This window comes from Streptomyces triticagri (assembly GCF_003429565.1).
GTDB classification, from domain to species: Bacteria; Actinomycetota; Actinomycetes; order Streptomycetales; family Streptomycetaceae; genus Streptomyces; species Streptomyces triticagri.
This window is the reverse complement of sequence record NZ_QUAK01000232.1, coordinates 1-40,867: the sequence shown is the minus strand read 5'-3', so window position 1 is coordinate 40,867 and position 40,867 is coordinate 1. Positions and strand designations below refer to the sequence as shown.

Here is a 40,867-nt window from a genome sequence, read left to right as displayed (position 1 = left end):
ACGCGGCTACGTCTACCTCGGCACCGTCACCACAGCGGCACTCGTCATTTGGCTCCGTTCGTGATCGCCAGGACACAGCCTAGTCCCCGAGGCGTGGGGTCGTTGCCGAGACGTCATGCAGAGTGCCATGCGTCCGGCGGTCGAGGAGTCAGGCGAGTCTGTCTCCGCGGCTTGACGTGCTGGATGAGTCCCGACGGTGCTGGATGGGTGCTGGATACGATCACCTGAGGGAAAGTTTCCGCAGGTGGGAGCGCTGTTTTGAAGGTTCAGGTTCAACGTGTAGCGGATTCCGTTTCAATGTGTGGCCACTGACGTACCGCCACGTCACTGATCTGGTAAACGTGCAGGTCAGATAGGGTCCGGCTCCTCGGGGTCGGGCCCTTGGTTTTTGCCGTTCTGGGATGTCGCGTGCATCAGTTCTTCAGGCTTGTGAGGGTGGCATGCCGTAGGCCGTGAGCCGGCGTTGCAGGATGCGGAGTGTGTACGCGTCGGTGAGGCGCGTCAGGCGGGGTTGGTTTCCTGCTGCGGTGGCGATGAGGTAGCGGCCGAGGATGAACGGTGCGGTGAGGGTGACGCGGAGTGCGTCGGTGCGGGTGACGTCGACGCTCATGGCGTGTGCGGCCGAGGTGTTGCCGTTGCAGAACGCCTGGCGGAAGAAGTACTTGCTCCAGGAGCGTTCGACGGATTCGGTGAGGCGGGGTGTGAGGCCGTGGCCCTGGTGGAGTTGCGCGGCCATGGTTGTGCGGACGAGGGCACCGCAGGTCGCGTCGTCGAAGCCGTCGCGCAGGAGCGCGGCGCGCGCGTGGAAGAGGTGCACGATGGCCTCGGGTGTGGTCGGCAGCAGCTCTTCGGGGAGGCCGAGGAGGAAGCACCGGTAGCGGGCGAACTCCGCGACGCTTCGCTCGCGGTGGGTGAATGCGGGACGCCGGCGACGGAGGGCGGCTCGGGCGAGGATGTAGGTGTTGATCAGCCCGGCGGGCATCTGGTCGATCTGGGGGATCGGCAGGCCGTAGACGGCGCGGTCCCAGATGCCGGGGCGGCGCAGGGCCTGCACGCGGGTGAGCGAGTGCATGAACCGCACCATCGCTGCTGCTTCGAAGCCGGCGCCGTGGCGGTCGAGGGCGCCGGGCATGGTGGTGACGGCGAAGAAGCCGGCCGTGTGGTGTACCCGGCGAGCGGCTCGCTTGCTCGAGAGCGCGCCGGTGAGGGTCATGGGCAGGGCGGCGTAGGTGTTGGTGAAGGTGGCGAGGAACGCGCCGCGCAGTAAGTACGGGGAGAGGAAGGCCGCCGGGACGCGCGCCGCGCGGGCACCTTCCTCGACCAGGTCCATGTCGATCCAGGGCGGCGGGGTTTCCATTGCTTCGACGAGCCGGACGAGCTCGGGCGGCGCGTCCGGTACCGCGTCGATGCCGTCGCGGCAGGCAGTGCACAGCATGGAGATGAGCTGCTTCGTGCCGTGTGTGGCAACCAGGGCGGCGTAGGGGTCTGCGATGACGTCGCCGAGCAGGGTTGTGGTGCGGATCAGTTCAACGGTGGGTTCGTCTGTGAGGTAGGGCGCCCGCTCGGCGACCCAGGCGGGCAGCGCGCTGGCGTCGGCGGGGTCGATGGTCAGCCGGTGAGGCAGGACTGTGAAGTCGAAGTCGCCGTACAGGCCGGGCTGGTGGACCGCTTGGGACCGTGCCCGTTCCGCGAGTCGGGGGAAGTGAACAGTCATGGCGTCGTCGTCCTTGGATCGGTGCGCACCGCACAGCGCATCAGTGTGCTCCTTCGGAGTCGGGTGCGGTCCGGTCGTCTGCGGGCTTCGTGGTTGGGGCCGTGTGTGCGGGCCCGGTCGTCTGCCGGCGCAGCTCGCCGGTCGCGAACGTGGCGTACACCGCGGGGCGCCGTCGCCGTAGCGCCGGGCGGGGGTATGTCCCCGGGCGATGCGGGCCCGGACGCGGGGAGTTGTGGGACACGTCGACCCTCCGGGGACCGTCAGTCGACCTGGAACGTGCGACTGGTGCCGGTGAACGATTCGGGCTGCGCGAGCAGTTGGCGGGAGCGTCCGCGGTACGTGATGCGGTAGGTGCCGGGTTCGGCGGCGTGCGGGATGTCCCAGGTGGCCGTGAACGCCGAGGTGCCCACGCCGGTCTTGGCCCACTGGAACCGGGTCGCCCAGTCGCCGTCGTCCGCCACTCGCACCCATCCGTCGGGGGTGGATTTCTCGACGGTGAGGTAGGTCGAGCCGTGCAGGAGATCGTTGTTCGGATGGGCGCCGACGAAGCGCGCCTCGACCTGCTGTCCCCTCTGGTACGTGGCCGCGGGCTGCTGAAGGACATCACCGAACCGGCGGCGCGGCGGGGCGGCGTCGAACCAGGGGGTCCGCGGTGCGTTCAGCAGCGTCGCGGAGTGGCTGGGAGGTGTGATGGTTACCGGTGTCGGCCTGCCGGCCTTCATGTCATGGGCGAGCGCGGCCATGTGCTGCTGGTAGGCGGGCAGGGTCCAGCGGCCGAACATGGTGTGACCGGCCTCGTAGTCGCCCTTGTCGTACTCCTCGGGCGTGGTCGCATAGCCGGCGTAGCCGTTGGAGTATCCGGCCACCAGGACGTTGTCCAGGGGAGCGTCGACGATCTGAGCGACGGTGCGGCGCAGCCGCAGACCCGCGACGATGGTGAACTCCTGCGGCACGGCCATCAGGTAGAGCTGTCCGATCCTGACCAGTTGGAGGGGCACCACGTTCGGCGTCAGCTGCAGATCGCCGCTGGGGATGACGATGTCCTTGGGTGCCTGGCACGCTTTGAGTGCCGGGGACGCGCGGTAGAGGGCCGCGCCGAGCAGGTCGAAGACAGGGTTGTCGTCGCTGCCCTCGTTGATCAGGTCGACCCCGGGGCCGTCTTCCTTGGAACCGGCCACGAAGCCGGTCCCCAGAGCGCCGCTGCAGGTGTGGTGCGTCCGGCCGTCACCGGTGTATGTCGGGGAGACGGTCGTGCTGCCCATGTCGATGTACGTGAACCGGGAGTCGACCGGGCCGTCGACCGGGCCGGCCGGGTGGTCGACGGCGGCCTCGGCCGCCTCGTACTGCCGACTGCCGATGATCTCGGTGTTGGTGAACTGGTCATCGGTCGGGCCGCTGCCGGGCCGGAGATTCAAATTGGGCGTCATGTCACCGGCGTTGGTCTGTGCGAATGCGGAGACGAACGAGGGATCGGCCGGCGACAGATAATCGACACCCTTGACCTCGCGCTCCCAGTGGTAGGCGGCGTATCCCTTGTTGTCCCCGGACACATAGGTGCTGTCGCCGGTCATCGAAGTGCCGTGCGTGGCGAACCAGTTGATCGCCCCCACCGGCGCGCCGTCGCGGCTGAGGCTCAGCGTGGTTGTCTGCGGGTCGATCGCGTCGGGGAAGAAGGCGCGGTCGGCCGCGGGGTTGCGGTCGAAGGCGGCCTTGGACCGGTTGACGCTGGCGTCCTCGAGTTCGCCGCCGCCCATGTCGAGTCGGCCGGGTGCGAGGTCTCCGTGGGCGGCGAGGATCGCCTCGTGGATGCCCGTGACGTTGGCCTCGAAGTTCTGGTCCTTGTAGCCGAAGCTGCCCAGGTTGTAGAGGTTGTCGTGCATGTGGCCGCCGGGGCCCGAATGCGTGTGTGTCGAGGTGAGCAGCAGGTTCTCGCGGGTGTATGTGTCGCCGAGCCGGCTCTGCAGCCGGCGCAGCACTTCTTCGCGGATGGCGTCGTCGATGTGGTTGGCGTCCGCGACCGCCACCGCGACGCGTTTGCCGCTCGCCCGGTCGACGACGACGAACGCCCGCGCCCGCAACCGCGTGTGCAGGCCGTGGGTTCTCACCATCGGGGCGAAGTAGCCCGCCTTGTCGGAGTCCTCGGGTTCACCGGTGATGTCCGCGACGGCGCGGCCGACCAGGTAGGGCGATGCGCTGTCGGCCTCCGGCCCGGCGGCGTGAGCGGGGCCGGGGGCTCCGAGGAGTGTGGCCGCGCCGAGAGTCAGAGCCAGGACTGTGGCCAGTGCGCGAGGGCGTGGGGACGCGGCCGATCTGCGAAGCACGTGCATGTGAACCACCTCACTGGACGTGTGCGATGCGGGGGAACGTACCACGGGTGTCGTTCGCTCGAACGAACGAGAGTGAGGAATTTACGCTTCCGTGGAATCGGCCCGGCAGTGGACGGTTACGGTGTGACCGCGCCGGCCGACGCACGATCACAGGAGCACCCTTGAGTACCGACGTCCGCACCCGCATCCTCGCCACGGCGCTGGAGCTCATCGGCGAGCGCGGTATCGCCGGCCTGACCAACCGCGCGGTGGCGCGCGCGGCTCAGGTGTCGCTCGGCACGCTGACCTACCACTTTTCTTCGCAGGAGGAGCTGCTCGGTGAGGCGCTGCGCGCCTTCGTCGACGCGGAGATCTCCCGCCTCGCGGTGATCACCGCGCAGGTCGAGGGCTCCACCATGAGCGTCGACGAGGCGCTGGGCCACGCGCGCGACGCCATCGAGGCCCGAACCTCCCGGCGCGCACAGACCGCGCAACTCGAGCTGTACCTCTACGCCACACGCGACGAGAGTCTGCGCGCGGCGGCAGCCCGCTGCTACGCCGCCTACGACCGCGTCGCCGCCGCCTCCCTCAAAGCCATCGGTGTACCCGAAGCCGACCGAGTCGCACCCCTGCTCGGCGGGCTCATCGACGGGCTCGAGCTGCGCCGCCTGGCGGTCGACGACCTGCGCATCGACCTCGCCGAGGCGCTCGCCGCCCTCGTGGCCGGCCTCAAAGCCTCACCCGCACCCGAATAGGAGCCACCCGATCAGGAGCCACCCGATCAGGAGCCACCTGTATAGGAGCCACCCCACGCGTCTTCGGATCAGTCGGCGATCCGTAAGCGCCCCGTCGCGATCTCGGTGAGCTCGTCGGCGATCTCCTCGACAGGATGCCGGCTTCGTCACGCGGGCGGCGTCTCGAGGGCGCGGACGATCTCGGTCTCCCGGTCCCGGACCTGCCGTGCGACAGCCGCGAACTGCTTCGCACCCGGGCTGCGCGACCCTCGTCTCCAGGCGACGGCCACCGTCGAACCGGGCACACCGGTGAGCGGGATGTACCGCACGCCGGCCAGCGGCGTGTGGCGCTGGGCCCCGGCCACGGTGATCGAGCAGGCGAGGCCGGCGGCGACGAGTTGGAGCTCTTCGGTGGGCGTCGTGGTCTCCCGGATGTCGTCGGGCGGGTGCCCGCCCCGCTGGTCGTCCAAGGTCCAGTAGCGCCGCCAGACGGTATCGGTCGTACGGCCGACGACGAGGGGTTCGTCGATGACGTCCTCGGCGGTGAGGCCGGTCCGGTCGGCCAGACGGTGGTGCGGCGGCAGCGCTACGACCAAGGGCTCCACGAAGAGCGGCACCCAGTCCAGATCCGGCAGGTCCAGTGGCAGCCGGACGATCGCGACATCGGATGACCCGTCGGCCAGTCCGGCGGACGGGTCATCCAGGCCGGTCTCGCGCAACTCGAGCCGGATGTCCGGACATTGCGCCGAGAACGCGGCCAGGATCGGTGTGGTCAGTTCCAGCGCACCGCCCATGAGGAACCCCAGGCGGACCGTTCCCGACATCTTGCGGCCCGCGCTCCGCGCCGCGGCAACGCCGGCGTCCAGCGCGGCGAGGGTCTCGCGGACCGAGGCCAGGAACGCCTCCCCGGCCGAGGTCAGTGCCATGCTGCGCGTGGAGCGGTCGAAGAGCCGTACGCCGAGGGACTCCTCGAGGTCGCGGAGCTGTTTGCTGAGCGCCTGTTGCGTGACGAAGAGGCGGGGTGCCGCCCGGCTGAGATTGAGCTCCTCGGCCACCACGACGAAGTTCCGCAGTTTCTGCGTTGCCACATCCACAACCGTTGATTGTAGGCGCACGCTCAACTCGTTGTTTCCCTCGCGAAAACAGCGCGCCTAGGTTTGCTGGCCATACGGCGGCACCGGCCGTCTCCGTCGTTACTCCCGACCGCATTCTCGACCGCATTCTCGACCGCATTCCCGACCGCCTTGCTCCTGGCGACAGACAGCGCCGCCGGTATCGATCCCGGCCTGCGAGCGGTAGCGACCCGTCCCCGTGAAGGAGACCGAATATGGCTGTGACGTGGCGCAACTGGGCCCGCCAGCAAAGCTGCACGCCCGCCCGTATCGAGCGCCCCGCGAACGAGGAGCAGCTCAGCGAGGCCATCGCCCGCGCGGGCCGCGACGGCTTGCGGGTGCGCCCCGTCGGCAGCGGGCACTCCTTCACGGACACCTGCCTCACCGACGGCGCCATCGTCGACCAGAGCGCCATGCAGCGCGTACTCGACGTCGATACGGAATCGGGCCTGGTGAAGGTCGAGGCCGGCATCAAGCTGCACCGTCTGACCGCCGAACTCCACCGGCACGGCCTCGCGTTGGAGAACCAGGGCGACATCGACAAGCAGTCGCTCGCCGGGGCGCTGGCCACCGCCACCCACGGCACCGGCGAACGCTTCCGCAACTTGTCCGCCAATGTCGTCGGCTGCCGACTGGCCACCGCCACCGGTGAAGTCGTCGAGATCGACGAGGCACGCGACGCGGATGCCTGGCGCGCGGCGCGGGTATCGGTCGGTGCGCTCGGCGTGATCTCGCAGTACACGCTGCGCTGCGTGCCCGCCTTCCGCATCCATCGGGTCGACGAGCTTCGCCCGGTGACGGAGGTGCTGGCGGAGCTGGACGAACTCGTCGCGGAACACGACCACTTCGAGGTCCTTGCGCTGCCGCACACCGACAAGGTCCTGACCTACGCCTCGCGCCGCACCGACCGACCCGCGGCGCCGCCCGGCCGCCTGGCCGCGTGGTGGAACGACGACGTGCTCAGCAATGTCGGCCTCGGCGCCGCCTGCCACCTCGGCCGCCTCGTGCCCGGTGCCGCGCCCCGCGTAGCCCGCGCCATGAGCGGCGTCATCGGCCGCTATGAGCAACTCGGCGACAGCCACCGGGTCTACGCGCACGAGCGGCGGGTGCGGTTCACGGAGATGGAGTACGCGATTCCGCGCACGTATGCCGCCGAGGCCCTGCAACGCGTCAGAGTTCTGATCGCCGACCGGCGCCTTCCGGTGCTGTTCCCGGTCGAGCTCCGCTTCACCGCACCCGACGACGCGTTCCTGTCCACCGCCCACGGTCGCGACACCGCCTACCTCGCCGTCCACCACGTCGTACGGGCCGAGTACGAGGCGTTCTTCCGCGCAGTCGAGGCGATCATGGACGAGTACGACGGGCGGCCGCACTGGGGCAAGCGCCACTTCCAGACCGCCGCCACGCTGGCCGCGCGCTATCCCGCCTGGCAGAAGTTCCAGGCCGTACGCGCCCGCCTCGACCCCGACGGCATGTTCACCAACGACTACATCGCCCGCGTCCTCGGACCCGTCGGCGCAGACACCGGGCCGTCCGGGACGGAACCGGCACTGCTCGGCAAGCAACACGAGGACACCGTCCTCGGCGACGACGCCCGACGGGAGACCTGACTCATGACCACCGTGACATCCCTCGCATCTCACAGTCCCGCCACCGGTGAACTCCTCGCCCGCTACTCCGTCGATGACACCGCGGCGGTCGACGCGGCCGTACGCCGGGCGCGCGCCGCCGCCGACTGGTGGGCGGGGCTGGGATTCGCCGGCCGCAGAGGGCACCTGCTGCACTGGAAGCACGTCCTGGTCCGCGAGTTGGACGGCATGGCCGAGCTGATGCACCAGGAGACCGGCAAGCCCGTCGACGACGCGCGACTCGAACTCATCCTCTCCGTCGACCACTTGGACTGGGCCGCGAAGCACGCGAGCAAGGTGCTCGGTCCGCGCAGGGTGCCCTCGGGGCTCCTGGGGTTCAACCTGGCGGCGAGCGTCAGCCACCTGCCGCTCGGAGTCGTCGGGGTGATCGGCCCGTGGAACTACCCGGTCTTCACCCCCATGGGATCCATCGCCTACGCCCTCGCCGCGGGCAACACCGTCGTCTTCAAACCGAGCGAGTTCGCCACCGGCGTCGGCCTCCGGCTCGTGGAGACGTTCGTCGAGGCGGTGGGCGGGCAGGCGGTGCTGGGGGCGGTCACCGGGTTCGGTGACGCAGGCGCCGCGCTCTGCCGCAGCGACGTGGACAAGGTCGGTTTCACCGGATCCACCGCCACCGGCAAGCGCGTGATGGCCGCCTGCGCCGAGTCCCTGACACCCGTGCTGATCGAGGCCGGCGGCAAGGACGCCGCGATCGTGGCCGCCGACGCCGACCTCGATCTGGCGGCCGACGCGATCACCTTCGGTGCGATGGGCAACGCCGGCCAGACCTGCGTCGGGATCGAACGCGCCTACGTGGTGGACGCGGTGTTCGACGCCTTCGTCGAACGGGTGGCGGCCATCGCCGGCCGCGTCCGGGTGGGCGCCGAACCGCGGGCCCAGATCGGCCCGATCACCATGCCGAGCCAGATACCCGTCATCCGCCGCCACATCGAGGACGCGATCGCCCGCGGTGGCCGGGCCGTTGTCGGCGGACCCGAGTCCGTCCGGCCGCCCTTCGTCCATCCGGTGGTGCTCGTGGACGTCCCCGAGGACAGCGAATCCCTCACCGAGGAGACGTTCGGCCCCACGCTCATCATCAACCGGGTCCGCACCCTCGACGAAGCCGTCGACCGCGCCAACTCCTCCCGATACGGCCTGGGTTCCGCCGTCTTCGCCGGACGCCGCACCGCCGTCGCCCTGGCCGATCGTCTGCACACCGGCATGTCCTCGATCAACGCGGTGCAGTCCTTCGCCACCGTCCCGTCCCTGCCGTTCGGCGGCACCCGCGAGTCCGGCTTCGGCCGGATCCACGGCGCGGACGGCCTGCGCGAGTTCGCCCGCCCCAAAGCGGTCGCCCGCACCCGCTTCCGCGCCCCCGCGAACCTGCTCTCGTTCGCCCGCACGGCCCGCGACATGAGGATCCCGCTGCAGCTCACCCGCTTCCTGCACAAGAAGGGCTGACCGCCCCGTGTACGCAGCCGACTTCACCGCCCTCGAGAGGGCCACCCGCCATCTCCGACCACCGTTCGCCGTCCTGGATCTGCAGGCTCTGCAGCACAACGCCGAGTCGATGCGCCGCCGCGCCGGCGGCAAGCCGATCCGCCTCGCCAGCAAGTCCGTACGCTGCCGGGAGATCATCCGCCATGTGCTCGCGATGCCCGGATATCAGGGCATCCTCGCCTTCACCCTGCCCGAAGCCCTCTGGCTGGCCGAGGAGTTCGACGACATCCTGGTCGGCTACCCGACCGCCGACGACGACGCCCTGCGCCGCCTCGCCGCCCACCGACAGCTCGCCGACCGCATCACACTGATGGCCGACTGCCCGGCACACCTGGATCGGACGGCCGCGGCCGCGGCAGCCGGCGGTCACCCACTGCGGATCTGCCTCGACCTCGACGCCTCGCTCAAACCCCTGCGCGGCAGACTCCACTTCGGCACCCACCGCTCCCCGCTGCACAGCCCCGACCAGGTACGGGACCTCGCCCGCGCCGTGGCCGGGCGCCCCGGACTGCGCCTGGTCGGCGTCATGTCGTACGAAGCGCAGATCGCCGGCGTCGGCGACAACGCACCCGGCTCACCCCTTCGACGTGCGGCCGTCCGCGCCCTGCAGAGCGCATCCCGGACGGAGCTGCGCCGTCGGCGCGCGGCAGCGATCCGCGCCGTGCGCGAGGTGGCGCCGCTCGAGTTCGTCAACGGAGGCGGCACCGGCAGTCTGGAGACCACGGCATCGGAGTCCGCGGTCTCCGAACTGGGCGCCGGCTCGGGCCTCTTCGCACCCACCCTCTTCGACACCTACCGCACCTTCCGGCCGCGCCCCGCCGCGTTCTTCGTCCAGTCCGTCGTACGCCGCCCCGCGCCGGAGCGCGCAACCGTACTCGGCGGCGGCTGGACCGCCTCCGGCGCCGCCGGACCCGACCGCCTTCCGACCCCGGTCTGGCCGGCCGGCCTCCGTCTCACCCGCCTCGAAGGCGCCGGCGAGGTCCAGACCCCGCTCACCGGCCCCGGCGCGGCACACCTCGCCATCGGCGACCGCGTCTGGTTCCGCCACACCAAGGCAGGCGAACTGTGCGAACGCGTCAACGAACTCCACCTCGTCGACGGCGACCGCATCACCGCCGCGCTGCCCACCTATCGGGGAGAGGGCCAGGCGCTGCTGTGATCCGCACGTCTGGCGCACAATTCGCTGTGTACTTCGGGATCCGGTCCTGGTGGAAGGCTGGGCTCCGATGGATGCCGCTAGTCGGCATGGCTCTGAAAGCCCATGAGTCGGCCCGGCGGACGGCCCCGGCTCCCGTGCGTAAGTGCCCGAAGGCGGTGAGTCTACGCTCCGGTTCGGGGCGGCTCGGCGCCGGCGGAGCGCTACCCGCGCGGCCGAACCGCGGCTCGTAGCGGAGAACCGGTCAATCGACTTGGTCGAATGTCCAAGACAGTCCGGGAACAATGACGCGCGGGAACAATGACACCCGACGCGGGCACCGCCTCCCGCGGCAGCCAGGTACGAGCAAGGAGTCGACCCATGAACCGGATTGCGGCGAGCGAACGACGTGAGCGGCTGGTCGACGCCGCGATCGCGGTCATGGTCCGCGACGGCGTCTCGGCCGCCACCACGCGCGCGATCGTGGCCGAGGCCGATATGCCACTGGGCTCCTTCCACTACTGCTTCCGCTCCAAGGAGGAGCTGCTCGGCGAGGTCATCGCGGTCATCACCGGCCACACCCTGGAGCGGGCGCTGTCCGAGGTGGCGGGCGGCGGTGCACTCGAAGAGCGGCTGTGCCGCGCGATGCGCGCCTACTGGCAGCACGTCGTCGACGAACCGGGCGAGCACCGCCTCACCTACGAACTGACCCAGTATGCCGCGCGCCAGCCCGGCCTCGCCGTCGTCGCGGAGCGGCAGTACGAGACGTACCTCGCGGCCAACACCCGCCTCATCGAGGCACTCACCGGCGACGACGGCGAGCGCCTTGAGTGGAGCGTGCCGGTGCCGGTTCTGGCGCGCTATGTCACCGCGGCGCTCGACGGCGTGACACTGCTCTATCTCAACGAGGGGAACGCGACTGCGGCCGGCGAGGCGCTCGAACTCGTCGCCCGCCATGTGGCAGAGCTGGCCGGCCGGGCCTGACCCGTGCCCCAGGGCCCCAACTGGTCCCGTTTCAGGCCGGGTTCGCCTTGTACCAGGCATGACTGGGTCTATTGACTAGGTCGTTTGACCAACTCTAGTCTGCGCCCCACCCCACGCCTCGGGAGAGACGCATGAAGAGAGCGCGCACGGGCGGCGCAGTCGCCCTCGTCCTGTCCCTCGTCGCACTGCTTCTCTCCGGCCTGGGAGCCGGCGGGGCGGGTGCCGCCGAGCGCCCCTGGTGGGAGCCGGCCGAACGGCCCGTCCCCGACTCCCAGGTCAATGTGAGCGGCGAGCCGTTCACGGGGACCGACGCGAACGGCGACGTACGCGGATTCGTCGACACCCACAACCACGTGATGACCAACGAGGCCTTCGGCGGCAAGCTGGTCTGCGGAAAGCCGTTCTCCCAGGAGGGTGTGGCCGACGCTCTCAAGGACTGCCCCGAGCACTACCCGGACGGTGCCGGCGCACTGCTCGAGAACCTCACCGTCGACCCCGACGGCCACCACGACCCGGTGGGCTGGCCCACGTTCAAGGACTGGCCCAGCTACACCACGATGTCGCACCAGCAGAACTACTACGCCTGGCTCGAACGCGCCTGGCGCGCCGGCCAGCGCGTCCTGGTCACCGATCTGACGTCCAACGGCGTCATCTGCTCGATCTACGTCCGCGACCGCGGCTGCGACGAGATGGATTCCATCCGGCTGCAGGCCGAGAAGACCTACGAGATGCAGGACTTCGTGGACGAGATGTACGGCGGCTCCGGAAAGGGCTGGTTCCGGATCGTGAAGTCTCCCGCCGAGGCGCGGAAGGTGATCGAAGCGGGCAAGCTCGCCGTGGTCCTGGGCGTGGAGACCTCCGAACCCTTCGGCTGCAAGCAGGTGCTCGACATCGCCCAGTGCAGCAAGTCCGACATCGACAAGGGTCTCGACGAACTCCGGTCGCTCGGCGTGAGCAGCATGTTCCTCTGCCACAAGTTCGACAACGCGCTGTGCGGAGTGCGCTTCGACGAGGGGACGCAGGGCACCATCATCAACGTCGGGCAGTTCCTCTCCACCGGCACCTTCTGGAAGACCGAGAAGTGCACCGGCCCCCAGCACGACAACCCGATCGGCTCGGCCGCGGTGCCCGAGATCGAGGCGAAGCTGCCGAGCGGGACCAGCGTGCCGAAGTACGACGAGGACGCGCAGTGCAACACCCGCGGACTCACCCGGCTCGGGGAGTACGCCCTCGACGGCATGATGGACCGCGGCATGATGGTCGAGGTCGACCACATGAGCGTCAAGGCCGCCGGGCGGGCCATGGACATCATGGAATCGGTGCAGTATCCGGGCATCGTCTCCAGCCACAGCTGGATGGACCGCAACTGGACCGAACGGCTGTACCGCATGGGCGGCTTCGTCGGCTCCTACGACCTGGACTCGAAGGCGTTCGTCGAGGAGGCCGCCGCAACCGCCGACCTGCGCAAGAAGTACGGCGTCGGGCTCGGCTACGGCACCGACTTCAACGGCCTCGGCAGCCACCCGTCGCCGCGCGGTGACGACGCACCCGACAAGGTCACCTATCCGTTCCGGTCCTACCCGGACGGCCCGCTGGTGGACCGCCAGCAGAGCGGCGAACGGGTCTGGGACGTCAACACGGACGGCGGCGCCCACGCGGGGCTGATCCCGGACTGGGTCGAGGACGTGCGCCGGCTCGGCGGCGACCCGCTCGTCGGCGAGCTGCTGCACGGCGCCCAGTCGTACCTCGACACCTGGAACGCCACCGGTGACTGGCAGCGGCCGGCCAACCTGGCAAGGGGCGGTGCCGCGTCGGCGAGCAGCAGCGAGTTCTCCCTCGTCACGAGCTACAAGCCCGGCCGCGCCGTCGACGGAGACGGCGCCACCCGGTGGGCCAGCGACTGGAACGACGACGAGTGGTGGTCGGTCGACCTGCGCAGCGCCCAGAACATCGGTCGGGTGCTGCTGGATTGGGAGTCGGCCCACGCCGAGGCGTACCGCATCGAGGTGTCCGACGACAACCGCACCTGGCGCACGGTGTGGCAGACCACGAAGGGCCGAGGCGGCCTCGAGACCGCCGACTTCACCCCGACCACCGCACGCTACCTACGCATCCACGGCACCGACCGAGCCACGAAGTACGGCTACTCGCTCAAGGAGGTGGCAGTACACGGGCGGTGAGGCCAGCCGCCTGCGGGGCGTCCGGGACCAGCGGGTCCCGGACGCGGGCTTGTTCAGCCGGTGCAATTCGATCGCGCCTACCGGCGCCAGCGGTTCTGGCCGGGGCCCTTGCAGGTGTAGAGCTTGCCGTTCGAGGTGCCGATCGCGCCCGGCGGGGAGCAGAAGGCTCCCGGGTGGACCGTGCCGACGCCGCCTCCTCCTCCTCCGCCTCCGCCTCCGCCGGAGGAGGAGCCGCCGCCCGTCGAGGAGCCGCGGTCCGGGTCCGGAGCGGGGTCGGGGGCTGGGGTGTGGCGCCGGGTGTGTTCGGTGCCCGGACATGTGTCGGTCGGGCGTACGAGGGAGAGTTCGGCGGAGGTCGATTCGGCCCGCGTGAGTTTCTTGCCGGCGGCCGGGTGTTGGAAGCAGACCTTCCAGTCGGCCGGATTGTTCGGGACATCGACGTCCGTGAAGGCGCTCGTCGCGTCGACATCGGTCAGGCCGAGATCGGCGAGAGCCTCGGACGCCTCTTCGTAGGTCTTGCCGACGACGTCCGGCATCTTCGGATACGGGATCGGCTCTCCGTCGGACGCGGGACAGGGGTCGCCGGTGCGCACCACCCCGAGGGCCACTGCGGTGGAGGCCGGATCCGCGGACTTCGTGCCGGACTTCGGCTTCTGGAAGCAGACCGTCCAGTTGCTGTCCACCAGCTGGCCGCTGTCGCCGTCGGACGCGTCATGCGACGTCACGCGGGCGAACCCGGCAGCCACCGCGGCGGACTTGGCGTCCGAGAGGGATTCGCCCACGAATTCGGGGACCTGCACAGCGGTCCGGGCGGCCGGGCTCGGGGTCGCCTTCGCCGATACCGTGGCGGCCGGATTCTTCCCCGTACTCCCGTTGTTGTCCGGGTCCGTGCTGCCACCTCCCGAGGGCAGGATCACGAGGAGCCACACCACCGACAGCCCGGTGGCCATGAGCCGTCGCGGGAGCGTCCACTCCCGCTTCAGGCACGCCAGGATCCAGCCGAGCGGCGGCAGCAGAAGGAGGGCGGCGATCACCCAGCCGGTACGGCGGTGCCAGGGCAGTCGGGCGGCGGGCGAGGGCGAGGGTGGTATCGGAGCCTGCGGGTTCTGGCTCCACTGGGCGAAGGACATGCGCGTTCCGTTCGGGCTCTTGCTGCAGGGATGAGGAGGGAGGCGTCAGCCGACGTCCACGCCGTGGTCGCGGGCAAGGCCCGCCAGGCCGTCGGACCAGCCCTGCCCCACTGCGCGGAGTTTCCACGTCGTGCCCGACGGATCGCCCGGCGCGCGGTAGAGCTCGGCGAGAACCATCGCCCGGAGCCCCTGGTCCACGGCAGGCCCGTACCGGTACGTGTGGCCGGCGGCGGTGACGCGGAGCTGGAGCGCGGTGAGGGCCGCGAAGGTCGCGCCCGAGTCGACGTCCGCGTTCACCGCGATCGCGATCGTGCGGACGTACGGCGGGACCTCGTGCAGTGCCGCGGTCGCGCCACCGGCCGACAGGCGGACGGAGCCGCACGCGGAACGCGGCTGGTTGTAGAAGATGAACTCGGCGTCCGTGGGGACGCGACGGCCGTCGTCGAGCAGGAGCAGCGACAGATCGAGCGGCATGCCGGTGATGTGGCATCCGACGGAGACTTCTCCGCGCCCGTCCAGTTCGATCTGCGTGTTCTCGCCTGCGGTGAGGGCGGTTTCGGGCCGCGTGGCCGGGGCTGTGCCGGCCGGCGCGGGCGGTTCCGCATCGGGCGCGGACCCGGCCACCCACTGGGCGAACGGCACCGGAGCGTACGGGTCGGGAGCGGGCTCGGGCTCCTGCGTCGCAGCCGTGAGTGCCTCGTCCATGTCCACCAGGGCGCCGGCGTCCGCCGGGGCATCGTCGGTGTGGGCAAGCAGCTCGGCGAGGCCCGGCACTCGGCGCACATCCAGGGCCTTGATCCCGGTCGGCGTCGCCGTGACCGCGCACTCCACCTCGTCAGCCAGGTCGAGCACCTGCACCGCATCCTCCGGCGTACGCCAGTGCGCTGCCTCGATCCGGCTGCGGGTCCAGGTCCCGTAGGTCACGATCCCGATCCGCTGTGTGGCCGGGACCCGGGTCAGCACCGCGATGTCGATCGCCTGCAGGCCGGGCGCGACGGCAAAGCCCTCGCGGAGTGTGGCGACGATGTGCGAGCACATGGACTGCAGCCACCACTGGTTGCGGTCCCGCTTGCTGAGCGCCTTCATTGTGGGGCGCCCCGCGGGTGTGGTCCCCGGCACCCGGGCGGGCCAGCTGTCCGCGTCGGGCTGGCGCATGACGACCGAGGCCGTGTCGCCGTGCACGCCGACCGCGCAGGCGACGGCGCGGTTGTCGGCGTAGGCGTGGTTGAGGGCCTCGATGACCGGGGCGGGCTCGTTGCGCAGCAGGTCCTGCCACCAGATCGCCGCCTGGCGCTGCAGGTTCTCGTGGATGCCCGATATGCGCTCCTGCTCCGCGGCCAGATATGCGCGGGCATCGGACTCGGCGCGCTGTCTCGCCGCTGCGCGGGCGGCGCGGTCGCGGAGGGAAAGTCCCTGCATGTGGAAGGCCTTGGCCTCCTGCTGCGCCCAGCGCTCGGTCAACTGTCCCGGCAGGGGGACGTCCGGAGGTCCCGCGGGGGAGAACTCTTCGAGATGCGCGCCGAGGCTGTCCTCCCGGAAGCGCTCGAACTCGGCTGTCTCGGCGTCGCGTTGCAGGTCAGCCGTGCCGGGTGTGCGGCGCTGCGACCCTGCCGCGGTCCGTCCGGAAGTCGTACGGCGACCCTGCGACCCGCGTCGACCGCCGCCGCCACCCGCAGTGGTGGACGCGAAGAACGGTCCGACACCTGTCGAGATCCGGCTCCCGCTGCCACCACCGAAACTGACCCTGGCCGCGCGCGGCCCCACCGAGGTGCGCACACCGCGCGTCGACACCCGCACGCGCATGCCGGGCACGCCGACCCTGAACCCGAACCCCATAGCGCGCCCCTCCCGGCATCTCGGACCCCACCGATGCGCGCACCACGTCACCGCGCATCGTCGTCCCGACATCTTTCCACCGGTGCGCGAAGTGCCTCATGGCCGTTCGTCACCTTTGCCAGGTCTTTGGTCCTCTGTTCGGTCGCTGTACGGGTGGCCGGTCGGCTTCGGCACGGGGCCGGGCGCCGCCAACCGTCCGCCTCCGCCTCCCTCTCGAAGACGCTGATCATGTAGGGGGCACCCCCTCGGCGGATCGCGATCGCACCGGCGTGTGGGCTCGACGCCATGTGAGGCCCCGCCTGCCGCCGCGTAGGCGTGGAGTTGGCCGCTACCCCTACTCACGTATGCGGAGGCGCGGCTGATCACCCCGCCTCCCCGCCAACGCCCGTGACAGGCGTGCGATGTCCGAGAGGAGGTGCTCGGGCGGCTGGTCGAGGTCGAGGGCGTGTTGGTGGATGACGATGCCGGAGCCGCGGATGCGGTGGGCGGCGTGCGGGGCGTTGCCCTTCGCGTAGATCAGGTGGCCTTCGGGGAGGTGCAGCGCCGTGCAGTACGCGAGCATCTGGTAGAGGTCCGCGTCCGGGAAGCCGCCTCGCTTCTCCGCCTTGTACTTGGCGTCCGCGACGGCCGCGGGCGCGCCGTCGGATCCGTACAGCACGAAATCGGGTCTCATACGGATCCGGCTGTCGTCGTCGAGGTGGTGCGGATCCTGGAGCCGGGCGGTCAGCGGGGTGTCCCGGAGCGTCTCGCGCAGTGCGGTGGTCACGAAGTCTTCGAAGAGCTGGTTCATGTCGAACAGGAACCCGTCGATGCGCAGGCCGCCCGGCAGGTGCTCCGCGGACGTGCCGTCCAGCACGGCCCGGGACAGGTGCAAGGCCTGGTGGCAGCGGGCGTTGAGCCGGGTCGGGCGCCACTCGGGCAGCGGGTGGCCGCGCACCAGCGGGGAGATGTCGGCGAGGCGGACGCGCTGGTGGAGCAGCCGGCGGCGCACCTCGTGCGGAACGCCCGGCATGCTCAGGAGCCGCTCCACGGCCGCGCGCAGGATGCGGTTCTCTGCGATGTCCGCCGTGAACTCGTCGTACGCCACCTCCACCGGCAGCGTGGCGCCGAAGTGGCGCCGCATCTGGTCCGTGTGCCGGTTGCGGCCGCGTACGACCAGGGCCGTCTCCTCGGCCACCCGATAGCCCTGCAGCAGTCCTTGACGCAGCGCACGGTCGATCTGGCGCTCCACGGCGTGCGCGAGCGCAGGCATCAGCTCACGATGCGCCGCCACATCGACCTCTCCGGCGCGCCAACTGGCTCCCGGATCAAGGCTGTAGCCGAGCAGGAAGAAGAGGCGCGGGATCGCGACCTTCGGCGTGACACGGATCGTGACGGCGTGGTCGACTCCCGGCGCGGACACCTGCACGGCGCCGACCTTGCTTCCGGCCTTGAGCTGCCAATGGCCCGCCGCATACGGGTCGGGGGCCGCAGCCACGATGTCCGAGTCGGCCAGGGCACGCCCGAGGACGTCGGGCAGCGGGTGACTGACCGCCGGTGCGTGCTCCACGAGCTCGACCGTGACCAGGGCAGTCATGCCGACACGTCCGGTGTGTCTGTCGCGCCCGGTGTGTCCGGTGCGCCCGGTGTGTCTGTCGCGTCCGTCGCGCGAAGTGCCCGCCGCAGCGCCGTGAGGCCGTAACGCCGCTCGATGTCGACCCCCGCGCCGTAGTGGTGCTCCGCCAGGAGGGGCAGGATCTTCGTCCGCCAGGTGCGGTCGAGTCCGCCCTCGCGGTACACACTCTTCTTCATCAGGTACGAGGGCCCGATCCGGAAGTCCGGGTCGTCGATACGGGCGTTGAGAGCGTCGAGCAGGTCGGCGGGCTCGGCGTGCCTGCCCTCCGCAGCGAGCCACCGACGCAGCAGTCCGCTGGTGGGCTCGGTGCGCGGGGACAGTTCGACGAAGGCGAAGCGGCGGCGCATGGCCGCGTCCACCAGGGCGATGGAGCGGTCCGCGGTGTTCATCGTGCCGATGACGAAGAGATTGGCGGGAAGCGCGAAGTCGTCGTCGGAGTACGTCAGCCGGACGGACCGCTTGCGGTACTCGAGCAGGAAGTAGAGCTCGCCGAAGACCTTCGCGAGATTGGCGCGGTTGATCTCGTCGATGATCAGGAAGTGCGGGATGTGGCGACTGCCCTCGCGGTCGGCGAGATCGGCGAGCTCCCGCAGCGGACCCGGGGTGAGCCGGAAGGCCACCTCGCCGGTCTCCGGGTGCTCGCGCGGCCTGAACCCCTCGAAGAAGTCCTCGTACGCGTACGCGGGATGGAACTGCACGAGCTTGACGCGCGCCTGCTCCGGACCGCCCCCGAGCGCCTCCGCGAGCTTCATCGCGAGATACGTCTTGCCCGTCCCCGGCGGTCCGTACAGCACCAACTGCTTCTCGTCCCACAGCAGATCGCGCACCTCGCGCAGCCACTCGACGTCGTGCACGTGCAGCTCGGCGGCGAGTGCCCGGGAAGGGATCGGGAGCTCCAGCTCACGACGGGCCGTGAGCGCCGGGTGTTCACCGCCGGGGTCGCGCTCCATCGCCTCGGCCTCGTCGGCCAGCTCCTCGTCGGTCAGGCCGAGACCCTCGATGACGGACTGCACGGAGGTGAGATCGACGACGTCGTGCCGGCTGTGGAGCTTCTGCTGCAGATCCTCCGGCAGCTCCGCGTACGTGTATCCCGTCTCGCCCCAGTCCACCGGGCGGCTCAGGCTCGACCGCAGGTCATCGGAATCGGTCTGCTGTGCCTCGCCGGTGATCTCGCCCACGTACAGGAGGCTTTCGGAGAGGGTGCACACGGTGTCGCCCGGGCTCATCCGGGAGAGGAAGGCGTGCAGCTCCTCGACCAGGTCCTGCTGCTGGCTGTACGTCAGCGTGGCGCCGTAGTCCTCGAGGACGAACGTGCGCAGCTTGTCCTTGGTGATGCCCTGCTCCACGCCTGGCCGCAGACGCGACGCCGCGAGTGTGACGCGCCCCTGCGGCAGCCACAGCTCCTTGACGGGATCGGGGCCGGACCCGTGCGACCCGCGGACCAGCCAGGTGCGGGCGGGGCCCCAGCCCATGCTGGGCATGTAGTCGGCGAGGGGGTGGCCGTCCTGGGTCTTCCAGCTGGTCCAGCCATTGGTGCTTCTGCCCTTGAGGACCGCGGCCGCCTCGGAGGGCGAGTTGAAGGTGATCTCGGCCTTGGTCTCCAGCCAGTCCGGCCAGGTCTCCGAGGGCCCGATCCGCTCCTCGGCGATCAGCTTCTCGCGCAGCCGGTGGGCGGACGGCACGCGAGTGGCGAACGACGGCACCACATCCGCACGCACGGGCTGGCCGGGGCTGAGCACGAACTTCCGGCTGCCGTTCGTCCCCATCTCGTCCGTCTGCCGGCCGCGGGCGACCGGGCCGCCGTTCGGCAAGTGCAGGAAGAACTCCGGGTATTCGTCGTGTTCGTCCGCCATGGGGCAGGCCTCGCGCTCGTCGGTGTCGGTTCGGTCGATGTCGGTTGAGTCGGTGCTGGTTGAGTCGGTGTCGGTTCAGTCGGTGTCGATCACGGAGGAGCGTAACGGGGAGGACTGACACTGATGGCCCGGCACGGTCCACAGCTCCGCCCACACCGTCTTGCCGCCGGGTGGGAAGGGGCGCGTGCCCCAGGCGTCGGCGAAGTGGGCGACGAGGAGCAGCCCGTGGCCGGAGTCCCTGGAGGGGGATGGCGTGGGATCCGGGCGTGGCAGTCGTTCGCCGAGGGCGTCTGTGACTTCCACGAGGAGGGCGAGGGCGATGCAGCGGCCCGCCGTGGACCTCGCCCCCTCGGTCAGCGTGAGGGCCAGGCGGAAGTCGCGGCCCGGTACCCGGCCGTGCCGCACCGCATTGGCGGCCAGCTCCGAGACGACGTGCTCCGCACGGTCGACCAGGGCGGACGGCGCGCCCCAGGTGTGGAGTTGCGCGGTGGCAAGGAGCCGGGCGAGACGGGCTCCGCGCCGGGTCGCGGACAGGAGCTGTCCGAAGGTGCGGACGGAGCCGGGGAGTTGGTGATGTGCCGTGGTCATGGGGGTCACGGTTGCCGGTGGCGGGCTCCGGGCGACAGAGGCCGCGCCCGTACGCTGAGTCAGCGTACGGGCACGCGGTGTGGACTGTACGGGGTGGGTGTCGTCACGCTGGGTGCTGTCGATCGCGGGGATGGTGCCTGTACGTATCCGGAGGTGGCCGCGTATGACCGATGACTCTGTCGGGACAGTCGAGTTGGGGGACGAACGGGATGAACCGGGCGAGCGGGAGCCGGGGCCGTCCGACAGCCTGCGGACGTTCGGCGCGGTCGTCCAGGCGCTGCGGGAGCATGCGGGGCTGAGCAGGGCGGGGTTCGCCGAGCGGGTCCGCTTCTCCAAACACACGGTGGAATCGGTGGAGTTGGGGCGTCGGATGCCGGACGGGGCCTTCGTCGAGCGGGCGGAGGAGGTGCTGGGCGACACCGGCGCGCTGCGGAAGGCGGCACGCCATCTGTCCCGGGGCGAGGCAGGGCTCGCGACGTGGTTCCGCCGGTGGGCCCGTCTTGAGCGGGTGGCGGTGAGCCTGTGCACGTACGAGTGCCGCCTGGTGCCGGGGCTGCTGCAGTCGGAGGACTACGCGCGGGCGGTGTTCCACAACAGCGTTCCGCCGCTTTCCGACCGGCAGTTGGAGGCGCAGGTCACCGCTCGACTTGACCGGCAGAAGATGCTGGCCGACCGGCCGAATGTGCCGTTCAGCTTCATCGTGGAGGAACACATCTTCCGGCGCGGGCTCGGTGGCCGGGCGGTGACGCGGGGCCTGCTCGATCACGTACTGGAGCTGAGCGCGCCGCGCAATGTGACCCTTCAAGTCATGCCGGTGGACGTGGAGTTCCATGCCTGTCTGGACGGGCCCGTGCAGCTGTTGGAGACACCCGAATGCCGCCGCCTCGCGTACTCGGAGGGGCAGCAGAACGGGCGGCTGATCTCCGGTGCGAAAGAGGTGAGCCTCCTCTGTCAGTGCTATGGCACACTGCGCTCGCAGGCCCTCAACCCCAAGGAATCGCGGGCCTTGCTTGAGCGACTGCGAGGAGAGCTATGAGTACGAGTACGACAGAACTCGCCTGGTTCAAGTCCAGTTACAGCGGTACTCAGGGCGACAGCTGCGTCGAGGTCGCCGTCACCGAACAGGCCGTCCGCGTACGGGACTCCAAGGATGTGGCGCGACCGCACCTCGCGGTCGGACGGGCGGGGTGGCAGCGGTTCGTGGAGTTCGCCGCGCGGTAGACGAGGATCGCTGCCAGTTGGCTGTACAACTTGCGTGGACGGCGGATCGCCTAGGCTCGGGCGAGCACGCATCGGCGCGGGCGACGGTCGGACGGCGTACGGGAGAGCGGCAGTGGTGGACGGCGGGGCCCGGCCCGGGGCGTTGTACCGGAAGGTGGCTGCCGATCTCGGGCGGGAGATCACCGAGGGGGCGTACGGGTCGGGCGGGAGGCTGCCCGCCGAGGGGGAGCTGGCCGAGCGGTACGGGGTCTCGCGCGGCACCGTCCGGCAGGCGCTGTCCGTGCTGCGGGCCGACGGGTTGATCACTTCGCGCCGCGGGACCCGCCGGGTCGTCCTGCGCACCTCGCAGGTGCAGAGCTTCGGCGAGCTGCTCAGCTTCACCCGCTGGGCCCGCTCCATCGGCGAGGAGCCCGGCAGCAGGATCGTCCGCGTCGAGAACGAGGAGCGGGCCACCGCCGCGGAGCGCGAGCAGCTGCGCCTTGCCGAGGACGCCCGGGTCTGTCGGATGGTGCGCGTCCGCAGCCTGTCCGGGCGGCCGGTGATGGTCGAGCGGACCGTGTATCCCGAGGCCGTAGGGGCGCTCGTGGCCGGCCTGGACGAGGGCGCCGTCTCGCACACCGTGCGGCTCGAGGAGCAGGGTGTGCTGTTCGCCGACGCCCAGCACACCGTCGATCTGGTCCGGGCCGACGAGGAGGACGCCGAACTGCTCGGCTGCCGGCCCGGCGACCCGCTGCTGCGGGAGCGGCGCCGCAGCACGGATCCGGCCGGCGCCCCGATCGAGTGGTCCGAGGACCGCTACCTGCCGGGCACGGTCGCCTTCACCGTGCACAGCTCCGCAGCGGCCGGCACGCTTGCCCGGCGGCCCGGGATGCCGCCGTCGGGCTGAGCCCGAAGTGGCCGTTCAGCGCCCGAAGTTCACTGCGCCCCCGGTCGCCGCTCCCGCAGCAGCCGCGCCAGCAGCGGTCGGAAGTCCGCGAAGTCCGGCGTCGCGGCCGATGCGTCCTTGGCCAGGTCGTCCCAACGCCGTACGGCCACCCCGTCCTCGGCGTGCGGGCCCGCCTCGTACGCCGCGACCTCCTCGGGCGACATCGGCCCGCCCTGCACCTGGAGCGTGTGGACCGACGCCTCGGACAGCGCGCCGAAGTACGCCGGCTCGACGGCGCACAGATAGCGCTTGGCGGCGACGTGCAGTCGTACCGGCTCGGTGACCTCGGGGCCGAACCACGGTGTCAGACGGTCGGCGCCGGTGTGGCTGTGCCGGTTGTCCGTACCGCTCATCAGGTCCGTGCCGTGCAGCGGGCCGTGGAAGTGGCCGATGTCGTGCAGCAGGGCCGCCGCCACGAGGTGGTCTGGGGCCCCGTCCTGCTGGGCGCGGGCCGCCGACTGGAGCATGTGCTGCGCCATCGTGACCTCCTCGCCGAGGTACTCCGCCGCGCCCTCACCGGCGAAGAGTTCGCCCAGCTCGTCCAGGAAGCTCTCGGCGGCGACGGCCGGGTCGCGGCGCAGCACGGCCAGTGTGCCGGCCAGGCCGTCCATGTCCGCGTAGGTGCCCTGCAGATGGCGCGCGCCGTTCTCGGCGAAGGCCGTACGGGCGTGCAGCAGGCGGACGTTGTCGAAGATCAGGCAGTCGCCGGGGGAGAGGCGGAACTCCAGCTGGAGCTCGGGCCGGAGCAGGATCTCGGCGAAGGTGCGGTAGGCGCGGTAGAAGGCGTCGAGGTCGGCGGCGGGCATCCGGAGCGTGCCGATGGAGCGGTTGTTGAAGCGGACCTCGCGGATCCGGCCGAGCGGATCCTCGTCGATCAGAGGGCGGTCCGCGGACAGTTCCGTGTCCGCGGCGGAGAAGCGGAACGGCACGGGAGTGCGGGTCAGGGTGCGGTACGCCGCGGGGTCCTCCTCGCGCAGCAGGCCGGCCGCCAGGAAGCCGTCGACGAGACCCGAGTCGCCGCCGACGGCCGCGTTGGCCAGGCAGTGCAGGAGCTGCAGGGTCGGTACGGGGTCGCGGTACGGGTTGTCGGTGTGCGGAGTGATGCGTGCGCCGGTGAACGCCAGGTTGTTGGGGTCGGGCTCGACGCGGACCTCGAACAGCTTGCCGTAGTTGGTCTCCCGTACGTAGCCGAAGGTGTCGGCCACCCGGAGCACCTGGCCGTCCTCGCAGGGCACGTCCCGCAGCAGCGCGAAGCCGTGCCGCACCACGGAGTTCAGCACCCGGGCGCGGACCGCGGGGTCGTCCGTGTACGCGGTCCAGCTCGCCTCGGGCAGCCGGCCGGCCAGATCGGCGGCCCGCCACAGCGACTTGTCCGCCTCGGTGCGGCGGTCGAGGGTGCCGGCGGGTGTCCCGGGCGCGTGCTCCGCCAGCCAGGCGCCCGGGTAGCGGGAGCGGTGGCCGTCCGGGGCCCAGACGACCTCCAACTGCGCCCCGGCCGTGGCCGACTCCGGCTGCCGGTGCACCTCGGCGACGGCGAGGTCCTCGGGCAGGTCGGTGATCTGGAACAGCTTCTGTCCGTTGCGCGGGTCGCGGCACCCGGCGCAGGGGCAGTTGTCGCGCAGCCAGACGGCCGGCAGGTCTTCGGGCGACGGAAGGGACGGTACGGCCGGGCTGGACGGTACGGGCATCGCGGCGGGTCTCCTCGACGGACTCAAGTTGTACATACAACTTTGCCTCACCGGTCATCGGAAAGTACAGGCGCGGGCGAGCCGCAGCAGTACCGGGGCCCCGCGCGCACCGCATGAGGGCATGCCGAAGGGGCGGACCGCGTCATGTGACCGGGCCGCCCTCGCCGCCGACGTCGCGTCCGTCAGCGCTTGATGGCCACCCCCGCCCACAGGCTGATCTGCGCGTCGGTGAGGGTCGTCTCCTCGGTCGCGCGCCAGCGGTGGCAGCAGATGATGCCGGGCTCGATCAGGTCGAGGCCGTCGAAGAAGCGGCGGACGTCGCTCTGCGTACGGAACTGCACCGGAGAACCGGACTTGGTGTAGACCTCGGCGACGTTGTTCCAGGTCTCGGGGTCGAAGTCGGGCGTGCAGTGGGTCATGGCGAGGGCGCTGCCCGCGGGGAGCGATTCGAGCAGGCGGCCGACGATGCCATACGGGTCGTGCGGGTCGGTGATGAAGTGCATCAGGGCATTCAGGGACAGCGCGATGGGCTGGTCGAAGTCCAGGACTCCCGCGTCCTGCACGGCGTTCATCAGCGCATCGGGGTCCTTGGCGTCGGCCTCCACATAGGCCGTGCGGCCCTGCGTCGTACTGCGCATCAGGCGCTCGGCGTACTTCAGGACCAGCGGGTCGTTGTCCGCGTAGACGACGCGGGCCTCGGGCACCACGGACTGGGCGACCTGGTGCAGATTGGGCTCGGTCGGGATGCCGGTGCCGATGTCGAGCCACTGGCGGATGCCGTGCTCCTGGGCCAGCGCGTGGGTGGCGCGGTGCATGAACGCGCGGTTCTCCCGGGCCGTGATGTACAGGCCCGGGTGGGCCTTGGCGGCGACCAGGGCGGCTTCCTTGTCGATCTCGAAGTGGTCCTTGCCGCCGAGGAAGTAGTCGTACATCCGGGCCGAGTGAGCCTTGCTCGTGTCGAGATCCCGGCCGGCCTGCCTGGTGGTCATTTGCTTCCCTTCGGGTGGGTGTCGGTCGGCCCGCAGGCCAGGAACGGGACCGGTGTCGTCGCCCCTTCCGTCCACCGCCGGTGCACCCCGGCGGCCAGGTGGTCGGCCAGTCCCTCCTTGACCCCGCGGACGAACGCGGCGATCTCCTCCGGCGCGTAGATCAGCGCAGGACCGGACGGGTCGGTCGACTGCCGTACGGCCACGCGGCCGTCGGCGAGTTGCTTGGTCTCGACGCACTGGCCGCCGTTCGGGCCGCTCCAGGGGCGCTCCCAGCCCTGCTCCCCGAGGTCGCGAGCCGGCATGCCGTTGTAGACGCCCTCGTCGGTGATCGTCATGAGTACTCCTTGCGCATGCGGTTCAAGAGCGCCCTGCTGTCCTCGGACGATGTCAGCAGCGCCATGCGGGAGTGCGCCTCGAGATGCGAGACGACGTCCGCGCGCTGGTCCAAGTAGACGGAAGCGGACAGGAGTTCGCTGTAGACGATGTCGGGCAGTTCGGGTTCCTCGAACCGGAAGTACGTGAACGGCGCGCACGCACCCACGTGTGCGCCTGCGGCGAAGGGGACGATGTCGAGGCTGATGTGCGGGCGCTCGGAGACCTCCAGGAGCTGCTCGATCTGTTCCCGCATGATCTGCGGGCTGCCGACCGCCTTGTGCAGGACGGCTTCCTCCATGACCACCCACAGCGTGGGGGCGTCCTCCCGCTCGAGCAGGCTCTGGCGGGCGAGCCGCACCTCGACGCGGCGGGTCAGCTCCTCCTCGGTGCCGTTCGGCAGACCTCCGCGGAGCACCGCGTGTGCGTAGTCCCGGGTCTGCAACAGGCCGGTGACGTACTGGGGTTCGTACGTACGGAGGGTCTTGGCGCCGGACTCCAGGCTGACGTACGCCGTGAACCAGCTGGGGACGGCGTCGCGGTAGGAGTGCCACCAGCCCGGCTTGTTCGCCTGCTCGGCGAGCTCCACGAACTCGATGATCTCCTGGCGGTCCGGGCCGAAGGTCTCCAGGAGCTTCTCGACGTAGAGCGGCTTCAGCGCGACCTCGGCCTTCTCGAGCCGGCGGATCGTCAGCGTCTTCACCCGCAGAGCCTTCGCCGCGTCCTCCAGCGAGGCACCGGCGGCGACACGCATGTCCTGCAGCCGGCGGCCGAGGATCATGCGCAGCACGGTCGGTGCGCTGGTGCTGGGACGGGCTTCGCTCACGCCCATACCTCCTGCCAAACCTCCTGAGGGTCCATCAACACCGCCATTCTTACAGCGACTTGATGTTGGCGCCAGGCTGATAGCCGGCTTTCTGAAATTATCAGGGAGTCGGTTGCAGGGTGAGTGGGATCACGCGCATAGTTGTGATGTGAGAGGAGCACCCCGTATCCCCACACCGTGCCGGACCGCCCCGCAAGGCACTGGAAGGCGACACCCGTGACTCTGCCCCCGCCCTCGGCCCCGGCGCCGACCCCCGACTTAGGCGACGTCTCCCCGAGACGTGCCCTGTCCCGCACCGGTGCCAGTACCGGAGCCGGTGCCGGGCCGCGTCGCGAGCACTGGTTCGGCCTGCCCGCCCTGGCCACCAGCGCGAGATCCGCCCGCGACACCGTGCGCGAACTGCTCCGCGCCTGGCAGGTGCCCGGCGAGACCAGTTCCGATGCGGTGCTCCTGGTCTCCGAGCTCACCACCAACGCTCTGCTGCACGCCGAACGGGGTCAAGTCCTGTGCGGTCTCACGCTGACCGGCGACGCGCGGCGGCTGCGCATCGAACTGCACGACGACGGCCGTGCCCCTCTCGCCCCGCCCACCCGCCGCGCCGGCCCGGGCGACGAGAACGGCCGAGGGCTGTTCCTCGTGGAGCAACTCGCGGACGGCTGGGGCTGTGCACGCTCGACACGGTCCGAAGGCAAGGTCGTCTGGGCCGAGTTGACGACCGCCGGCCCCTGACGTCCCTCGATTCCCCATCCCGCCGTGTCCCCTTCGCGCGGCGCGGAACCCTCCTCGACCCGGCTACAGAAGGCGCCCATGACTCCCCTGACCTCGCAAGGTGAAGCCACTTCTCCCGTCGTGTTGTACGTATGCGCCGACCGTGCCGCGCGCTCGGCGGGTACGGCCACACAGAGCGCACAGACAGAGGGCCGGGCCTTCGCCGAGGAGCGCGGGCTGACGATCGCCGAGGTCGTCACCGACACCTACGGCGAGCCCGACCCCGTGCAGCGCAGCGGATGGCGACGGGTCAGACAGCTGGCCCGGGCCGGCGACGTCGGGGCGGTCCTCGTCCGCTGGCCGACCGCCATCGCCCCGGAGTCCGCCCGCGAACTCCGCCACCGCGAGGCGGCCTGGCTGCAGGACCACGGGGTGCGGGTGCGGTACACGTGGGCCCCGCTGTCGTCGAAGGGGGCGGAGGCGGGGTGAGTCCGGGCGGTCGGTGACCGCCGGTCCGTGACCGCCGGTCCGGGGCCGGCTGAAGAGGACGTACGGGACGAGCCGGGGAGGCGCTGAGCCTCCCCGGTTTTTTCGTGTGCCGGCACCGGCGCGTGCGGCCGTCACGACGCGCAACCTGCTGTGTCAGCTCTGGGCCAGATTCCGCCAAGGTGCGTCGCCCATATTCGAAAGCGGTCCAAGACGCTCCCGCACGGAGGTGCCAGGTGAACGGAATACCCCCTCGACAACCCCCGGGACAACGGCCGGGGAATCGCGTGGTCATCGTCGCCAAGATCAAGCCGGGCGCGGAGGAATCGGTGGCCGGAGTTTTCGCCGATTCGGACGCGACCTCGCTGCCGAAAGACATCGGCGTCCGCGAGCGCAGCCTTTTCGCACTCAATGATCTGTACGTCCACATCGTGGATTTCGAGCACGATGCGCGCGACGCGATGAAAATCGCCCAACAGCAGTCCGGATTCACGGACATCAGCCGGCGGCTCGACCCGTTCATCACGCCGTACAGCCCGGACTGGAGCTCACCGGCGGACGCGATGGCCAGCCGCTTCTACCACTGGCACGTCAGGGACTGAGCGTTCCACCGCAACGAACCGGCGCATGCGCCGGGTGTCCTTCACGGATGAATCGCGAAAGGAACAGAGGACATGACCGACTCCGAATTCTCGATGACGACCCTCATGGACATCCTCGTCGAAAAGGCGGGTCTCCCGGAGACTGCGCGTACCGGCATCACCGGGTTCAAGATGGCCGACATCGGCCTCGACTCACTGGCTTTTCTGTCGCTCGAGGTCGAACTGATATCCCGCTACGGCGTCGAACTCCCGGGCCGGCCCGACGACCACACATTCGGCGACATCGTGACGCTGGTCAACGACAGTCTCGCGAAGGGAGCCGTGCAGTGAGCGTCGGCCGCACGGAGAATTCCGTATTCATCAAGGCCGATCCCGACCTGGTGTGGGAGCGGACGAACGACGTCGCCAACTGGCCTGATCTGTTCACCGAGTACGCGTCGGCGGAGATCCTCGAGCGCCGCGGCCGCACGGTCCGGTTCCGGCTCACCATGCACCCCGACGAGAACGGGACCGTCTGGAGCTGGGTGTCCGAGCGCACGGTCGACGCGGAGCAGCGCCGGGTGACGGCCGTCCGGGTCGAGCCCGGGCCCTTCCAGTACATGAACATCGAGTGGACCTACGCCGCGGAGGGCGACGGGACGCGCATGCGCTGGACCCAGGAGTTCGCGATGCGGCCGGACGCGCCGATCGACGACGCCGGCATGACCGAGCGGATCAACGCCAACACCAGGATCCAGATGGACATCATCCGCGGCAAGCTCGAACGCGCTGCGGCCGAAGCGGTCAGGAGCTGACATGACGGTCCAGCACGCGGCCCCGGCCGCCACTCCGATCCGTACCGTCCATCGGTCCGACGTGCCCGCGAACCGCCGGCGCGGCGGGGACGTACGCACCCTGCTGTCGCCGGCCACCGTCGGCGCCACCTCCGGCTTCCTCGGCACGGCGACCCTCGAACCCGGCGAGTACATCACCGAGCACTGGCACCCGTATTCGGAGGAGTTCCTGTTCTGCGTCCGGGGCGAGATCGTGCTGCAACTCGACGGCGAGCCGCGCCGGCTGCGTGCCGACGAAGGAGTGCTGATCCCGCTCGGTGTCCGCCACCGCCTGGTGAACGAGGGGACCGAGCAGGCCTTCCTGGTCTTCCACCTCGGGCCGCTCGCACCCCGGCCGGACCTCGGCCACGTCGACACCGAGCAGTTGCCCGTAGCGGCACAGCTGCCCGAAGCGGCACGGCTGTCCGCGGCGGCACAGCCGGGGGACCGGACATGAGCACCGGGCACCGCAGGACCGCGGTGACCGGCATAGGCGTGGTGGCGCCCGGCGGCGCCACCCGCAAGGAGTTCTGGCAGCTCATCACGGACGGGCGCACCGCCACCCGGCGTACGTCCCTCTTCGACCCCGGCGACTTCCGCTCACAGGTGTCCGCCGAATGCGACTTCGATCCGCTCGCGGCCGGGCTCACCCGCCAGGAGATCTTCCGCAACGACCGGTTCACCCAGTTCGCCCTGGCCGCCGCCGCGGAGGCGATGGCGGACGGCGGCCTGGACGTGGACGACGCGGCCCTCGACCCGCAACGGCTCGCGGTCAGCCTGGGCAGCGCGGTCGGCGCGACCACACGGCTCGAGGACGAGTACGTGCAGGTCAGCGACGCCGGCGCGCACTGGCTCGTGGACCCCGCCTACGCGTCCAACTTCCTCTACCAGGCGCTCGTACCGAGCAGCCTCGCCACGGAGGTGGCACGCAGGTTCCACGCCCAGGGACCGGCCTCGGTGATCTCCACCGGGTGCACCTCAGGCATCGACGCACTCGGCCACGCACACCACCTCATCGAGGACGGCGAGGCCGACATCGTGATCGCCGGCGCCACCGATGCGCCGATCTCGCCGATCTCGGTGGCCTGCTTCGACACGATCCGCGCGACCACGGCCCGCAACGACGACCCCGAACACGCCTCGCGGCCGTTCGACGCCACCCGCGACGGCTTCGTGATGGGTGAGGGCTCCGCCGTCCTGATCCTCGAGGAGTGGGAGCACGCCCGCCGCCGCGGCGCGCGCATCTACGCCGAGCTCGCGGGCTACGCAAGCCGCTGCAACGCGTACCACATGACGGGTCTCCGGCGGGACGGCGCGGAGATGGCACGGGCCGTCACGGACGCGCTCGACCAGGCCCTGCTGGATCCGACCGCGGTCGACTACGTCAACGCGCACGGCTCCGGCACCATCCAGAACGACCGGCACGAGACCGCTGCGTTCAAGCGGAGCCTCGGTGCGCACGCGTACGACGTGCCCGTCAGCTCGATCAAGTCGATGGTCGGCCACTCGCTCGGCGCGATCGGCTCCATCGAGGTCGCCGCGTGCGCCCTGGCCATCGAGCACGGTGTGGTGCCGCCGACCGCGAACTGGCAGACCCGTGACCCCGAATGCGATCTCGACTACGTGCCCAGGGTCGCCCGGGACCATGACGTCGACGTCGCCCTGTCGGTCGGCAGCGGCTTCGGCGGGTTCCAGTCCGCGATCGTGCTCGCCGCTCCCGGCCGGAGTACGGGTGGGCGCTCATGACCCGCACCGTCATCACCGGCATCGGGGCGATCGCCCCCGGCGGCATCGGTATCGAGGAGCACTGGGAGTCCACCCTCCGCGGTGATCTGCATGTGCGCCCCATCACCGCGTTCGACCCGAGCGGCTATTCCACCAGCATCGCCGGGCAGTTGGAGAACTTTGAACCCGAGCGGTTCGTCGACGACCGGATGCTGGTGCAGACCGACCGCTGGACCTGGCTCGCCCTCGGCGCGGCCCGACTCGCCTTCGCCGACGCCGCGTACGACCCGTCCGCCACCGACCCGTACGACACCTCGGTGATCCTCGCCAGCGGACTGGGCGGGGTCGAGTTCGGGCAGCGCGAGATCCAGGAGCTGTGGAGCCGGGGCCGGCGGGCGGTCGGTGCGTATCAGTCGATCGCCTGGTTCTACGCGGCGAGCACCGGCCAGATCTCGATCAGGCACGGCACCAAGGGCAGGTCCGGGGTGCTGGTCAGCGACGGAGCCGGCGGTGTGGACAGCATCGGCGCGGCGCGGCGGGCGATCCGCCGCGGCACAGCGGGGGTGGTCGTCGGTGGCACCGAGGCACCGCTCTGCCCGTACGCGCTCACCTGCCAGATCACCAACGGCGGGATGACCACGAGCCCGGATCCGCGCGGCGGCTACAAGCCGTTCGACGCACGGGCGAACGGGTACGCCCCGGGCGAGGGCGGTGCCCTGCTGATCCTGGAGGACGAGGAGAAGGCAGCAGCCCGCGGCGCGCGCCAGGCGTACGCGGAGGTCGCCGGCTATGCGGCGACGCACGACGCCCACACCCACGACACCCGGTCGCCGGACCCACGGCAGTACGCCCGGGCCATGATCGTGGCGCTCGAGGACGCCGGCCTGACCCCGGACGACGTGGACCTGGTGGTCGCCGACGGGGCAGGCGACCCCGCCCTGGACCGTGCCGAGGCCGAGGCCATCCACCTGGCTCTCGGCGAGCGCGGCGCGACCGTACCGGTGACCGCACCGCAGGGCTTCACCGGACGGCTCGGCTCCGGAGGCGCCGCTCTCAATGTCGCCACCACGCTGATGGCGATGCGGCACAGCCTCGTGCCCGCCGTCGGCAACCTCGATACCCCGGCCGAAGGCCTGCGGCTGGACCTGGTGACCGGCCGTCCGCGCCCGATGCCGGTGCGCGTCGCCATGGTGAACGCCCGCGGCTTCGGGGGATTCAACAGCTCGCTGATCCTGCGCACCCTCCCGGGAGCCTCCTGATGAATCGTCAGCCCACCCGTCAGCCCATCGATCTGTCCGATGTGACACTGCCCGGCCACGACGGCGGGACGCTCACCTTCGCCGACTATCGCGGCCGCCGCGCCGTCCTGGTACTCGGCAACCAGCGCAACGCCAAGCAGGTGCCGGCGGTCGCCGGCCGGATCCACGGTGCCGCGGACACGGCCGACGTCACCGTCATCCAGGTCGCCCATCTCAAGGGCGTACCAAGGGCGTTCAGGCGACTGGCCGCGGTGGACATCAAACGCGGGATGCGCGGCCAGCTCACCGCTCTGCGCGAGCAGCGGACCGGCCGCGGCCTGCCCGCCGCCGACGCCGACGACCTGCTCGTGATGGGCCTGGACTGGTCCGGCGAGCTGACCGACCGTTTCGGTTTCACCGCACGGGACGACGAGCCGGCCGCGCTCCTGATCGACGAACAGTGCCGCGGCGTCACCGTGCCGGCGGATGCGGACCTGCCCGGAACGGTCCGGTCCTTCATCGCTCCGCCCGCGAACCTCTGATGCCGCCCCACGACTCGCCGCCCGACGACTTGCCGCCACTCGACGACTTGTTGCCACCCGACAACCCACGGAGTCCTGCATGACCGACACGCTTCCCGGGATCGACCCGGCGGACCCGCCCGACCCGGCTCAACTCCCACCACCCGTCGGCATGTTGCTCCTGGTCACCGCCAAATGGATCTCACAGGCGGTGCACGTGGCCGCCGAGCTCGGCATCGCGGACCTGGTGTCCGACGGCCCGCAGACGGTCGACGACCTGGCGGCGAAGGCCGGCTGCCGAACGCAGCCGCTGCACCGGGTGCTCCGTGCGATCGCGTCCTACGGCGTCTTCGCCGAGCTGCCGGACGGACGGATCGTCAACACCCCCATGTCCGACTACCTGCGCACGGACGTGCCCGGCAGCGTCCGGCACATGGCGAGGATGGAGGGCGCCGACTTCACCTGGCGGCCCTACGGCAAGCTGCTGCACACCGTACGCACGGGCGAGCCGGCCTTCGACCACGTCTTCGGGCAGCGCATCTTCGACCACCTCGCCGAGCACCCGCGCGAGGAGGAGATCTTCAACCGGGCGATGACCTCGTTCACCGAGCAGTCCGCCGACGCCATCGTCGCCGACCACGACTTCTCCCGGCACCCGGTGATCACCGATCTCGGAGGCGGCCAGGGCCACTTGCTGGCCGCGATCCTGCGGGCGAACCCGGAGGTACGAGGCGTACTCCTGGACCGCGCGCCCGTGGTGGAGAGCGCGCAGCGGGCGCCCGTCGGCCCCGAGGTGCGCGCCCGGATGTCCTATGTCGCCGGCGACTTCTTCGGGCCGATTCCACCGGAAGCGCACGCGGACGCGTACGTGCTGCGCACCTGCCTGCACGACTGGAGCGACGACGAATGCGTCGCGATCCTGCGCAACGTACGGACCGCGATGGGCGACCGGACGGACGCCCGGCTGCTGATCATGGAGTCCGTCGTGCAGCCCGGCAACGCCTTCGACGTCGGCAAGCTCATCGACCTCGAGATGCTCACCCTGACGACCGGCCTGGAACGCACCGAGGCGCAGTGGGCGCACGTACTCGAGCGGGCCGGCTTCGCCGTGGCCGCCATCACCGAGACCGAGCCCCCGCTCTCCGTCATCGAAGCCCGGCCGGCCTCTGCGCACACCCCGACCGCCGTACCAACTGCCGTACAGACACCAACAGATGGAGGTACCTCGTGACCACAGTCCAGGAACGATCCGTGGCCGGCTCTGCACCGACCCTGCACACCGTCCCGGTCAGCGGAGAGATCAGGACCATCGCCTGTCGCGAGGGATCCAGCGGGATCTTCAGCGGGGGGATCTCGGGCCTGTACCAGGGCTACCGGTTCGGCAGCACCGTGCCGGAGGACCGCGAGTGCGTCATGGAAGTGCCGCACGGCACCCTGACCTTCGTGCTGCGGCAGCAGATCGTCACGCCACTCCCGCCGCGCCCGGCGGAGCACCCCTTCCGGGACGGACGTGACCCCTTCGCGGAGAAGTCGGCCGGTCCTCCCGGAGCCGGCGGGCCTCCCGGGCCCGGAGGTCCCGGCGGTCACCACGGTCCTCCCGGTGCCGGCGGCCCGCCCGGCACGGAGAACGGCAAGCCGATCTTCAAGAAGGTGCACTACATGGAGTCGATGCTGCGCGTCGACCCCGAACGCAGCACCGGCATCTTCAGCGGCGCCACCGGCGAGTTCGAGATCGAGGCGCCGAACTACCGGATGCCCGGCCACCTCGTCGTCGACACCGCGGACGGCGAACTGCGCCTGAACTTCCTGGAGAAGGGCTCGCGCGACACCCTCAGCGCGGACCTGTGGGTGGACGGCGACCGCAGCACCGGCATCTACCGGGGGGCTTCGGGGCGCCTGCGTTTCGACCTCAAGGTCACACCGCCGTTCTTCGGCGAAGGAACGTACTCCGGCACGTTGGTCCTCGAGCGCGACGCGTCCGCAGACCGGTGATCGAGCGAGAGAGCGAAGGAGCAGACATGAAGGAAGCAGTCGTGAACGGCGTCACCCTGGAGTACGAGACGCGCGGCTCGGGCGAGCCGGTGATCCTGCTGCACGGCGGCCTGCTGGCCGACGAGAACAAGCCGCTGGTCGACCAGCCGGCCCTGACCGACCACTACCAGGTGGTGAACTACCACCGCCGTGGATTCGCAGGCAGCACCCGCACCAATGCTCCGACCAGCATCGAGGAGCAGGCGGCGGACTGCGCGGCCCTGCTGCGCCACCTCGGCCTCGGCCCGGCCCACCTGATCGGCCACTCCCTCGGTGGCGCGATCGCACTGCAGACGGTGCTGGCCGAACCGGAGTCGGTCCGCAGCCTCACCCTGCTCGAGCCGGCCCTGATGGGACAGATCGCCAAGGCGAAGGCACAGGGCGATCCGGGGGCCAAGCAGTCGCAGCAGCAGTTCACCGCCGCGTTCGACAAGGTGCTCGAGGTCGCACGTACCGGCGACAAGCGGGCCGCGCTGATGGCGTTCCTCGAATCCCGTGCCGGTGACGCGTTCCGCGGAGTGCTCGACTTCCTCACCGCGAGCGGCGAGATGGACCAGGCCGTACGGGACGCCGACACCTTCCTGCAGATCGAGATGCCGGCCGCGTTCGCCTGGAACTTCACCGCGGCCGACGCGGCGCGGATCCACCGGCCCGTCCTGTCGGTCCTCGGCGCGCACAGTCCGCAGCGGGCGCAGATGGTGCACAGCGTGCTGAGCGAGTGGATACCCCAGACCCGGCTCCTCGTCCTGGACGCCGCCGAGCATGCGCTTCCGCTGATGGATCCGCCCGGACTCGCCAGCGGCGTCGCGCACTTCCTGACCAGGCAGAGCGACCCGCGCGTGGAGGTGTCGGCGGCATGAGCACCGTGGCCGAACCCCAGGACACCCACACCCGTCTGGCGCCGAAGGGCCGCATCGTCTTCCTGATCCGGCTCAAACCACGCTCCGTCGACCGCTTCCTCGCGGCGTACGAGGACGTACGTCACCAGGTCGCCGAGAACGTGCCCGGTCATCTCATGGACCAGGTGTGCCAGTCGCCGACCGACCCGGACAACTGGATGATCACCAGCGAGTGGGACAGCCTCGACCGATTTCTCGACTGGGAGGCCAGCACCGAACACCGGACGCTGATCAAGCCCATGCGGGAATGCATCGACCGCGCGCATTCGTTGCGGTTCGTGGTCCGCGAGGAGACGGCCCCCAAGTAACCGGCAGGTAACCGACGTCACAAACCCGTCAGCGGTTCGTGCCGGAAACCGACAAGTAACTCACGCCGAATTGCCTGTTCCTCGCTCGCCGAGGGGCAGGCAATTCAACAGTGAATCGAATCTCCGAACCGTGTGCGGCGCGACCGTCCGCGAAAATATCGGCGCGCAAACGATTTCACCGACTCGGTGCGCGGGCCGACCAAAGTCAGTCACCGCAGGTCGCGCGGTGCTTCGAGGTTCCATCCAGGAAGCAACCCAAGATTTCCGGGTTGCCCGTTGAACGATCACCCAGATTCGCTCGCCCTCGGGGATGCCGGTCGGGTACCCTGAATCGGGATCACGGATTGCGGGGAATGGGATCCGGGAGTGAGTGATCCCGTTCTGCGTCGGAGGCAATCAATGCCTCGCGGTCGACGTGCACCGGCGCCGGCGGCGTTACGAGGTTCACGCACCGTTTCTGGGAATGCGATTCTACGGGGGGAATCATCATGGAGGTCCGAGTATTAGGTCCGGTCGAGATTTGGGACTGCGATAAAACCGTCGACGTCGGCCCGATCCAGCAGCGGATCGTCCTCGCGGTCCTTGCCGCCAATGCAAGCCGTCCGGTGAGCGCGGAGGCGCTGATCGACCGCGTGTGGGGCGAACAGCCGCCGGCGAAGGCCAGGGACGCCCTGTACACGTACATCAGCAGGCTGCGCCGCCTGCTGGGGTCGCGGCAGTCTGCCGCAGGCGCACCGGAGGTCGAGGGCGTGCAGGTGCTGCGCCGGGCCGACGGCTATCTGCTCGACATGGAGGCGGAGCTGATCGACCTGCACCGCTTCCGGCAGCTCGTCGCACGGGCCAGGGTGGAGGAATCATCCGAAGTCGACCGGGCGAAGCTGCTGCGCGAGGCGCTCGACACCTGGTCGGAGACGCCGCTCGCCGGCCTGCCCGGCCAGTGGGTCGCGCGAGCCCGGGGCAGCTGGGAGCACGAGCGGCTCGACGCCGCCACCCGGTGGGCCGCGCTCGAACTGCGCCTCGGCCGCCCCCTGGACGTCATCGCCCCGCTCCGCGAACTGCTCTGGGACCACCCCGTCGCCGAGCCGCTCGCCGCGGTACTGATGCGTGCCCTTGCGATGGCGGGACGTGAGGCGGAGGCCCTGGACTACTACGCATCACTGCGCACCCAACTCGCGGACACACTGGGCGTCGAGCCCGGATCGCAGCTGCGTGCGGTGCACCAGGCGCTACTGCGTGACGAACTGTGAGAACCACACCCGCGGGGACGCTCCCGGGGCACGGCCGGAGGGTCCCACGGTGACCGGAGGACAGCCACGCACCGCCTGGTACGGCCGGCGATCGGATGTGCTGCTCGCCGTCGGACTGCTGTGCTTCGCCTGGCTGGGCCTGGCGCTCCAGCAGGAGGCATTGGAGGCCGGCACCGTCGCCCTCGTCCTGCTGATCGTGGCGCCCCTGCTCGTACGGCACCGGTGGCCGCTCGGCGCACTGGCCGTCTGCCTGGCCGCGTCCGGCGCGTACCATCTGCTCAACTACCCGCACGAAGCAGTGCTGTTGCCCCTGGTCGTGGTGCTGTACACGGTGGCGGCCGCCGGGTCCCGCACCAGATCCCTCGTGGTCGCCGCCGGCACCGTGGCGGTGACCGCCCTGGGGATGGCGGTCTCCGGCGTGGACAGCCCGGTGGAGGCCTTCGGCGTCATCGGCTGGATCGCCTTCGCCGTCGCGCTCGGCGAAGTCACCCGTGCCCGGTCCGTGGTCCACGCCGCGACCGCGGACCGGGCCGTGCGGGCCGAGCGGGAGCGGGAGGCCGAGTCGGCGCTCCGCCGCGCGGAGACGGCGCAGCGTGCCGCGGAGGCGCGGCGGCAGATCGCCGAGGAGCGGCTGCGGATCGCCCGCGACCTGCACGATGTCCTGGCGCACAACATGGCGGTCATCAACGCCCAGTCCTCCGTCGTCTCCCACCTCGACGAGTCGTCCGCCGAACCACCGCCCGGCGCACTGTCCTCCGCGATGCGCACCATCGCGGAGACGTCCCGTACGGCGATGAGCGAGCTGCGCGCGACCCTCGACGTGCTCCGGGGACACGGTGCCGCGGCGGATCCGGCCGACGAGCCGAGCGTCCTGCCGAGCCTGGCCCGCCCGGACGGCCTGGTGGAATCGGCACGGGCAGCCGGAGTCGACGTCACCCTGCACACCACCGGGGCACCACGCGATCTCGCGCACGCGGTGGACGTGACCGCCTACCGGATCGTGCAGGAGTCGCTCACCAATGTGGCCCGCCATGCCGCCGGCGCCCCCGCTCGCGTCACCCTCGCGTACCTGCCCGACGCACTGCGCCTCACGGTGCGCAACGGCGAGGGCGAGCGGGCGGGCGAGGGCGGCACCGGCAGCTCCGCGGACGTCCCGGAGAGGGCCGACTCGTACGGCATCCTGGGCATGACCGAGCGGGCCGAGGCGATCGGCGGACACCTGACCGCCGGCCCTCTGCCCGAGGGCGGCTTCGAGGTCGTCGCCGACCTGCCGGCGCCCGAGGGTGACAGGCCCGGCCGGGCGAAGTCGCGGTGACGTCCGTCCGGCGGTGTGCGTGCGGGGCTCAACGGGCAGGGGACTGCCGTGAGTTGGGTCGGGAGGCTGGTGGGGGTGGGGCTGGGTGCCGCGCTCCTGTGGGGCGGGGTCGCGCTGGCCGAAGGGCCCTACGACGAGCGTGCGCACTACGAGCAGGCGCGGTTCTGCCCCGGGCGCGCGGCGCAGGTGCCCTCGCAGAGCGACTGTCTGCGGCGTGGTGGTGGGCGGGTGGTCGAGAAATACACCGATATGGGGTCGCGGTACGTCAAGCTTCGGTGGGCGTCGGGGGCGGAGCGGCGGTATCAGACCGAGGGCGGCAATGGGGCGGACTGCTACGAGGATGCCCGGCGCGGTTCGTATGCGGAGATGGTGACCTGGCGCGGCAAGCTGATGCGGTTCACGGTGCGGGGGAAGACGTGTCATGTGTCGCCGCACTCCGACGGGGCGCTGGTGCTTGCGGCGCTTCCGGGCTGGGCCGGATCGGGGCTCGCGCTCGCCTGTGTGCTGCTGCCCGGCCGACTGCTCGCCCACCGGCCCCTCCTGCGCTTCGGTGCGTGGATGGGCCTCTGGGGCTTCGGGTACTTCCCCGCGATCCAAGTGGTCCTGGGCGAGGCGGAGTTCTCATGGGTCTGGCTGGTGTGCGTGCCGGGTGCCCTGCTGTGCGCCGTGCTTGCGCTCGTGCCACCGGGGCGGGGAGAGACGCGGATCGGTACCGGGTGAAGTTCTCTCGCCAGTCACGTCACTTTCACGGAGCGCGGGTCGAATCCGAAGGGGAGCTCGAGGCGGTGGGTGCGCATCAACTCCTCGTCGCACAGCAGGCTCTGGGTGCGGTCGTCGGCGGCGATGACGCCGTCGCTGAGGATGACCGCGCGGCCGCAGAGCTCCAGGGCGTACGGCAGGTCGTGCGTGACCATCAGCACGGTGACGTCCAAGGAGCGCAGGATGTCGGCGAGTTCACGGCGGGATGCCGGGTCCAGGTTGGACGAGGGCTCGTCCAGGACGAGGATCTCCGGGCGCATGGCGAGGACGGTGGCCACGGCGACGCGGCGGCGCTGCCCGAAGGAGAGATGATGCGGAGGCCGGTCACCGTATCCCGCCATGCCGACCTGCTCGAGGGCCTCGGTGACCCGCTCGTCGAGCTCGGTGCCGCGCAGTCCGCCGGCGGCGGGGCCGAAGGCGACGTCCTCGCGGACGGTGGGCATGAACAGCTGGTCGTCCGGGTCCTGGAACACGATGCCGACGCGGCGGCGGATCTCGCCCAGGTTCCGCTTCTCCACGGGGAGTCCGGCGACGCGGACGGTGCCGGCGCCCGCGTCGAGGATGCCGTTGAGATGGAGGACGAGAGTGGTCTTGCCGGCGCCGTTGGGGCCGAGCAGAGCGACGCGTTCGCCGCGTCCGACGGTCAGGTCGACGCCGAAGAGCGCCTGGTGGCCGTCCGGATAGGCGTAGGCGAGGCCGCTGACCTCCAGGGACGGCGGCGGGTTCCGCGCGGGGTCGGCGGAGGGTCGGTTCACAGGGTCCATCCCACCAGACACACGACGAGGGCGAGCAGGGGGAGCGCCGCGGCGTACGCCCACTGCGCGCGCGAAGCCGTCACCTCGTCGATGACCGGCATGGAGCCGGTGTAGCCGCGGCTGACCATGGCGAGATGAACGCGTTCGCCGCGCTCGTAGGACCGGATGAACAGGGCGCCCGCAGACTTGGCGAGAACACCCCACTGCCGTACCCCGCGCGCCTCGAATCCACGTGAGCGGCGGGCGATGGACATACGGCGCATCTCGTCGGTGACCACATCCCCGTACCGGACCATGAAGGAGGCGATCTGCACCAACAGCGGCGGCAGCTTGAGGCGTTGGAGGCCGCGCAGCAGCGCACGCAGCTCGGTGGTGGCGGCCAGGAGCACCGAGGCACCGACGCCGAGGGTGCCCTTCGCCAGCACGTTCCAGGCGCCCCAGAGACCGGGGACGCTGACCGTGAGGCCGAGCACCTCCGTCTGCTCGCCGGGGACGACGAACGGCATGAGCAGCGCGAACGCGACGAACGGCACCTCGATCACCAGGCGCTTCAGGACGAAGCGGGCCGGGAGTCGGGCGAGGCCGGCGGCACCCGCGAGCAGCAGCGCGTACAGGACGAAGGCCCAGACGGCTTCCCGCGGTGTGCTGACGACGACCACGACGAAGGCGAAGGCGGCAAGCAGTTTGCAGTGCGGCGGCAGCCGGTGGACCGGCGATTCACCGTGCCGGTAGAGCCTGTGCGCGTGTCCCACGGATCAGACCTGCTCGTCGGTGCCTGCGACGGCTGCGGGCTCCTCGTCCGCCCTGCGGCGTCGTCGGGTGATCACGTAGAAGGCACCGCTGCCGACGGCGAGGGTGGCACCGACGCCGATGGCACCGGCCAGTCCACCGGAGAGGCGGGCGTCGGTCATGTCCTTGATGCCGTAGTCGGCCAGCGGGGAGTCCTTGGCCGCATGCTCCTCGGCTTCCTTGTCGATGCCCTGGTCGGACGCGACCTTCTCGAGGCCGTCCGGGTCGGCGGAGGCGTAGAAGGAGACGAAGCCCGCGAGGACGAGGGCGCTGACCAGGCCCGCGGCCCACAGGCGCCGGGTGGGCCGGCGCGCGGCGGCCGCCGCGGGCTCGGGC

At 70.6% G+C, this 40,867-nt stretch carries 39 protein-coding genes and 1 pseudogene; 25 read left to right on the top strand and 15 right to left on the bottom strand.

Going from position 1 to position 40,867, the window contains the following annotated elements:
* Positions 1-421: 421 nt before the first annotated feature.
* Together DY218_RS31065 and DY218_RS31060 are read right to left on the bottom strand one after the other, a co-directional pair.
* Positions 422-1,714, bottom strand: coding sequence for an oxygenase MpaB family protein (locus DY218_RS31065; protein WP_128559506.1), 1,293 nt, complete (start codon positions 1,712-1,714; stop codon positions 422-424).
* A 260-nt stretch (positions 1,715-1,974) separates the two neighbouring features.
* A complete protein-coding gene (locus tag DY218_RS31060) occupies positions 1,975-4,041 on the bottom strand; it encodes a neutral/alkaline ceramidase (protein WP_199566910.1) in 2,067 nt (688 codons plus the stop codon).
* A gap of 161 nt (positions 4,042-4,202) precedes the next feature.
* Between DY218_RS31060 and DY218_RS31055 the strand changes: the two genes are divergently transcribed.
* Positions 4,203-4,775, top strand: a complete 573-nt coding sequence (locus DY218_RS31055) for a TetR/AcrR family transcriptional regulator (RefSeq protein WP_158574171.1) — start codon at positions 4,203-4,205, stop codon at positions 4,773-4,775.
* A 146-nt stretch (positions 4,776-4,921) separates the two neighbouring features.
* Here the strand turns inward: DY218_RS31055 and DY218_RS31050 are convergent, their stop codons facing one another.
* Positions 4,922-5,842 (bottom strand): LysR family transcriptional regulator, encoded by a 921-nt coding sequence (locus DY218_RS31050; RefSeq protein ID WP_128559504.1) that lies wholly within the window; start codon positions 5,840-5,842, stop codon positions 4,922-4,924.
* Positions 5,843-6,081: 239 nt separating this feature from the next.
* Between DY218_RS31050 and DY218_RS31045 the strand changes: the two genes are divergently transcribed.
* The 5 genes from DY218_RS31045 (at position 6,082) to DY218_RS31025 (ending at position 13,293) form a co-directional block, all read left to right on the top strand.
* On the top strand, positions 6,082-7,476 hold the full coding sequence (locus tag DY218_RS31045) for a D-arabinono-1,4-lactone oxidase (protein ID WP_128559503.1): 1,395 nt from the start codon (positions 6,082-6,084) through the stop codon (positions 7,474-7,476).
* Between the two features lie 3 nt (positions 7,477-7,479).
* Positions 7,480-8,955 (top strand): aldehyde dehydrogenase family protein, encoded by a 1,476-nt coding sequence (locus tag DY218_RS31040; RefSeq protein ID WP_128559502.1) that lies wholly within the window; start codon positions 7,480-7,482, stop codon positions 8,953-8,955.
* Between the two features lie 7 nt (positions 8,956-8,962).
* The gene (locus tag DY218_RS31035) at positions 8,963-10,153 is read left to right on the top strand and encodes an amino acid deaminase/aldolase (protein WP_128559501.1); all 1,191 of its coding nucleotides are present in this window, start codon (positions 8,963-8,965) and stop codon (positions 10,151-10,153) included.
* 357 nt (positions 10,154-10,510) lie between these two features.
* On the top strand, positions 10,511-11,113 hold the full coding sequence (locus DY218_RS31030) for a TetR/AcrR family transcriptional regulator (protein ID WP_128559500.1): 603 nt from the start codon (positions 10,511-10,513) through the stop codon (positions 11,111-11,113).
* Positions 11,114-11,244: 131 nt separating this feature from the next.
* On the top strand, positions 11,245-13,293 hold the full coding sequence (locus DY218_RS31025) for a galactose-binding domain-containing protein (protein WP_128559499.1): 2,049 nt from the start codon (positions 11,245-11,247) through the stop codon (positions 13,291-13,293).
* 77 nt (positions 13,294-13,370) lie between these two features.
* On the opposite strand, the gene DY218_RS31020 is transcribed toward DY218_RS31025, so the two are convergent.
* The 5 genes from DY218_RS31020 to DY218_RS31000 form a co-directional block, all read right to left on the bottom strand.
* Positions 13,371-14,423, bottom strand: coding sequence for a PASTA domain-containing protein (locus DY218_RS31020; protein ID WP_128559498.1), 1,053 nt, complete (start codon positions 14,421-14,423; stop codon positions 13,371-13,373).
* 45 nt (positions 14,424-14,468) lie between these two features.
* The gene (locus DY218_RS31015; protein WP_128559497.1) at positions 14,469-16,259 is read right to left on the bottom strand and encodes a TerD family protein; all 1,791 of its coding nucleotides are present in this window, start codon (positions 16,257-16,259) and stop codon (positions 14,469-14,471) included.
* A gap of 334 nt (positions 16,260-16,593) precedes the next feature.
* A complete protein-coding gene (locus tag DY218_RS31010) occupies positions 16,594-17,835 on the bottom strand; it encodes an McrC family protein (RefSeq protein WP_128559496.1) in 1,242 nt (413 codons plus the stop codon).
* Positions 17,832-19,727: a DUF4357 domain-containing protein gene (locus DY218_RS31005; protein WP_128559495.1), complete on the bottom strand. Its 1,896-nt coding sequence runs from the start codon at positions 19,725-19,727 to the stop codon at positions 17,832-17,834. The genes DY218_RS31010 and DY218_RS31005 overlap by 4 nt, the downstream gene beginning before the upstream one ends.
* 75 nt (positions 19,728-19,802) lie before the next feature.
* Positions 19,803-20,315: an ATP-binding protein gene (locus tag DY218_RS31000; RefSeq protein ID WP_128559494.1), complete on the bottom strand. Its 513-nt coding sequence runs from the start codon at positions 20,313-20,315 to the stop codon at positions 19,803-19,805.
* 163 nt (positions 20,316-20,478) lie between these two features.
* On the opposite strand from DY218_RS31000, the gene DY218_RS30995 reads away from it, so the two are divergent.
* The 3 genes from DY218_RS30995 (at position 20,479) to DY218_RS30985 (ending at position 22,422) form a co-directional block, all read left to right on the top strand.
* The gene (locus DY218_RS30995; RefSeq protein ID WP_128559493.1) at positions 20,479-21,351 is read left to right on the top strand and encodes a helix-turn-helix domain-containing protein; all 873 of its coding nucleotides are present in this window, start codon (positions 20,479-20,481) and stop codon (positions 21,349-21,351) included.
* Complete coding sequence (locus DY218_RS30990) at positions 21,348-21,536, top strand: DUF397 domain-containing protein (RefSeq protein ID WP_128559492.1); 189 nt, start codon at positions 21,348-21,350, stop codon at positions 21,534-21,536. The genes DY218_RS30995 and DY218_RS30990 overlap by 4 nt, the downstream gene beginning before the upstream one ends.
* 154 nt (positions 21,537-21,690) lie before the next feature.
* Complete coding sequence (locus tag DY218_RS30985) at positions 21,691-22,422, top strand: GntR family transcriptional regulator (RefSeq protein WP_233521989.1); 732 nt, start codon at positions 21,691-21,693, stop codon at positions 22,420-22,422.
* A gap of 29 nt (positions 22,423-22,451) precedes the next feature.
* Here the strand turns inward: DY218_RS30985 and tmpA are convergent, their stop codons facing one another.
* From tmpA to DY218_RS30965, 4 genes and pseudogenes are all read right to left on the bottom strand, one after another.
* Positions 22,452-24,149: a 2-trimethylaminoethylphosphonate dioxygenase gene (gene tmpA / locus DY218_RS30980; protein WP_128559490.1), complete on the bottom strand. Its 1,698-nt coding sequence runs from the start codon at positions 24,147-24,149 to the stop codon at positions 22,452-22,454.
* 182 nt (positions 24,150-24,331) lie between these two features.
* Positions 24,332-25,138, bottom strand: a complete 807-nt coding sequence (locus tag DY218_RS30975) for an SAM-dependent methyltransferase (protein ID WP_128559489.1) — start codon at positions 25,136-25,138, stop codon at positions 24,332-24,334.
* A gap of 86 nt (positions 25,139-25,224) precedes the next feature.
* Positions 25,225-25,473 (bottom strand): annotated as a pseudogene (locus DY218_RS30970) (DUF397 domain-containing protein); the annotation flags it as partial.
* The gene (locus DY218_RS30965; RefSeq protein ID WP_199566909.1) at positions 25,470-26,342 is read right to left on the bottom strand and encodes a helix-turn-helix domain-containing protein; all 873 of its coding nucleotides are present in this window, start codon (positions 26,340-26,342) and stop codon (positions 25,470-25,472) included. The pseudogene DY218_RS30970 and the gene DY218_RS30965, both read right to left, overlap by 4 nt.
* 279 nt (positions 26,343-26,621) lie before the next feature.
* On the opposite strand from DY218_RS30965, the gene DY218_RS30960 reads away from it, so the two are divergent.
* The 16 genes from DY218_RS30960 to DY218_RS30890 all read left to right on the top strand — a co-directional run bounded on the left by DY218_RS30960 (position 26,622) and on the right by DY218_RS30890 (position 38,948).
* Entirely contained in the window at positions 26,622-27,065 is a 444-nt protein-coding gene (locus tag DY218_RS30960; protein ID WP_267899395.1) for an ATP-binding protein, read from the top strand.
* A 78-nt stretch (positions 27,066-27,143) separates the two neighbouring features.
* A complete protein-coding gene (locus tag DY218_RS30955) occupies positions 27,144-27,533 on the top strand; it encodes a recombinase family protein (RefSeq protein ID WP_233521987.1) in 390 nt (129 codons plus the stop codon).
* A gap of 284 nt (positions 27,534-27,817) precedes the next feature.
* Positions 27,818-28,132: a TcmI family type II polyketide cyclase gene (locus DY218_RS30950; protein ID WP_199566908.1), complete on the top strand. Its 315-nt coding sequence runs from the start codon at positions 27,818-27,820 to the stop codon at positions 28,130-28,132.
* 72 nt (positions 28,133-28,204) lie between these two features.
* A complete protein-coding gene (locus DY218_RS35500; RefSeq protein ID WP_233521986.1) occupies positions 28,205-28,462 on the top strand; it encodes an acyl carrier protein in 258 nt (85 codons plus the stop codon).
* On the top strand, positions 28,459-28,926 hold the full coding sequence (locus DY218_RS35495; RefSeq protein ID WP_233521985.1) for an SRPBCC family protein: 468 nt from the start codon (positions 28,459-28,461) through the stop codon (positions 28,924-28,926). Before DY218_RS35500 ends, DY218_RS35495 begins: the two co-directional genes overlap by 4 nt.
* Before the next feature lies 1 nt (position 28,927).
* On the top strand, positions 28,928-29,401 hold the full coding sequence (locus tag DY218_RS30940; protein WP_128559486.1) for a cupin domain-containing protein: 474 nt from the start codon (positions 28,928-28,930) through the stop codon (positions 29,399-29,401).
* Entirely contained in the window at positions 29,398-30,690 is a 1,293-nt protein-coding gene (locus DY218_RS30935; protein ID WP_128559485.1) for a beta-ketoacyl-[acyl-carrier-protein] synthase family protein, read from the top strand. The genes DY218_RS30940 and DY218_RS30935 overlap by 4 nt, the downstream gene beginning before the upstream one ends.
* A complete protein-coding gene (locus DY218_RS30930; RefSeq protein ID WP_128559484.1) occupies positions 30,687-31,928 on the top strand; it encodes a beta-ketoacyl synthase N-terminal-like domain-containing protein in 1,242 nt (413 codons plus the stop codon). Before DY218_RS30935 ends, DY218_RS30930 begins: the two co-directional genes overlap by 4 nt.
* Positions 31,928-32,449, top strand: a complete 522-nt coding sequence (locus tag DY218_RS30925; protein ID WP_128559483.1) for a hypothetical protein — start codon at positions 31,928-31,930, stop codon at positions 32,447-32,449. The genes DY218_RS30930 and DY218_RS30925 overlap by 1 nt, the downstream gene beginning before the upstream one ends.
* A gap of 79 nt (positions 32,450-32,528) precedes the next feature.
* Positions 32,529-33,659: a methyltransferase gene (locus tag DY218_RS30920; protein ID WP_158574169.1), complete on the top strand. Its 1,131-nt coding sequence runs from the start codon at positions 32,529-32,531 to the stop codon at positions 33,657-33,659.
* Entirely contained in the window at positions 33,656-34,420 is a 765-nt protein-coding gene (locus tag DY218_RS30915) for a hypothetical protein (RefSeq protein ID WP_128559481.1), read from the top strand. The genes DY218_RS30920 and DY218_RS30915 overlap by 4 nt, the downstream gene beginning before the upstream one ends.
* A gap of 26 nt (positions 34,421-34,446) precedes the next feature.
* Positions 34,447-35,319 carry an alpha/beta fold hydrolase gene (locus DY218_RS30910; protein WP_128559480.1) on the top strand — a complete coding sequence of 291 codons (873 nt, stop codon included), beginning with the start codon at positions 34,447-34,449 and terminating at the stop codon, positions 35,317-35,319.
* A complete protein-coding gene (locus tag DY218_RS30905) occupies positions 35,316-35,666 on the top strand; it encodes an antibiotic biosynthesis monooxygenase family protein (RefSeq protein ID WP_128559479.1) in 351 nt (116 codons plus the stop codon). The genes DY218_RS30910 and DY218_RS30905 overlap by 4 nt, the downstream gene beginning before the upstream one ends.
* A gap of 488 nt (positions 35,667-36,154) precedes the next feature.
* On the top strand, positions 36,155-36,913 hold the full coding sequence (locus tag DY218_RS30900; protein WP_128559478.1) for an AfsR/SARP family transcriptional regulator: 759 nt from the start codon (positions 36,155-36,157) through the stop codon (positions 36,911-36,913).
* Between the two features lie 49 nt (positions 36,914-36,962).
* Positions 36,963-38,228: a sensor histidine kinase gene (locus DY218_RS30895; RefSeq protein WP_128559477.1), complete on the top strand. Its 1,266-nt coding sequence runs from the start codon at positions 36,963-36,965 to the stop codon at positions 38,226-38,228.
* Positions 38,229-38,303: 75 nt separating this feature from the next.
* Complete coding sequence (locus DY218_RS30890; RefSeq protein ID WP_128559476.1) at positions 38,304-38,948, top strand: hypothetical protein; 645 nt, start codon at positions 38,304-38,306, stop codon at positions 38,946-38,948.
* A gap of 14 nt (positions 38,949-38,962) precedes the next feature.
* Here DY218_RS30890 and DY218_RS30885 read toward each other — a convergent pair whose 3' ends face one another.
* The 3 genes from DY218_RS30885 to DY218_RS30875 all read right to left on the bottom strand — a co-directional run.
* Positions 38,963-39,751, bottom strand: coding sequence for an energy-coupling factor ABC transporter ATP-binding protein (locus DY218_RS30885; RefSeq protein ID WP_128559475.1), 789 nt, complete (start codon positions 39,749-39,751; stop codon positions 38,963-38,965).
* Entirely contained in the window at positions 39,739-40,494 is a 756-nt protein-coding gene (gene cbiQ / locus DY218_RS30880) for a cobalt ECF transporter T component CbiQ (protein ID WP_128559474.1), read from the bottom strand. The genes DY218_RS30885 and cbiQ overlap by 13 nt, the downstream gene beginning before the upstream one ends.
* A 3-nt stretch (positions 40,495-40,497) precedes the next feature.
* The coding region (locus DY218_RS30875) for a PDGLE domain-containing protein (protein WP_199566907.1) at positions 40,498-40,867 on the bottom strand (370 nt) is incomplete at its 5' end.

Excerpts from the sequence above, each read along its gene's own strand:
- DY218_RS31065 (WP_128559506.1), bottom strand. The coding sequence starts at position 1,714 with ATGACTGTTCACTTCCCCCGACTCGCGGAACGGGCACGGTCCCAAGCG.
- DY218_RS31060 (WP_199566910.1), bottom strand. The coding sequence starts at position 4,041 with ATGCACGTGCTTCGCAGATCGGCCGCGTCCCCACGCCCTCGCGCACTG.
- DY218_RS31045 (WP_128559503.1), top strand. The coding sequence starts at position 6,082 with ATGGCTGTGACGTGGCGCAACTGGGCCCGCCAGCAAAGCTGCACGCCC.
- DY218_RS31040 (WP_128559502.1), top strand. The coding sequence starts at position 7,480 with ATGACCACCGTGACATCCCTCGCATCTCACAGTCCCGCCACCGGTGAA.
- DY218_RS31030 (WP_128559500.1), top strand. The coding sequence starts at position 10,511 with ATGAACCGGATTGCGGCGAGCGAACGACGTGAGCGGCTGGTCGACGCC.
- DY218_RS31025 (WP_128559499.1), top strand. The coding sequence starts at position 11,245 with ATGAAGAGAGCGCGCACGGGCGGCGCAGTCGCCCTCGTCCTGTCCCTC.
- DY218_RS31020 (WP_128559498.1), bottom strand. The coding sequence starts at position 14,423 with ATGTCCTTCGCCCAGTGGAGCCAGAACCCGCAGGCTCCGATACCACCC.
- DY218_RS31015 (WP_128559497.1), bottom strand. The coding sequence starts at position 16,259 with ATGGGGTTCGGGTTCAGGGTCGGCGTGCCCGGCATGCGCGTGCGGGTG.
- DY218_RS31010 (WP_128559496.1), bottom strand. The coding sequence starts at position 17,835 with ATGACTGCCCTGGTCACGGTCGAGCTCGTGGAGCACGCACCGGCGGTC.
- DY218_RS31005 (WP_128559495.1), bottom strand. The coding sequence starts at position 19,727 with ATGGCGGACGAACACGACGAATACCCGGAGTTCTTCCTGCACTTGCCG.
- DY218_RS31000 (WP_128559494.1), bottom strand. The coding sequence starts at position 20,315 with ATGACCACGGCACATCACCAACTCCCCGGCTCCGTCCGCACCTTCGGA.
- DY218_RS30995 (WP_128559493.1), top strand. The coding sequence starts at position 20,479 with ATGACCGATGACTCTGTCGGGACAGTCGAGTTGGGGGACGAACGGGAT.
- DY218_RS30990 (WP_128559492.1), top strand. The coding sequence starts at position 21,348 with ATGAGTACGAGTACGACAGAACTCGCCTGGTTCAAGTCCAGTTACAGC.
- tmpA (WP_128559490.1), bottom strand. The coding sequence starts at position 24,149 with ATGCCCGTACCGTCCAGCCCGGCCGTACCGTCCCTTCCGTCGCCCGAA.
- DY218_RS30975 (WP_128559489.1), bottom strand. The coding sequence starts at position 25,138 with ATGACCACCAGGCAGGCCGGCCGGGATCTCGACACGAGCAAGGCTCAC.
- DY218_RS30965 (WP_199566909.1), bottom strand. The coding sequence starts at position 26,342 with ATGGGCGTGAGCGAAGCCCGTCCCAGCACCAGCGCACCGACCGTGCTG.
- DY218_RS30955 (WP_233521987.1), top strand. The coding sequence starts at position 27,144 with ATGACTCCCCTGACCTCGCAAGGTGAAGCCACTTCTCCCGTCGTGTTG.
- DY218_RS35500 (WP_233521986.1), top strand. The coding sequence starts at position 28,205 with ATGACCGACTCCGAATTCTCGATGACGACCCTCATGGACATCCTCGTC.
- DY218_RS30940 (WP_128559486.1), top strand. The coding sequence starts at position 28,928 with ATGACGGTCCAGCACGCGGCCCCGGCCGCCACTCCGATCCGTACCGTC.
- DY218_RS30935 (WP_128559485.1), top strand. The coding sequence starts at position 29,398 with ATGAGCACCGGGCACCGCAGGACCGCGGTGACCGGCATAGGCGTGGTG.
- DY218_RS30930 (WP_128559484.1), top strand. The coding sequence starts at position 30,687 with ATGACCCGCACCGTCATCACCGGCATCGGGGCGATCGCCCCCGGCGGC.
- DY218_RS30925 (WP_128559483.1), top strand. The coding sequence starts at position 31,928 with ATGAATCGTCAGCCCACCCGTCAGCCCATCGATCTGTCCGATGTGACA.
- DY218_RS30920 (WP_158574169.1), top strand. The coding sequence starts at position 32,529 with ATGACCGACACGCTTCCCGGGATCGACCCGGCGGACCCGCCCGACCCG.
- DY218_RS30910 (WP_128559480.1), top strand. The coding sequence starts at position 34,447 with ATGAAGGAAGCAGTCGTGAACGGCGTCACCCTGGAGTACGAGACGCGC.
- DY218_RS30905 (WP_128559479.1), top strand. The coding sequence starts at position 35,316 with ATGAGCACCGTGGCCGAACCCCAGGACACCCACACCCGTCTGGCGCCG.
- DY218_RS30900 (WP_128559478.1), top strand. The coding sequence starts at position 36,155 with ATGGAGGTCCGAGTATTAGGTCCGGTCGAGATTTGGGACTGCGATAAA.
- DY218_RS30885 (WP_128559475.1), bottom strand. The coding sequence starts at position 39,751 with ATGGACCCTGTGAACCGACCCTCCGCCGACCCCGCGCGGAACCCGCCG.